This is a genomic window from Maribacter aquimaris (assembly GCF_014596745.1).
Taxonomy (GTDB): domain Bacteria; phylum Bacteroidota; class Bacteroidia; order Flavobacteriales; family Flavobacteriaceae; genus Maribacter_A; species Maribacter_A aquimaris.
Genome location: NZ_JABTCF010000006.1, coordinates 173,015 through 230,685 on the forward strand (window position 1 = coordinate 173,015; position 57,671 = coordinate 230,685).

Genomic DNA, 57,671 nt, shown 5'->3' on the forward strand with positions numbered 1-57,671 from the left:
GAAGCTGGTGGCTATTCGGTGGGTTGTAATATCATCCTACCCTTTGAGCAAAAACCAAATCCTTATTTACATAAATGGATCGATATCCGTTACTTTTTTGTCCGCAAGTTCCTTTTGATCAAATATTCCTATGCTTTTGTGGTGATGCCTGGAGGAATGGGTACTTTGGATGAACTGTTCGAATCCATAACACTGATCCAGACGAAGATGATCCAAGATTTCCCCGTGGTCATCTTCGGAACGGAGTACCATAAAGAACTCTGGCAGCATATAAAAATAATGGCAGAAAATGAAAGCATAAGCCCAGAGGATATGAAATTACTTTTTGTTACAGATTCCGTTGAAGATATGGCAGAACATATCAAGACCTACTCCATCAAAAAATTCAAATTGGTCAAAAAGGAACAAAAACCTAAGTGGTGGTTCGGGGAAAGTAACCAAAAAGTTGCCGCAATACATAGAACAAAATGAAAAAGGACAAAATTTCGGGATTCCTTACCCAATTGGTCTTCTTGGCCTTTATCTTTCTGACTGTAATATCATTTGATTATCCTATTCAAAAAAAGAGGAACACTTTAATTATAAAGGTTGAAGAACTTCGTAACTCTAGGGGGGTAGTACAGTTTACCTTGTACAATAAGGAAGGTTCAATTCCCGATACTAAATTCAAGGCCTATTATAAAATGGGAAAGTCCAAAATAAACAATAGCTCATCTACCAAAATTTTCACCGATCTTCCCAAAGGAAGATATGCGATCAACGTGTTGCACGATGAAAACGAAAATGGTAAAATAGACAAAGGATTGATCCTGCCGACAGAGGGTATTGGATTTTCCAACTATACCAGCATCGGGTTGTCAAACCGTCCTAATTTCTCCCAAGCGAGTTTCGAACTGCATTCCGATGCTACGGTGTCCGTAAAAATAATTTACAAATGAGAAGGTATGGCTACATACTGATCCTATTCTACTTTTTGGCACAGGTAATCCATGCACAAATAAACGACTCCCTGCCCAATCTTGACCTCGCAAAAATAGCGCAGGTCAACCAGAGTGATAGCTATATCACATTTCCTACGGATATCGGCAATATGGAACCCCTGATGTTCGAGGCCAACGTTAACCCCAGTTTTGTCATCCGTGAACAGAAAGATTCACATTTGATGGCGGTGCTAACGTCTCAGATTACCATTAGAATGTATAATGAAGAATCGTATCCCGTAAAAACGCCCAGCTATATTCCGCAGATAACCTTTTACTATTTGATGGGGGATAAAAATCTAGAAGACCATTATACATTTTTCGGCAAATTTGCACACCATTCCAACGGCCAGGACGGCAATTTCTATAATACCGATGGCAACATCAATGTACAGAACGGCAACTTTTCCACGAACTTCTTTGAACTGGGTCTGATAAAAACATCGTTTAGCAAAACGTTGAACGCCTCCAAGTTTTTTAAAAGTTCCCTTGAAGTGCATCCCCGAAGTTGGATGCTTGACGAATTGCACGGCAAGTATAGTGGCTTTCGTTGGCACAATGCCTTTTTCGCTTACAAACTCCCTGTAAAAATGGGACATCGTGGATCGGTAAGAGCAGATTTCTCATTAAAGGCCGAAACCACATGGATGATTGACAATATCAATGATTGGGACACCTTTAATTTTAAAAGATTCAATATCGGATTGACATTCTACTACCATCCTAAATTTTTGGAGGATATCGGCTTTTTCATACAACTATACCATGGTATGGATTATTATAACATATACTTTCAACATCGATTGGATATCGTTCGATTTGGGATAATGACCGAATTGTTACGCTTTTGATTCAAAAAAAATATGGACAAAAACAGATTATCCATCACAAAGAATTCAGGTGAGAAGGAACCCTTCTCAATGGAAAAGTTTAAAGAATCGCTACAGGTCTGTGGCGTAAAAAACGACGAGGTAGAATCTATTGTTCAAACTATGGAGCCACAGTTATATGATGGTATAACCTCTAATGAAATCCATAAAAGAATCTTCCCCCTTTTAAAGAAATACAACCGTTTGTACGCTTCAAAATATAATCTAAAACGGGCTATTTTTGATTTGGGACCTACTGGATATCCTTTTGAGAAAATGGTAAGTGCATTGTTGCATCATAAAGGATACAACACCAAAGTAGGTGTAATTTTACAAGGAGAATGCGTTACCCATGAAATAGACGTTTTGGCAGAAAAAGACGGGGACGTATATGCTATTGAATGCAAGTTTCATTCCAAGTCCGATTATTCAAGTAACGTTAAAACGCCCCTATACATCAATTCGAGATTCCTGGACATTCAAAAAAAATGGAACTCGGACACCAAAAACAAAACGCATTTAAAACAGGGTTGGCTGGTTACCAATACCCGTTTCACCACTGATGCCATCAATTACGCGAAATGTGTGGGTCTAACATTATTGAGTTGGGACTACCCAAAAAACAACGGGATAAACAAAAATATAGATGAATTCAGTTTATATCCTGTTACGGCATTGACCACATTGACACAACATGAAAAAGAACAACTGATCGCAATGGATGTAATCTTAATCAAGGAGCTTAGTGAAAAAACCAATATTTTGGGACAACTCAAATTTTCCCCAAACAAAATAAAGCAAGTACTGTCAGAGGTCCATCAGCTATGCCGCATTTAAATAAATGATCAAAAACACTCTGGAAAACCAAAAAAACAAGATATATGCATTATTTTATGAAATAAACGCTCGCCTTCATTCTTTTATATGCGAACATGGCATGTAATAAAAGAAGCAGGGAAAGCCCTAAGGACTTTTTTAAAATCGATATTTTTACCACGATTGTCAGTGAATAATTGGGAAGGATTATTGTCCTTCCTTAACTATAATATAAGGAACGCCATGCAAACGAAAAAAGACATAAAAAATAGGGAAGATGTTTCCTTGTTGATAAACACCTTTTATAAGAAAATACGGAAGGACGAAATACTAGGACCTATCTTCAACAACATTATTTCGGACTGGGATGCCCATTTGGAGTTGCTGACCGATTTCTGGGAAACACAATTGTTCCTTAAGCGGAAATACTATGGCAACCCTGTAACCGCACATCAGGAAGTAGACGACAAAACAAACCATACCATTTCATCCGAGCATTTCGGTTTTTGGCTAAACCTTTGGTTTGAAACCTTGGACGAATTATTTGAGGGGGAAACTGCCTGGGTTGCCAAGAACAGGGCCCAAAAAATGAGTACTATGTTATTCATGCAAATGTATCAACATCGGAAAAAGTAATCTGCCAATTTCAAAATACCCCTCCTCGCATAAAACTTTTGGACAGCCATTCATGCTACACAAATTTTAATTCGGATATTTTTGTCCTATTTAAAAATAATACTATCTTTGTACAGGTCTGGATTAAGGAAGTGCAATGCCGACAAACCGTGGAAACGTGTTGACCTACGATGCTGGGTAATAAATCAACACACGAACCCCGAGGGAGGGCTTAAGCTATAAAAAACCAAATCATCTTAATCTTAAATAGGACAATTTTATCCTATTCAATCATAAAACAGTCAAAAACAAAATCAAAGCTATCATGGAAAATACACTTAAAACAAACATTGGCGAAATAGTGGCCGAAGATTATCGAACCGCGCAAGTCTTTAAAGCGCACAATATAGACTTCTGTTGCAGGGGTAACAGGAGTATACAGGAAGTGGCCGAAAAAAACAAACTGGATGCGGATAAACTATTCAAGGAGATTGAGGAGGTATTGAATCAAACCCATGCCGATACTATTGATTTTAAATCATGGCCCTTGGACCTACTTGCCGACTATATTGAGAAAAAGCACCATCGCTATGTAGAAAAACAAATTCCCGTATTAAAACAATTCTTGACAAAGCTATGTCAGGTTCATGGGGAACGCCACCCAGAACTATTTGAAATTAGCGATCATTTCACGAAGTCCGCTGATGAATTGACCAAGCACATGAAAAAAGAAGAGTTAGTGGTTTTCCCTGCCATACGCAAAATGGTAAAAGCCACACAAAACGCCAGTGTTTTGGACAACTTTCATTTTGGAACCATTCAAAATCCAATCCAGGTGATGATGCAGGAACACGATAATGAAGGTGAACGATTTAGGCAAATAGACGCCTTAAGCAACAACTACACCCCTCCGGCAGATGGTTGCACCACATACAAAGTAGCATTTTCGTTGCTCAAAGATTTTGAAAATGACCTACACAACCATATTCATTTGGAAAACAACATCTTATTTCCAAAAGCTGAGGAATTGGAAAAACAATTGGGCGATCCACGATAAAGGCCATACGAAAGGATGAAAACATCACCCATAAAAAGGAGTAAGGCATTAATGCCGGTAAGTCGTGACCATCATTACGGCTTACTCCTTTGTTATAAATTACGGACTGGCTTCAGTAAGAACATAGCCCCTGAAAGAATGAAACGGTACACCGATTGGTTCTTTAAAACGCACCTCATACCCCATTTTGAGGTGGAGGAAAAATACATTTTCCCCATTTTAGGCAACCAACATGAACTGGTAAAAAGAGCAATTTCGGAACACTGCGCAATGGTTGGTCTTTTTGAAAATACCCATGACATTGAACTATCGTTGCATCAAATAGAGGAAACCTTAAAACAACATATACGTTTTGAAGAACGTGAATTGTTCAATGCCATAGAAAAGGTCGCCACCCAAGCCCAACTAGCTTTAGTTGCTGAATTTCATAAAGATGAAGATTTCATAGACAACCAAGACGATCCTTTTTGGGAATAAAAAGACGAACAAACTTAATTTTTACTTAAAGCGCAGGTCGATTCCTATTGACAACGCATTCGTTGATGGCATAACCCCCCAATACCACGGTTATCTTTTGGCATTCAAAAGTATTTTGGAAAGTACCTTCCCTTTTAATGCCCTGTAATTCCTAAGGTGCTCAAGATATAGGTTACGATGCTTCTCATGATTATTCAGATAGAAGGCATCACAGGCCATATCATCGCATTCCTTTGCATTCCGCATCGCGGTCTCATAACGGTACATTGCCCCGGATTTCAACGTATTCTCACGACGCATGGCCAATAGTTGGGCATAGAGATTGGCATCGTTCAACATGAGGTTTTCAATATCTATAAGAAAATCCAATTCCTGGTTGATATACTCCAAACTTTCCGTCCACCCCTCCAGTTCTTTTTTATCCTTCTTGAACATGATCCTGCTGTCGGACTCATGTTCATAAAATAGTCGTGTGCTCATAATACCATGCTCGCATTTAATTTTTGATTCCCCTGCTCCACCTTCTCAATCGTTAAGTTCTGTTCCCCCGCAGGAAACTCCCAAACAATGGTATCGCCCTCGGCATAACCAATAACCGCAGAACCCATAGGTGTCAACAACGATATCTTACCGTGCTTTACATCACTTTCCGCGGGTGTGACCAAAGTGAATTCCTTATTCCATCCTTTTTCAGAAACTATAGTTATAGTACTATTAAAGCGAATCACATCCTTGGGCATATCCTTTTCGTCGCATATTTTTGCGGATTCCATCTCACTATTCAACTTTTTAATGGATTTCCCCAAGGTAACATCCTTGTAATACCTCGAAAGATTCATTAGCTTTTTCAGCAGAACATATTCCTTCTTTTCTATGACTAAATTTCCGTATTTCATTTTTTTATTATTTAAGTTTTAGGCTACCTCCATTGATAAAAAGGGAGAAACCCAATTATTTACCAATAGACATAGGATTAGTAGGCCCAAGGATTGAACCATCATCCTTATTCGGGATATGGTCAACGCCCTGAGCCTACCCCCCACATGGGGAAACAATAAGATATTGACTATCTATTTACACTCTTTTTCCCGTTGATGTATCATGGGAAAATTCCACGTTGCTCATACGCTTGTTCCAATCGTTCTATGGCAATGATAAAAGCAGCAGACCTCATATCGACACCCCTTTCCTTGGATGTTTTGAGCACCCTGCTAAACGACCCCCGAAGTTTCTTTTCCAACTTTTCCATTACTTCTTCCAGATGCCAGATCTCCCCGTTCCTGTTTTGGAGCCATTCATAATAACTACCGATAACACCCCCGGAATTACATAATATATCGGGAATGATATCAATACCTTTTTTCAACAAGATCTTCTCTGCCTCAACATCAGTTGGCCCGTTGGCCCCCTCAGCAATCAAGTACGCCTTGATGCTTGATGCATTTTCCGCAGTTATTTGGTTCCCTAAGGCGGCTGGCACGCAGATATCACAATCCAAGCCAAAGAAATCCTTGTTCTCTATCGCTTGGGCATCCGCGAAGCCCAATATGCTACCTTTATTGGCTTGGGAATACTCCAATAACTTTTCGACCGAAATACCATCCTCGTTGTAGACACTACCAAAAGCATCTTGGACAGCGGTCAATATCGCTCCTTCCTTTTCAAGAAAATAAGCAGTCCAATACCCTACGTTACCAAAACCCTGTACGATGAATTTCTTGCCTTTAAGATCGACTTTCTTGTTTTCGGCCCAAAACTTGATATTTAGGAAAACCCCAAATCCTGTGGCTCTATCCCTTCCCTCTGAACCTCCAACACCTAAAGGTTTTCCGGTAACGACATGCATGTTCTTTGACCGCTCATTAGGCGATTTGGTAGACATATACGTATCCAAAATCCATGCCATTACCTGTGGATTCGTATTTACATCAGGTGCAGGAATATCCAATTCCGGCCCTATGTTATCCCCCAAGGCATAAGTAAACCTACGGGTAATCCGTTCCAATTCCGATTGGCTGTATTTAGAAGGAAGCAATTGTATTCCCCCTTTGGCCCCACCGTAAGGCAAGCCTGCCAAAGAAGTTTTCCAGGTCATCCACATGGCCAAAGCCCTTGCGGCATCAATATCAACCGTAGGGTGATATCTCAATCCTCCTTTATAGGGACCCAACGCGTTATTATGCTGTACCCTATACCCAGTGAAAACCTCTACTTCCCCATTATCCATTCGGACGGGAAAATGCACGACCAATTCGTTATTGGTCACTTCCAATATTTTACGAATATTGGCGTTTAGGCCGATTATATCGGCGGCATGGTTGAACTGTCGCATAACGTTGTCCAACATACCCTGTTTTTGTTGCCTTTTTTTCTTTGGCGTTTTTGTTATCATCTACTTATTATTTAAAACTAATTGTCTTTGGTTCTTACTCCTTTTAAAATTACCATTATTATGCTTACCGTAAGCTATTCCTTCATCCAAATAATGCTCATAATCACTGCACAAGGTAATATTACTTTTGTCCGTTGTCAATTCACAAAAGGATACAAACCGGCATGTAGAGCAAATACTTCTATTATATTTTTGTCGCATCCAAATTCTATTTAAACCCGTATTAATATCAGAAATACCTAACCGACTCTCCCTATTAAAACCAAACAAATTCACTTTCGGGAAAGCCGGATAGATAACACCACCAAACTAACTATTTTGAACATCGCCAACATGACTGTGCATTAATTTCAAAGTCATCGGATATAAACCTGTGGTTACCTAAGAATTGGCGACCTCCATTATGTTTGACCCTAAACTGCATTGTACCGTATTTAATTATTTACTTCAGTAACTACTATTTTGTTATCCGCAACACGTTTTTCGTAATTTGGACTACCCTCCCAATCTATATGAATTGATTTTTTGGATATTTAGGCAGAACGTTCGTGAATACTTCTTCGGAAATATTCACTTTAAAATGTTTGGGGCTTTGTTTAACCCTCTTTATTTTAAGTTTAATAATATTGGAAGGCAAACCATAATTGATACAATCACCCTCTGACAAACCTATTACAGAGGCACCCAACGTACTTTGCACGGATAATTTATCCTTTTCTATATCCTTTTCCGAGGGCAATACCAACTGGAAGGTTTTACACCACCCCAATTCGCTGCGCACGGTAACAATCGAATACAGCCTAACAATATCTTCCGGAATATCTTCCAAATCATATATCTGGGCATCTGACATATTCTCCTCTAAAGCCTCCAATGCATCTTTATGGGCATAATCCTCGATATAGTGATTCAGCTGTACATAGCGCTTTATCATCACAAAATCCTTCTTCTCAAAAACCAGACTTCCATATTTCATTTTTTCTTCCATATCCCCCCTTTATTGTTCCATCGATCCATACTGACCGACGTACCATTTACGGCTTTCCATTTCCCCTTTTGTATTAGATGGGCCCTAGTCCTTCGAATAGCCTGCACAAAGAATTGGGTCATCATAGGATGCTGTTTTCCCCTATTGGGCAAAAGGCATGCCCAAGGCATGAACAAACGATCAACTAAAGCACAACCACCTGATTATAAGTATGTTATAAAACTAAATGAAATAGGGATCCAAAAAGTAATCGGGGAGTTTTACCCCTGATGGGGAATTTTTACCCAGTAGGTTATTTCAATTTCTCACGCAAGGTCTTACGATCGATCTGAAGAATTTCGGCCGCCTTAGTCTTGTTTCCTTGGGTATGGTTGAGCACTTTTTGAACATACTCTTTTTCCATCTCTTGAAGGGAACGGAAATTGGAATCGGGAAAGTCAATTTGAAATTTCAACTTATCTGGCAAGTCACCGACACCTATAGTGCCATCGCTCATAATGACGGCCCGTTGAATGACATTCTCAAGTTCACGTACATTGCCTGGCCAAGGGTATCTTTTCAATATCTGAAGGGCATCTGGTGAAATCCGCAACAATCGGTCTTTGTATTCGATACCGTATTTTCTTATAAATTTCTCGACCAAAAGCGGTATGTCCGATTTTCTTTTCCGCAATGGTGGTACATCAATCTCAACCACGGTCAAACGATAGTACAGATCTTCCCGGAACCTTTTGTTTTCAATTTCTTCGAGCAGATTGGAGTTAGTAGCGGCTATCACACGTATGTCTACCTTTTCTGTCTTCCTAGCACCTACTTTAGAAACTTCCTTTTCCTGTAATGCCCGTAATAATTTACTTTGAACTGCTAGTGATGCTGTTCCGATTTCGTCCAAGAACAAGGTACCCCCTTGGGCTGCCTGAAAGAATCCGTCGCGGTTTTCATTGGCCCCTGTGAAGGCTCCCTTCACATAGCCGAAGAATTCCGACTCCTGCAAATTTTCAGGAATCGCCCCACAATTGACCGCTATAAAAGGAGCTCGGGAAAACTTACCCGAATAGTGGATAGCCCTTGCCACCAATTCCTTTCCTGTTCCACTCTCCCCTTTGATCAGAACCGTAGCCTTATTGTCTTTTACCCGCTCGATAATATCGGTGACTTTGCCATATGTATCGGATTTACCTACCATATCGGGGTACAAGCCATCTTGGTTGGCTCTAATGGTCTTCTTGGAATCCTTTCGTTTAGAACCTTGTTCAAAAGCCTTTAACACCCCTTTTCGTAGCTCCTCCTTGGTAAAGGGTTTGGTCAAATAATCGGTAGCGCCTGCCTTTATGACCTCCAAAGCCCCAGAAACGGAAGGATACCCCGTAATGACCAATTTCGGCATTTCGGGATAATGTTCATCGGCAAATTTCAACAACTCCAAGCCATCAACCCCAGGCATCTGAATATCGGTGATCAACAAATCAATATAGGTGTCTTTCAAAATATACAAAGCCTCCTTTACAGAAACAGCCTTATAGGTATGATAATCCATGGATTGTAGATGGCGCTGTAATAGCTCCAAAATATCGATATCATCATCGACCAATAAAATATTCTCCTTGTGTAGCATAGTTACAATTTAGGAAAGTTGACGGTGAATACAGTACCCTTAGGATGATTTTGCCTATGGCTTATACTTCCCTTGTGGCTACTGATAATACCATGTACCACACTTAGTCCCAAACCAGAACCATCGCCAATCGGTTTCGTGGTGAAAAAAGGTTCAAAGATCTTATCCCCTATCCCAGGATCAATACCTGGACCTTCGTCCTTTATATGGATTTTGTTGTTGTTCTTGTTTCCTTCCACCTCAACGGTAATTTTCCCTCCCTCCGGTGAGTAATAAACCGCATTCATAATGAGGTTAAAAAGTACTTGGGTCAATTGAACCGTATCGGCCCTTAGTTGAATATCCGCAGCGCCAAAAGACTTTACCAATTGTATTTTCTTTGCCTTTAAGGAAGGCTGTAATAGCTTTAAAACGTTATCTATAATCGGGTTCAGCTGAATGACATCCATTTCTTGTGGCATCTCGCAGGCGAAGAACATCAATTTCTTTACGATCTCGCGACTAAAGATGGTATTGTCAACAATCTTTTGCAAGTCCCTAGAGGCTTCCTTGTCCGATATCCTCTCCTTTAACAATTCGGTGAACCCTAAGATATTGGCCAAGGGGGTGTTGAGCTCATGGGCAATGCCGGCAGTAATCTCACCCAAAATGTGCAACCTATCAGTCCGTTCCATTTGCCGCTTTACCTTCTCCTCACTATCCTTTATCTGTTTTCGCTCCAATAGGTTAGACACTGCCAGACTAATATTATCCAACAGAACCTCTTCCTCCTCCAAAAAATCGGATTTCGAATATTTGTATTCCGGGTATCCCACCAAAATATGACCATCAACCTTATTAAAGACCTTGATTTCAGATTTTATGGTAGTCATTAAAGTGCTGAAACCCTTTGTCTTCACCCTGTAAACACCACTCTTTATCTCGACCTCCGCATCCTTATCAAATTGCCAGGCTTTTTTTAGGCAGTAAGCAATGGCCTCGAGTGAAATATGAAGTTGATCGTAATCTGAATTAACAATGATCGAGGTTACTTCATGAAGACAAGTAAGCTCCTTGATCCGTTCTTTTAATATAGCCTCGGTTGAATTCATCCGTACTAAAATAATAGTTAGTAATGGTGGGATTTGAAAATTTCAATAGATCATTCCAATTCCCCTTGCCCTTTTCGTACAAGCAAGGTAACCAAACTTACAAAAATCAGTAAACTCGCGAGGGCCAAACTTCCAAAATAGCCCTTAAAAATACCAAAACCCAACCAAGCGGCGATACCCTTGTAGAAAATCAGACCCTCGGTAAGGACAAATCCAACAAAAAACAGAAAGAACGACCCTACCGACAATCGCAATAATTTAAAATAATCAAGGAACAGGAATAAACCCATGGATACCACACCTAAAAATGTCAAATGCAAATACCCTATGGTAAAATCGGTAATCGTAGCTGCCAAATTTGCAAAATAGGGAAATGCCGATACCAATTGCAGGAACATTTTAAGTGCCAAAAGCACTCCAATGGTAAACACTATTTTCATCTGTAACCGATTGAATACCAAATACATTACTTCTTTATCACCCCTACCGAACCTAAATAGGACAGTCAATGCCACAATCTGAAGCATTGCGCCAGCGCCACCAATGATATATAGAAAAATAGTGGGTTTGATCCAAAGGGTAGAAAGAAAGAACGAGGCCATTATCCCTACGTTGATTGTCCAGAAAAAAAGCTTGAAGGTCTTTGGTGGTATCTTCATCCCTTTCCTTTCGAGAACATAAACAAACAACCCCAAAAGGGCAAGAACCATCCACCCATTATATTGAAAATGGAGGTAAAAATATATCGACAATCGGTACCAAATAGACCCAGCACCCAAGGTATTCATTATTATACCCAAACACCAAGGCCCTATACTTGATAATACCATGTACCATAGGGCCAATTTTATACATTGATAGGAATTTGTAGGTATGTTTTTCGCTGGGATATGCTTTAAAAAAAACCATACAAACCAATACGAGGCCAATAGGAACAAAGTTGAAAAAACAATGGAGAAAAGGGCATAGCCCTGAAAAGGGAATGTCACCAACATACCTACCAAGGTCAATTGGGTAAACCAAAAGATACGTCGATATTTCACTTCAAGGGCCTTATTGGCCAAGAACAACTTATATAACAGGGTGGTCAAACCCATATAGACCCAGCCCATCAGGGCAATATGGGAATGTCCATGCACGACGAACTTATAATTGATGGGAATTTCAAAAGAGTGGAAAGACCGTAATACCACCCCAAAAAAAGCTGCTATTACAAAATAACCCAGCGCTACGTTTATATGCCTCTTAAGATTCATATTGCAAACAACTTCTTTGAAGCGAATGTAGTCTAAAAATCCTTTCTCTTCGATTTATAGGCCAATCTCCACACGGGAAGAATTGTCCATAACACCAGCATGCCCAAGGAAACGAACAACCCTAAATTGGTTCCGAAATAGGATTTGAATACGGCTCCAGTATAACCCAGCAAAGCGGAGATATCCAATTTCAACAAAATCAGGGTCCTTGACAAATCAATCGGGTTAAAGGTCGTAGCCGCCAATGAAAAGGAATCCAACGGATATTCCTCAAAAATTATCAATGACAATAAAAAGAGTCCATCATAGATAACAGCCAAGAACAACCACATGAGAACGGCATAACCAAAACCCTTGATTTTATTTTCATTGGACAGGGCTATATTAAATGCCAATGCCGTGAAGATCATGGTCAAGAATGCCCCAGTGACCAAGAGCAACGAAAAATCCCAAATGGCATCGCTACGGAACAATCCGTAGAGCACGAAGGGAATTCCCAATCCCAAAACCAGACTCAATGTAAGGGAACCTGCAACACCCAAGTATTGCCCCAAGAATATGGAGGTACGCTTTAAGGGTTGTGCCAACAGCAGTTCTGTAAATTCCTTGGAGTTATAAAAATACATAACCCCGAAAATCGTACTGATCAAGGGTACAAGAACAATGATCACATTCATTAGGGTGATGACCGCCTTCGAAAGATCCTGGTTCAAAAAAAGAAGGACAAAACCCAATGCCAAGTAAAAAAGGAAGTACACATAACTCCATCGACTTCGCATTAAATCGTAAAAACTATATTTAAGTATCTTAAGCATTTGTAGTATGGGTTGATATAGCCGCTATGGCATGTTCAAAATCACTTTGTTCGGTTTTGGCCATCAATTCATCAATCGTGCCTTTAAAGTAAATGTTACCCTCTAGAAGGTACACTATCTTATCGGCCATTTCTTCGACAAATTGCATAATATGGGTCGTAATCAAAATAGTTTTTCCCTTGCCCTTTTCCTGCAGGATCAATTCCTTTAATTTGATCAGTGATGCTGGGTCCAACCCCGTAGTCGGCTCATCGAGAATAATCAATGGACTATCGAACATAAAGGTCAGTACGATATTGACTTTTTGCTTGGTCCCTCCTGAGAGTGTCGCCAATTTCTTGTCTAAAAAGGGTTCTAGGCCAAAAAGCGTTATCAGCTCTTGTTCCCTACTGGGTTTTTGACGTAGATCCTTGATCATACGAATCAGCTCCCTCACCTTAAGATTACCAGGGAAATTGGCAATTTGGGGCAAATAGTCGATTTCTTGTCGGTACTTCCAATTTTTTCTAACGGACGCCCCCAAGACCGTAAGGTTCCCTTTGTTGGGGACCACCATCCCCAAAATACTTTTGATCAAAGTCGTTTTTCCTGAGCCATTAGGACCTAAAACGGCAAAAATCCCCCCTTCATTAATATGTAGGTCCAAATGGGAAAGCACTTGGTTCTTTCCAAATTTCTTATGTAGATTCTCTATCTCTATCATTCTGCTTTTTTCATTAAGGGTAAGGTATCCAAAAGATTATCGGGTGTAAATACGGGAGATACTTTTTCGGAAAAATCAATGATATCCATAAACAAACTGCGCAATAGCACGATCGTTTCCGGTGTCCGATTCACAATGTATGAAAACAATTTCACGGGGCGATAGGGCACATCACCTATCCCGTCTTTATCCAAGTCATAACCTGTATAATTACTCCAATAATTATTCTCGAACTTATTATCGTTCAGCTTGCTATTATAGGAAATATCAAAGGAATTGTACAGGAAATTATTATGCTCGAATGAATTGGTATAACAAGCCCCAAGAACCTTTACGGCCCAACCGTTATTGATAAAATCGTTATTCCTATAGGTAATACGGTTGGAACCTTCAATGTTGATCCCTATGGTATTCTCTTCAAAAGTGTTTCCGATAATCTCTGCATCGTTGATTTCCTTGAGTAGCATACCAAAGGCTGCAGTACCCCAATTTTGTCGAAAGGTATTACCGACCATTCTAATGCGCTTGGAAAACATGACCGCTACACCTGCGCCATTCTTCTCGAAAGTATTATTCGTATAAACATCATCATCTGAAAACATAAAATGCAGGCCATACCTAAGGTTATTGGTACTCTCATTGTCATTGATGGTTATGTGGTCTGAAAACTCCAGGTAAATACCGTCCCTTACCCCTTGAACAATATTTCGGTCAACCTCAACATGGTGCGAATACCACAATTGAATACCGTTGCCGGAATTATACTCATCTACGGCATCCCCAACAATCTTATTGTGATACACTTTACCGTGATTAGATTTTTCAAGATAGATGCCAAAAAAAAGCTTTTCCAACACCACATTCTGTATAAGGAAGTTTTCGCTTTTGACCACCCTAATGGCGGCATAATCGGTCGTATAACTCGTACCAACATTGATAATGAATAGTCCGTCTATGGTAACGTTATCCGAAACGACCCGTATGATCTCGCCCCGGTCTTCCCCATCGATTACAGGAAAGTTTTCACCCAACAAGGTCATAGGTTTGTCTACAAGAAGATTAAATTCCTTGTACGTCCCTTTTTTGATCAAAAGTGTATCATAATCCGAGGCTATTCCAATCCCCTCTTTTATTGATTTCACCTTACAGTCAGGACAGACCGTTATGGTTTTGGCCCACAGTGAATTCCCAATCAGGAAAAGTAGGACCAATAAATGTCGATTGTAATATCCCATTATCGAATGACCAAAAATTTAGAATTCACCACCGCTTCCACCCAATGTTTTTCCTCTTTTGGGAAGTTGAAGTACTGTTGCTCCTTTAATCTATGGTTCTCTCCCTTGATATGGAAAATTATCTCCCCTTCCAATACCACTAAATGTGCGTGGGTGGGTGAGGTATGTTCCGGAAAAACCTCCCCTTTTTCCAAACTGATATTGAGTATTTCATAATTTGGTGACTTTACCAACTTTTGTAATTGGAATTTATCAAAACCCTGTTCAACTATTTGGTTACTTATTTCATACATGGTATATCGTCTTTTTTTAAATAATGGGAAATAGGAATCAAGGAACATTTTATGTCCTTTCCTTCTGCCTTTCTATACAGGTATGATCAATGCACCTTAAACCTTGATTTCAACGCTTCCCATGTAAATAATTCCCCTTGGTTCTCCGCTTCAATCAGTTCTGCCTGTTCTTGGGTGTAAAAAGCGGATAGGTATTCGCCCATAGGGCTAGGTATACTCTTACTGATCAAAAAAGTTGCATCCTTAGCGTCGATTAACGTACCGGGAGCATGAAAATCATTAACCAAAAATAGTTCAATTGTCGTAACATCGACTTCTTTCAAATGATTCATCATGCACTCTACAGCATCAAACTTAAAGGCCTTCCCTTTTTTCGTCACTATTTCAGCCGCATGCTGCTTATCAACAATTGTCATTGAACAGAAATGACATCCATCAGACCCGTAGTTGATGGGTTTTGGACTAACCTCACAGGATACCATGGCCAATAGTACCACCGTTAAAAAAATGTATCTACTTATCATAGGTATTAACTTTTATAGGATTTATGGTTTCTTAGGTGTTCTTAATCTTACCCGCTTCCTTCTTGCCGACAAAGAATGCCACAACCGTCAACATCATACCCACGAACATCATATAAGCCCCTACATGCGGTAGCGAGGTAACATCAAAATTCAACATTTTTTGATATCCCAATAATGGCGGCTTATAAGTCATGGGTGTACCATCTGGATTGACCACCTTTATGATGGCATGTGGATCTAGATTGGACCCATAATCAAGCAGCCAAGCATTGAAATCATACATTCCCAATACCCCCAAAATACTCATAAGTACAAACCAGCCTAAAAACCATTTATAACTTACTTTGTTCATATAGCCTAATAGGCCAATAATAACGCCTAGTAATACCATCCCCCCAATGACATAGGGGAAAACAGTGAACTCCCACATCTCTTCCGGCTTTGGAATGACTTTCATACCAATATAGTGGTTGAGTCCGTCAATATTCTGAAGATCGAACTCAGACACTCCCTTAATTCCGGTGATGTGTATATTCATTCCCAAAGGATCTGGGTATTGCGGTGCACCTAACATGATATTCCATAGTGGAAAAAAATACAATCCCAAAAGTAATAATGGGCCAATAATCATTAAAACACTTGCTTTTTTCATCAGTTATACTTTTTGATGGTTTACGAATTGCGTTTGGCTGTGATAGGTTGCTGTAAAATTGTAAAAAGCGGGCAGGTCATAGACGCAGCCCGCTTTTATTATTGAAATAAATAAATGTTCTTCTATAAATTATTCACCTAAGGACCATGTCAGGTCAACATTTGAATTGGTCGGCGATACCCTAACATAACCTTGCATTTCTTGGTGTAAGGCCGAACAGAAATCGGTACAATAAAATGGCCATACCCCAACTTGCTTAGGCTCCCAAACCAATGTTTTGGTTTGACCCGGCATGATCAACAACTCTGAATTGTTGGCTCCGATCATTGCAAAACCGTGTGGTACATCAAAATCCTGTTCATGGTTGGTAATATGGAAGTATACCTTATCGCCCACCTTTATCCCTTCAATATTATCAGGGGTAAAGTGACTACGGATCATGGCCATATAAACATGCACTTCGTTCCCATCACGTTCCACTCGAGCATCATTTACCCCAAGTGTTGCCCTAGGATGTTTATTCTCGGCAAGCTTATATATTTTTTGGGACTTCGGTGCTATGAGTTCCGCAGGTATTCCCGCTGCATAATGCGGCTCACCATGTGTTGGGAAGTCATAGATCAACTCCATTTTATCCCCGGAAATATCATATAACTGGGCAGAATGTTCCAATTCAGGACCCGTAGGCAAGTACCTATCCTTGGTAATCTTGTTCATGGCTACCACATACTTACCGAAAGGTTTTCTGGAGTTACCACCAGGAATCATTAAGTGACCCACAGAATAATAGGTAGGTTTTCTATCGACCACTTCCCAAGTACCCAATTTCCACATTACCACTTCCGAAGATATAAAGAATGTAGTATAGGCATTGCCCTCACCGTCAAATTCGGTATGTAGGGGACCGAGGCCTCCACTTTTCACGGTTCCTGCCAATACATCCTCGAATTTAAGAATTGGAATGCCATAGGCCTCTCCATCGAATTTTTTGCCTTCAATAGCAGCCAACATCTTATCAAAAGAGTGTACAGTAAGGTCAGCGGAAAGCTTTCCGTTACCGATAATATAACTACCCGTAGGATCCACATCACAACCATGGGGTGATTTTGGGGTAGGCAAGAAATAAACAGCTCCGGGAACCTTGGTGGGATCCACGGTCAACACTTCTTTCTTCATGGTTGAAACAGCCGTATGATCCTCATCGCTATATATGTTATGCGCGTAATTAGCGGGTATTTTGGTACCACCCCCATTGTTTACGTACTCTTCGATTTTCTTCCAATTAATGGCAGCGATAAAATCCTTGTCATTCTGGGAGGCATTAACCTCTAACAAGGAATTCGCTTCCTCGGTATTATAGGTGGTAAAGAAGAACCAGCCATGTGATTTTCCACGTCCAGGATGTGAAAGGTCATAATTGAAGCCAGGCATCAATATTTGAAACTTAATATCCATTTCCCCATCTTCCGGATCTACACTGATAAAGGAAAGTGCCCCTTTAAAATTGCCTTTGTATTCATTGATCGGCATATCCCTTTGGGGAACCGGCACGGAAAAACGTGTACCTGCGACAACATACTCGGTGTTTTCCGTAATGAAAGAGGAACTATGGTTACCCGCACTATTGGGTACCTCTATAATCTCGGCCGTCTCAAACGTTTTTAAGTCGATCCGTGCTATACGGGGTGTATTGTTTCCGTTGATGAAAATCCAACGACCATCCAATTCACCATTGGTTTGTGATATATCAGGGTGGTGGGAATCATCCCATGGCACAAAACCAAAGGAAGTATTCAACATGGGTTTTGTTTCCTCGGAATAACCATAACCATTGGTAGCAAATTGCGAAAATACCGGGATTTCCTTGAACATTCGTCCTGAAGGCAAGCCATAAACCGTTAGGTTACCACTATACCCACCTGACATAAATGCGTAAAATTCATCTTGTTCCCCTGGTGCCACATAAACCTTCTCGGCATTGTTGGAGGCCAGTGCCCCACGGGATTTCTTACCCGAATCATTGCAACTGGTAAAGACCATCACCAGCCCTAAAAGGGAAAGTATCGAATATTTGATTTTTCTCATTGTATTTGTATTAGTGTTTATTAAAGTTGATTATTCTTTGGTTGGCGGCAAAATAACCTTATCAATGACATGTACGATACCATTACCCGCTTTTATACTTGCAATGATTTTGGCACCACCAACATATACGTCATCACCCTTAACTTCAACAATCGCATCTTGACCATTGGCCTGACCTACTTTTTTGAACTTCTTCAAAAAGTCCTTACTATAGTTCCCAGGGGTTACATGATATTTGAGGATATTTGCCAAGGCTTCCTTGTTTTCCGGTTTCAATAAATTTTCAACCGTCCCTTCTGGCAAAGCCTCAAAAGCTGCATTGGTAGGAGCGAAAACCATTAATGGTCCCGCATTGACCAATGAGTTTTCCAGTCCGGCCGCTTGTACCGCAGCTACCAATGTGGTATGATCTGGCGATCCGATAGCAATCTGCAATACATTGGGTGTTGACCCATCGTCCTCTATAAAGGCCTGCCCTTGTTTCACTACTTCTTCAGAAGTCTCTGTAGAAGAGGCCGGGGCAGCTTCCGTTTTGGCTTCATTCTTACATCCGACAAATAATATCAGCATAAGAAATGAACCAATCAATAATCCAAGTTTGGTTGTTGTTTGCATAATGGATAGGTTTATAATGTTCTGAAATACTCAAGAACAGCGCGAGCCTGCTCTTCCGTAAGCCCCTGATTGGCCATAGGAGACCCATTGAATTCCGTCAAAAGGTCTTTGGCCAAGGGATCTTCCTTAACCATTTCTTGAGGATTAAGTATCATATTCATTACCCATTCCGGAGTTCTTCGTTCCAAAACACCGTTAGGTGGTGGGCCAATGAATTTTTTGCCGATCCTATGGCATGCCAAGCACATTTGGTCATACACTTCCTTACCTTTTGCCGCCATCGCATCATCAATGGTTTCATCCAAGGTAATCGATTTGATGGGACCCACACCCTTGTTGGTCAAATCAACACGTTCAGATGCCTTGTCACTTGAGGCAGCAGGGGTTTCAACGGCCTTTTCGGTAGTTGTTGTCTTTTGTGGTCTTACACTAAAACCATCTTTTTTCTTTTCTTCCTTGCCACCACAACTAAGCATTAGTAATGACATTAAAAAGATTGCACTTTTAAAAGGTATTTTCATAGTTTTTGTATTAGTTACAATTATTGCGGTAAAATTATTCTTATTAAATCTCCCAAAAAATGACATTAGTCATATTTCGGATAAAAAAGTCTTTTTATTTTTGTTGCCATTAATACCATACGTTCCATGTTATCCAATTCTTCCAAGTACGCCATAAAAGCGGTCCTCTATCTGGCCGTAAACGCCAGTGAATCAAATAAAATAATGGCCAAGAACATTAGTGAACCCATTAATGTACCCCAAGCTTATATTTCCAAATTGCTCCAAGACCTATCCCGGCACAATATCGTTTCCTCTACCCGCGGCCCCAATGGCGGATTCTATTTAAGTGAGCAGAATTTAAAAACCCCATTGATCAACATCATAACGATCATCGATGGTGACAATAGGTTGAATTCGTGCTTATTGAGCATCGAAAATTGCCACAGCGAACGACCTTGTCCCCTACATGATTTTGCCGCTTCTTACCGAAAAAACCTTATTGACAACCTAGAGCATAAGACTATAATCGATCTAGCGAATGACATAAAGGCCGAAAAATCATTTTTGCCTTTATGAAGATACATTATTATCATTCATTTTCCAACAAAAAAAAGCCTTAACTTTCTGCTATTCAATCCGTTCGGCCAACCCTACGAAAAAGAAAAATCGCAAGCCCTTTCTTGAGGGCTCTTTAAGTATAGGTACCGTGATCTATGGGTACTTTTAGGTGCAACCACACTACAATAAAATACATCCTAGAGCCATATGGTTGTTTTTGGGGATAAAAAAAGAGGGAAGTCCAATCGACTTCCCTCTTAAAACAACCCTTATTTGGATTGGTATATATTAAAATTCAATTTCAAAAAACAAACTACTGGCTTCATTTTCATCAGTAACATCCTCACCTTTAAGCAACGTATCGTCATCATCCATCACTTTTAAATTGATCTTCCAATAGCCCGTCATGGTCAACGATAATTTACCGTTGTACATTTGGGATGTGGCATCATACGATAAATCGACGTTATTGGGAGAACTATGGTTACCCATACTTGGCATTCTAGGGTCGATCATTATAGCATAATCCGCAACATTGGGAAAACTCATCATACTTTCCATCTTGAACAACATGGCCGAAAAATCATTGACGGCCACTTGGGGATCCAAGGGCATCATGGCCAAGACATAACGAACATCGTCACTTCCTGTAAAGACCGTTACGCGTCTTTTATCATTGACAGGCGCAAGTACATCGATTTTCTCCGTAAGGCTGTACGATGTGCCATCAATGCTGTAATCAAAGGTCATTTCCCAATACTCCGTATCATTGCCTGGCATTTGGAATACAACATAACCCGAATACACCGATGTATCATCGGTAACACCGACACTGGATTTCGGACAGGAGTGCTGCATTTCGGTCATGTGCATAACAGGCATCCACGACACCTCTGCATTCGAAATATACGTGTCCGCCGCATCATCCTTAATCCTAAAAAACAACTCATTGTACCCTATGGTGAATTGATCCTGCTCCGAATAGATTTCAATAGAATGGGTGTTGGCCGTCAACTTGGTCAACATATTGTACCCTTCCAATGGGTTTACCTCAATAATGATGTCATCATCGTTATTGTTATCACTACAGGAAACAAAACCTGCAGCAACTATAATTGCGGCCAAAAATAATTTAATTCTCTTCATTTTTTTCTTTTTGATTTGTGTGTTATAAATGTTGTTGATTATAATAGAACTAGTTGATCGCATAGGAAACGTTCATAAAAAAATTACGTCCCATACGGGGGATATTCTTCCAGTCGGTATACGTTGAATAATATTCATCAAAAATATTCTCCACCCCCAACTTCACATACAGTGTATTGGAATCAATCGTAAATATTTTTCCCATGGAAAGGGAAAAAACCATATATGCATCGGTCTTATCCTCCCCAAAATCGGGATTAAAATTCTCCTGACTGGCGGCCCCTTTCATCGATATAGACCCCGTATACCCTTGTTGTGCATACTGGAGTCCGGATTTGTAGGTCAATGGACTTATGAAAGGCAAATTACGATTGTCATCATCAACCCCTCTGTGATAGGACAGTATACCTGTCCATTTTAATACCGGCGTGATATCATATTCATTTTCCCATGAAATATTGAACAAATGGGCATATTCAAGATTCTTATAAATCTTTACCCCCTCGGCACCAATGGTCATTACACTCAGGCTGGGATCGACTTCCCCCAATATATAATCCTGCATGAAAAAATAGTTGCCTTCGATACTTGTACTCAACCTATCCCCTTTAAAGGAAACCTTGGCGTTGGCTTCAAGGGCCTTCTCATTGGACAGCTCGGGATCACCAATATAATCGTGGTTATCAAAACTGTTGAATAGGTAAAACCCGTAACCTTCGGAAACCGATGGTGCCCTATCCCCATAGGAAAGCCCTGTATTGACATGAAACTTATCCAGGTCCTTATAGTATTGCAAAGAGACGCTTTTCAAGAAACGGTTTTTGCGTTGTGGCATATCGGGATAGAAGATTCTTAAGCTATTCAACCCGAATTCATCGGCCACATTACTCATATTGATTGCCAAGCGCGTGGAAAGTTTCAAATAACCCGTCTCGAATGGGATCATATCCTCCGAATAAAAACCGGAATTGAAGGTTCGCACATCGGGCCAAGTAAGCATGAACATGGAATTCTCATCAGGATCCTCGGGATACATGGTCATTTCGGCCAAAGAACGGTTGTAATACCCATCCAACTTCAACAAGAATCGATGTGATTCGAGCCTTAGATTCGCTTGGGTATAAAACCCATAGGTATCACTCCATCCCGGCATATCCATCCGGATAGGCACATCCGGCCTTTTGGAATCATCCATGACATGGGTAACCTTATTGGCGTACAATTTGGTCTCCCAGTCTGTAAAATGTTTTAAGAATGATTTCTGCGACCAACTGACCGAAGCAATATACGCCCGTGCCAATGAAACATCCATAGGCAAGGCCGGATATCCCACATCGCGGGCTTCGTCAAAAATAAAAGAGGCCGAAAGCTTCTTTCCTTCACTGACCCGATATCCAGCATTGGTTGAGAGGTTGTATTTTTCATATTGTGAAAATGCAACTTCATCACCCCCACCCGCTGAATAATTATCCGCTTTACGGTAAATGGCATCAGTGTCCACATAGAATTTGGAATCCGAATAATTGAGTTCGCCCCCCAAAATCCGTGCGGCATTGGATGTTTCCCCTCCTGTCTCCACAGAACCAAACCATCCTTTTTCAACAAAATCGCTCTTTTCCAACTTTAGATCAATCGAACCACCGATGACAGAACCTTGTTCCGCACCTTGTTGACCACCCGAAACATGGACTTCCTTAAGATTGGAAACATCAACATAGGAAGTCACCGGATCCATCTTATCCGTACATGCCCCAAAAATCCGCATACCATCGATGGTCACCGAAAGTCGCTCAGAGGACATGTCGTTCAAGACGGGCTCCCAAGCATATGCCCCACGCTTGATCATACTCACCTTTCTCGAAGACTCCAAATACTCGTCAAGGGTTGAGAGTGGTTTATGCTGCGACCTATGTTCCAAGGTATGGTCATAAGAAGCCACAATAATGACTTCTTCCAAATTTACGGGCAGAATACTATCAATGACCGATTCAACTTTCTTTTCTTGGGCATGCGTTTGAATCGCAAACAACAAACAGCACAGAATTCCCAAAAAGCATATAAAACGTTCGGGCCTAACCCCAATAGAATATTGCGGCACGACACCAATTTCAATTTGCATTGGTTATATTTTTTCTTAACGTATAGGTTGAAGGGTGCCTATCCTAGGAAAACAACCTCCTAAAACACTGGCACAGTCTATGGCGTTATGCCTGCTCTGGAGGCTCGGAAATATCTGAAGTATACAATTGGGCCAAAAATGTATGGCCTATTTTAAAATTATCCTGCTTTGCTGTCGTAAAAACCATCCCTAAATCAACCTTTAAAAACGATTGAAAAAACAGGATCGAAAGCACCTCGTTATTCGATTTCTTTTCACCGAACGGATTATCCTCGTTCTGATCCATCTCTTTCGCCAACTGTTTGGCCAAATAGCATTTGCCATCGCAATGCAGTTGGGGCCTCGCTTTGTTTTCACAAAGTACATTCGCTATATAGTTGTAATTCATGACATACTCGGCAACGGGCCAAAGCGGCTTGACCAGCATTAAGAGTGCGACAAAAAGAATCACATAGGCTTTCATTGGGGCAAATATAAAAAAGTGTTCCATTTTTCTACATGATAAAAGTCATAATAAAGGATATTAACGTCTTTTTATTCTATTTCACGTTTCTTGCATTTTTACGAATGAATCGAGCCCGTAGTGGTAGAGCTTCTTCAATGATGTGTGGGGATAGGGTACAAAAAAAGGGAAAACCCATTATTAGGTTTTCCCTTTGAATATATATTCGCTATAAAACTATCTACTATATCTTAAAAGTCACTACGGGAACATTGGAATGGTTGGCCAGGTCCTCACCGATACTTCCCATAAAGAAATGCGAAAGTCCTTTTCTACCATGTGTAGGAATACCTATGATATCGGCACCGATTTTATCACCATAATTCAATATGCCATTTTCCACACTGTAGTCATTATAAATATCGACCTTAGTGTCTACACCTGCCTTGCTCAAGAACTCTGAAATCCTAGTATGGGCATCATTCGTACTAAGGAAATCATCGCCTGGGGTGTTGATATAAACTAATTTCAATTCCGCGGAAAGCATACCTGCAAACTGTTTCGCTTTTTGAAAGGCCTCGACGCTTTCTTCCTTAAAACCACTGGCGAACAAGAATTTTTCCGCTTTAAAGTTTAAATGTTCCTTTTTAATAACAAGAACGGGGATATCGGAATTACGAACAACGCGTTCTGCGTTAGATCCCACAAAAATCTCTTTTAAACCATCAGTACCATGGGAACCCATTACGATCAAATCGGCATTATTCTTTGAAGCCACGTCATTGACTTCGCTGAATACTTTAAAATGTTTTACAATAGGTGTTATTTCAATGCCACTTAAATAGGGCTTGTCCAAAAACTCCTTAAACCGTTTTTCGGCCAATTTGATAAGGAATACGATTTGTTCAGGATGAAAACCCTCTGAAGAAGTAACCATCGCCTGGTTCAATTCCAACATATGGAGCGCCAAAATCTCAGCTTTGTGCTTTTTTGCCAATGAGGCTGCAACTCTTAAAGCATATCCTGACTGTTCCGAAAAATCTACGGGTACTACTATTTTTTTCATAATGTAGGTATTAAAACTAAGTTCAAATATTTAAATTGTCATAGAAAATAATCTGGTCTCAGGTTCTTTTCTATGTAATAGAACGTCAAAGGCCATACAAATATTACGAATAAAAGGCTGGCCTTCCGTTGTTACCCTCAATTCATCTATTCCAAACGCCACCAAACCGTCCTGTTCCATCTCAAAAAGTCTATCCTTAACCATTGAAATCTCAGGAAAATAGGTTTCATCTGTCCCCCATGAAGTTTTAAATCGGCACATTAGATTCAAGATGTGCTTTCTAATGATCATGTCTTCCCCAGTTAGTATATGTCCCCTGTAAATTGGGATGACATCATTATCGACCAAATGCCTGTACTCTTCCAGGCTTTTCACATTTTGGGCAAAACTATACCAACTATCGCTAATACTAGAGGCTCCCAACCCAATCATAACCTGTGTTTTGGATGCGGTGTACCCCATAAAATTCCGATGCAGTTTGCCCGACACCATAGACTGGTGCAAACTATCACTTTTCAAAGCAAAGTGATCCATTCCTATTTCTTCGTACCCTACTTTGGTCAATAACTTCTTTCCTTCCTCATATTGTTTCCTCTTGGCTTTTGCACTGGGCAGGTCTTCATCTTTAAACCCTCTTTGTCCATTACCCTTTAACCATGGCACATGGGCATAACTATAGAAGGCCAACCTATCGGGTCGTAGCGACTTGGTCTTTAAAATAGATTCCTCAACATGCTCAAGGGTTTGATGCGGCAATCCGAAGATAAGATCATGACTTACCGAAGTATACCCTATTTCCCGAGCGGCTTCGGTAACATATTTAACGTTTTCAAAAGGCTGTAGTCTATGTATGGCCTTCTGTACTTTTTCATTGTAATCCTGCACCCCATAACTCACCCTACGAAAACCCACATCGTACAAGGCCTGTAAGTGTTCCTTGGTGGTATTATTCGGATGCCCTTCAAAGCTGAATTCATGATCCGGTGCCTTAAGCGCAAGTTTAAAAATACCATTGATCAACCGTTGTAAATTTTCTGGAGAGAAGAATGTCGGGGTACCACCTCCCAAATGCATCTCTTTGACTATAGGTTTTGAACCTAGAAGATCACAATACAGTTTCCATTCCTTTAAAACAGTATCGATATAGGGTTCCTCTACATCATGCCTTTTGGTAATGCGCTTATGGCAACCACAAAATGTACACAGGCTTTCACAATAGGGCAAATGAATATAAAGGCTAATCCCCTCCTTTTCATTGCTTTCGTCAAAACTCTTCTTTAAGGTGCTTTTCCATGCATCACCAGAAAATGTATCCTGGTCCCAGTAGGGTACGGTTGGGTAACTTGTATAGCGCGGACCTGGAATATTATATTTCTGTATCAGTTGGCTCATCGATATTTTTTGCGTTATACAAATATACAATGGAAAGGTGTAAAAGAATATGACAATTATCAGATAGGGGCCGTAAGGAGTCCGCGCCCAAGTCAATCCCTTTTATAACACCGGCAACAATATCCATGTATTTCCCCAACCCTCCCCATAAAACCAAAATAGGCGTATCGGAGGTACTTAACCTTGTCTATTTAAAACCAATTAATCGGGTGTATATCGAAAATTGGATAGACTTTGTAATCAAAAGGTTTATTTTTACCCCAATAAAATCAATCACATGACATTATTATTAATGGCCGCCGGCCGAGGAAGCAGATACGGAAAATTAAAACAATTCGATGCATTGGGACCCAACGGGGAGTTCCTGATGGAATTCAGTATTTATGATGCCATCGAATATGGCTTTGACCATATTGTGGTGATTACACAACAAACCAATGTTGAATTCCTGACCGATCATCTTTCATCAAGATTGCCCAAACACATAAAATTGGACGTAGTTGCCCAAGAACTAAGCGATTTGCCCGAAGGTAGTTCTTTTAGTGGTGAACGTGAAAAACCTTGGGGCACGGCCCATGCCGTATGGTCGGCCCGTAAGGTCATCGACAACCCTTTCGTTGTGATCAACGCAGATGATTATTACGGCAATTCAGCGTACAAAAAATCTGCCGATTTCATAAAGAACAATACTACCGATTATGCCCTGGTAGGCTACACCCTAAAGGACACCCTATCAGAACATGGTTCGGTTTCCCGAGGAGTCTGTACCACGGATAACGCAAACAACCTGTTGTCTGTTAATGAACGCACCAAGATCGAACAACTATCGGAAACCATTAAAGACCTTGATTCCGGATTGGAATTTACAGGGAACGAACTTGCCAGTATGAACTTTTGGGTATGCAACCCTTCCTTATTCAAGAGTATCGAAGATGATTTCAGAACCTTCCTTAAAAACGATTCGAATATCAAAAATGGGGAAATTTACCTACCTTTTGTTATCCAGGAAATGCTGGAAAACAAGAAAATAGGTGTCAAGGTAATTCCCTCCGGAGGTGAATGGTTTGGCGTGACCTATGCCAGTGACAAAGAAAAAGCGATGGTCCTTCTTCAAGAAATGAGTGAGCGAGGGGACTACAAAGCTCCACTATGGAACTAAACTATTTATCAGAGAATACACGAGTGATTATTTAAACCATATTCTGGAATGTTCTATCCCCGATAGAACATTCCGGATTTCCCAAATCCGTATTGGTTTCACTAATGATTCCTATTTGGTTTCCGGCTTCGCATCAAATGGATTTTATACAGCGAACCCTGAATGGAAAATTAATTTAACCCAAAGGGATTTTTCGTGTGGATTCCCGCACGATCAAACTTGTTTTAACCACCTTGGTCTCGAAATTCCCCGGAGAACCCAGGCCTTCTATCCGATCAATCAATCGGTGGGCACAGGTTTCACCGATATATGTACCATGCTGACTTACCATCGTCAATGCAGGGGTAACATATTTTGATAGTTGACCGTTTGTAAATCCTATAATGGCAATATCATTGGGCACATGGTATCCCCGCGCTTTTATAATAGCCATGGTCTTTACCGTGGTAATCTCATCCAAAACAAGAATACCATCAATATTTTTATCGTTCAATATGAATGACAAAATAAAGTCAAGATCATCCTTGGCCCCAATTGGGGTAATCAATTTATCATCAAAGGGAATATCCCTTTCTTTTAAGGCCCTTTTATAGCCTCCTATTCGCAACCTACCTATTTTGGTCTTGTTGATTGGGGTAATTATCGCAATGGTCTTGCACCCCGTTTCCAATAAGTATTTGGTCGCCTTATACCCGGCCTCAAAATCATCAACAATCACCTTATCACATTCGATGGCGTCTATAACCCGATCGAACATCACCAAGGGTATTTGATAATCGACAATGCTCTTGACATTCTCTATATGCTTGCTTGTTTGTCTTTCCGAAGCAACCGATGAAATTATGAGTCCGTCGACCGAACCACTACTCAACATTTCCAAGGTCATGGTTTCTTTTTTAAGGGAATGGTCGGTAACACAGCTAATAATGCTATATCCCCTTTCGTTGGCCACCTTTTCAACACCATACAACACCTGGATGAAAAAATAATTAAGGATATCGGGGATTACCACCCCAATGGATTTCGTACTTCGATTCACCAAATTCAAGGCCACCTTATTTGGCCTATAATGGTTCTCCTTGGCAAATTCCTGAATCCTGTGTTTTAACTTATCACTAATTTCATGACTGTCGTGCAGTGCTTTTGAGACCGTGGAAATCGAAACCGAAAAATGGTTGGCAATGTCTTTTAGGGTTAATTTTATCATACACCATGATCTTTGAACCAGTCAATATAAAACAATTTAATCTTTATGCCACATTTTCTCCATTTCTTCCAATGTCTTTCCTTTGGTTTCCGGCACAAACTTCCATACCAGGAACATGGCCAATAATCCCATGGCACCATATACCCAATAAGAGAAACCATGATTGAATTTTTCCAACAAATAGCTGTTCTTGTCCATCATTGGAAAAGTCCATGAAACCAGATAATTTGACACCCACTGGGCCGCAACGGCAAAAGCCATTGCCTTTCCCCTGATTTTATTTGGAAATATCTCGGATAACAATACCCAAGTAACAGGACCCCAACTCATTGCGAAACTGGCGACATAGCACAACATGAAGACAAGTGCGCCAATACCCACCGATTCCAAAAAGAAAGTGGTTCCCAAGGCAAACATTGACAAAGCCATACCCAAAGCCCCGATGATCATCAAAGGTTTTCTTCCAAACTTATCAACCGTCAAAATGGCCAAGACCGTGAAAATTAGGTTTACCGCTCCTACTATAATGGTTTGCAATAGGGCCACATCGGTTCCCGATCCCATACTCTTAAATATTTCGGGGGCATAATACAATACCACATTAATGCCCACAAATTGTTGGAATACCGAAAGTAATACCCCGATAACCACAACGGTCATGCCAAAGGAGAAAAGCTTTCCCGAATGACTCGTTACCGTATTCTGTATCTCATGCAGGATCTTTTTGGCATTTTCCTCATTGTTCACTTTGGTCAATACGGCAAGTGCCTTCTCAGGCTTCGACTTCAAAACCAAGGACCTGGGCGTATCGGGCACAAAGAACAACATGATCAAAAACAAGGAGGCCGGGATCACTTCCGAAGCGAACATCCAACGCCAACCTACGGTATTCAACCAAGTGTCATCGCCTTGGAGGGAGATATAATAATTCACGAAATAAACAACCAACATACCAAAAATAATGGCAAACTGGTTCATCGAAACCAACTTGCCCCTACTTTTGGCGGGTGCTATTTCCGCAATATATAAAGGAGAGAGCATTGAGGCCAATCCTACCCCAATGCCTCCTAATATCCTATAAAGAATAAAGATATAAATGAAGGTATGGTCCGCTTCCCCGATGGGTTTTAAAAATAGTTCGGGCATTGCCGACCCCAAGGCTGACAACAAAAACAAAAATGCGGCCAAAACCAGTCCGTTCCTTCGTCCCAGTCGTTTACTAACCACGCCCCCAAAAACACCTCCGATCACACAACCTATAAGGGCACTGGAGACCACAAGTCCCAATCGGGCATTTGCGTTCATTTCATCCAACCCAAAAGGCATCACAAAAAAGCTATCCAATGAACTCACCGTTCCTGAAATTACAGCGGTATCATAACCAAATAACAAACCTCCCAGTGTTGCTACCACTGTTAACCTTAATAGATACAGGGTATTTATTGATTCCTTCATTGGATTTCCTTTTATAAATTATATATACTGATTGATGATGTTCTCGAACAATTCCTGCTTACCACTTTTAAGCTGAAGCTCACCATTGTTCTTCGCCAATTCATAAAGATCTGTCATGCTTAACTTTCCATTTTCAAAATCCTTACCCTTTCCGGCATCAAAAGAACCATATCTTTCTTTACGTAGTTTTCTGTAATCCGAAGAGGAAAGGATCTTATCGGCGGTCAAAAGTGCCCTTGCAAAGGTATCGGCACCCCCGATATGTGCATGGAATACATCATCCAAATCGGTAGAATTCCGTCTTATCTTGGCATCGAAATTAACACCTCCACCTTGTAGACCACCAGCTTCCAAGAACACCAACATGGCTTCTGTTGTTTCAAGGATATTATTGGGGAATTGGTCTGTATCCCATCCGTTTTGATAATCGCCACGGTTGGCATCCAAACTACCTAACATTCCTGCTTTTGCAGCAACTGCAATCTCATGTTGGAAAGTGTGCTGAGCCAATGTAGCATGGTTCACTTCGATATTGATTTTGAAATCCTTATCCAACCCATATTGCTTAAGGAAGCCTATAGCGGTAGCCGAATCGAAATCATATTGATGTTTCATAGGCTCCATAGGTTTAGGCTCTATAAAGAAATTCCCTTTAAAACCTTGGCTACGGGCATAGTCCCTTGCCATGGCCAAGAATTGTCCCATATGATCCAATTCGCGACCCATATCGGTATTCAACAATGACATATAACCTTCCCTACCTCCCCAAAAAACATAATTTTCACCGTCTAGGGCCATGGTAGCATCCAAGGCTAGTTTAATTTGTCCCCCTGCTCTTGAGACTACATCGAAATCCGGATTGGTAGCGGCACCGTTCATGTACCTTGGATTGGAAAAACAATTGGCTGTTCCCCAAAGCAATTTTACCCCTGAAGCGGCTTTCTTTTCCTTAAGATATTCCGTTATTGTGGCCAATCGCTTTTCTGACTCAGCAAAAGTTGCCCCTTCTTGTACCAAATCATAATCATGGAAACAGAAGTAATCAAAACCCATTTTAGTGATGAATTCAAAGGCTGCATCGGCCTTATCCCTTGCTGCCTGTATTGGGTCTGAGGCTTTGTCCCATTCAAAATTCTGGGTTCCAGGTCCAAATGGATCCGAACCTTGCCCACAGAAGGTATGCCAATAAGCAATTGCAAATTTGAAATGTTCGCTCATAGTCTTACCCGCAACTACCTGTTCAGGGTTATAGTATTTAAATGCCAAGGGATTATCAGATTCCTTTCCTTCGAATTTGATTTCCCCGATTCCTTTAAAGTATTCCTTGTTTCCTATCAATGCCATGATATCCTTTATTTATTTATTATTAATTTCAGTTCTTCTTTCCAATTTTGATATGCCTCGACATAGGACGATTTGTCCTTATCGGGCTTAAAGGTCTTTACATAATCATTTTCCATGATATACGACCCGAATTTTTCGAAATCACTATCGTGCAAACCTGCCGCCCTAGCGGCTCCTATCGCACCAGTGGTATTGTAAATCTCGATATCCTGTTCAAGCAAAGTGGCTATGGTATTCGAAAATATTTCCGAACGGAATAAATTATCATTGCCAACCCGTAGTACATTGATCTTAATTCCATCCGATTTTAGAATCTCCATACCGTATACGAACGAAAAAGCGATTCCCTCAAGCGCCGCCCTACAAATATGGCCCTTACCATGATTGTTAAAATTAATATTCACGAGCCTTGACCCCACTTCCTTGTTATTCAACATGCGCTCAGCCCCATTTCCAAAAGGAATCATGCAAACACCATCGGACCCCACAGGGATTTCCGAGGCCAAATCGTTCATTTCGGCATAGCTTTCAACATCCAGATTATTCAAAATCCAACGATACTGTATTCCGGCACCGTTTATACACAATAACTTTCCTATACGTGGTGATGCACCTTTTTTATAATTTACATGGGCAAAATTATTCACGCGGGAACTTTCCTTCACAGAGAGACTATCGGTCACTGCATAGAAAACCCCCGATGTACCACCTGTACCGGCAACTTCCCCAGGATTGAATACATTTAGTGAAAGGGCATTGTTGGGTTGGTCCCCCGCCCTGTAATATATGGGTGTACCTGCCGCTATTCCACTTTCTTTCTCCCCTTCAGCGCTGACACTACATTGCAAACCAAAAGTTTCGACAATATCGGGTACCATTGATTTTTCAATACCGTAATGGTCCAGAAGAAAATCGGCAATCTCGTCATTCTTAAAATCCCAGAAAATACCTTCTGACAGGCCAGGGATGGTCGTCGTCATTTCATTGGATAACCTGTAGGCAATATAATCACCAGGAAGCATGAACTTATATACCAGTTTATAGATTTCGGGCTCATTATCCTTGACCCATTTTAATTTTGAAGCTGTAAAATTGGACGGAGAGTTCAATAGATGCCCATTGCATTTTTCCTCCCCAATTTCCTCGAATGCACTATTCCCTATTTCAACGGCCCTGCTATCACACCAAATGATCGATGGTCTTAAGGCATTACCATTCTTATCGACCAAAACAAGTCCGTGCATCTGGTATGAAATACCAATACCCTTTATTTCCGATTTCGGAATATTATAATTGGTTTCGAGTTTTGAAATGGCAGCACAAACATGTTTCCACCAATCATCAGGGTGTTGCTCGGCCCATCCATTTTTAACGGCCAACATCCCCATTTCCGTTTCAGGTTCCTGCACTACCCCGACACTCTTTCCTGTGGCCATGTCAACCAACGCTGCCTTTATTGAAGAACTACCAATATCCAATCCTAAATAATACATAGTTTTCTTGAGTTTTTATGTTTAGAAGGGTGCCAAAAGGGTTACACCTTACCCAAATGTATTATAAAGTTCCCTTGAAACGAAACCTACGGGCGTAGGTCGGCAAAAGCACCGTTTACCTAAATTCATACCCAGTGACCCAATAACACGAAAAAGCACGGTTTTATAGTGGTTTCAGGAACAACCCACATTTACTAAAATTTTCGAAAGCGATTTCGTAAATAATTCAATTTTTACACTGATTATAAGGTTTTTTAAAAAAGAAAGGCCAATAATTACGATTATACCCCTTATTGATTGCAAAATATTTGAATTATGTAAAACCTTATACGAAAATTTTAGTACCTGGATTAATACAACTATACTAAAATACCCTTAGTATCCTTTTTCCCAAGTCTACCCATTGTACTGGGCAAATTGCCTCCATTACTCAAGAATATAAGGTAATATGGGTATATAGAATAGGGGTAATCGAAGCTTACTTTTTAGGCTTTGGAATGTTTTCGTTTTCCTAGCCCTTACCTCCCCCTCCTAAACATAGGATATAATTTTCAATTTCCCTATTGGCATGCTCCGAAGAAAAGCCTAGGCCAATGGCATATTTATAAATCATTTTACGCTCTTGTACATCAATAATGTAATCTGCGTTAATGATTTCAAAGAGATCATTCAACCGTTCAATGCGATTTTATAGTATGGGTATTTCTGGGTAAACTAGGTGTAAATAGTTATTCCAACAATGACTTAAATCAGTGGTGAAGTATTCTGAAATAAAAATCCATAGCCCTGAGGGGCCTTTCCCCCATTAACCCCAATGGTTAAATTTTAATGATATCGGATGGGGTTTCCACCAAAATCGTAATATCACCCCGTAATGCAATCGGCTGTTTCATGATTCCAGGGTTGTTCTGAATCATTTTTATCCAATCTTCGGATGATAAATCGTGATGTTCGAATTTCATAGTATACGAAGGATGGTCTTGGTTGACCAAATCCCTGATTTCAACACCCAACCTGTCGGACAACTCCACGATTTGTGTTCCTGTTATCTTGGTTTTAAGCATATCGACTACCAAGACGGGTACCCCCTCTGCTTTGGCAAAGGCCAAGGTCTGCTTTGCCCTACTGGAATTGGAATTGCAGTATAGGGTAATCTGTCTTTCCGATGTAGCGATTTCTCCCATTTTTCTATAGTATTCCGTGAACCTTCCTATGTGTCTTCAAATGATTGCCCAGTAATTGCTGCAAACTTTGCAAATAGTCCTCAAGTTCATTTTTATCTACTTCAGGATGAGGCTCCGATGGCAAAGTCATTGGATTCTCTTCCAAAAGACGATACAACTCCGGATAATCAGTTTCAATCTCTGTAGTCAGTTTTACAATTTTTGTAAGTATGTCATTTGTATTGTTCATGTTTCTGTCTTTAATCCGTCTTATAGGTACATCCCTCAAACAAACAAAAATAACCAGCACCGGTCATAATCAAAATGACCTATATCATCCCTTACCTATTTCTTGACTGACGCACATCATTTCATGGGCCTTCGGCCAACATTATCTTTAGAGCATTAAAAAAACAAAAGATGAAGACTTTCTTATACGCTACTGATTTTTCTCAAAACTCAGTGGCCGCTTTACTTTTTGCCCATGCACTTAGCCAGGAACTGCATGCCAAACTTATTGTTCTTCACGTCTTTGAATTACCGATGACGTTAGCTAGCACGGTTTCAAACACCTATTCGCGCATGGAAGTAAGGTCCTTTGCCGAACATCGTGAAAAGTTATTGGCTTTCTGTGCTGAACATTTGAAGCAAACATCCGGGGACCTGGACATTACATACCAAATAGACGAAGGAAAACCCATAGGTGAAATCATCATTAAAAATGCTGTGGAAGTCAAAGCAGACCTTATTGTTGTTGGCGCCAAGGGGGGAAGTCGTTTAAAGGAGGCATTTCTTGGCAGCACTACCGCGGCCTTGATCGACACGGCCCCTTGCCCTGTATTGGCAGTGCCTTATGATGTGGATTTCCAAGGCATTAAAAAAATGGTGTATGCGACCGACTTTGAAGGTGCGGATATTTTCACCGTTGAAAAAATGATCCAATTGGCCGAACCCTTGGATATTGAATTACACTTAGTACATATTTCATCCAAGGACGCAACCACCAGTGAAGATCAAATGAAATGGTTCAAAGACATGTTACACCATAAGGTCATTTATGAAAACATCCACTTTGATCTTAGATATGGTAAGGATGTCTTTGAAACCTTACAGTCGTACATTGACGAAGTAGCCCCGGATATGGTGGCCATGCTCGAACGTGAAGGCCATAGCCTTATCAAGGATCTTAAACATAGGGATCTGGTTCAACGGATGAAGTCTGAAAGCCATATACCACTTCTTAGTTACCATAAAAAAAACATCAAAAACTAACCTTAATAAAACTTTGCGCCAAAAGATTTTCTGACCGGTACCTTATTTAACATCGATTCACATAAAATCCGATATGGACAAGGCAATAAATTTTTAAATAATGTCAGAATCATTAAGAATCAACAAATCATTCCCCATTAGATTGGAAGACGTTGAATTGGAGGGGAAACTGGTCGTTCCCGAAAAAGCAATTGGCCTCGTTATTTTCTCACACGGTAGCGGAAGCAGCCACCATAGTCCCCGAAACAATTTCGTTGCCGTATTACTACAACAAAAAGGTCTTGCAACCTTACTCTTTGATCAATTGACCGAGGAAGAAGCCCACAATGCTGAAAACCGTTTAAACATTGACCTTCTTACCATGCGCCTTATCAATGTTACCAAATGGATACAACAACAGGCGGAAACCAAACACTTACCCATTGTATATTTTGGAGCCAGTACTGGGGCGGCATCTGCCTTACGTACTGCCGCATTCCTTGGTGACGAAATAAAAGCCGTGGTATCACAGGGCGGAAGACCCGATATGGCTTTACAGGATTTAACGATGGTAAGCGCACCCACCTTATTGATTGTTGGGGGATTGGACGTTGAGGTGATCAAACAAAACGAAAAGGCCTATCAAAAATTGAACTGTACGCGAAACCTTGAAATTATTCCGAATGCCTCCCATTTATTTGAGGAAGCTGGAAAATTGCAGGAAGTCGCCCATATAACCTCTAATTGGTTCAAAGAAAATCTAGTGCAGGAAAAAATTGGAGGCCATGTTTAAAAAACAGAATGGAAGCAGGGAGCCTATACTTTAAAAAGAATCATGCCCTTAACCTCATAATCCGCTATAAAAAAAGGGACTCCAACCACCTATCATACGGATATGCATCCATTTCCACAAACCGTAAGGCATTACACCCAACACAAAAAGGCACATTTAAAATTTGAAACATGCCTTTGAAAATACAGCGATTTCTAGGAGCGACCTCAATCTTGCATAATACCAAAACTGACTTTGGTGTTTATCCTGTATTCAGCAATCTGATTGTCCTTAACAGTAACCTGCATATCCTGAATATAGACCGATCTGATGTCCTTAACTGTAGTTGAAGCCTCTTCGACAACATTGCGTACAGCATCTTCAAAACTGACTGTAGAATTTCCCAGAATTTCGATAACTTTTAATACTGCCATGATACATTATGTTTTATGATTAATACAGGGAGCAATGTACCTCGGAAAAACATCCCATGAAATGATCTGTATCACTATGGGCCCATTTTGACGAGAAACGGATTTTTAAAAACCCAACGATTCGTTTTACCGAATCAATAATCCAATTTAGATTGCAAAAGGATAAATTCATTGATGTTTACCATATCAATGGCGCCAACGAGTAATCCCTCATTATCCAGTACGGGAAAAAAATAGGCTTTCTTTAGTTCAACCGAGCGCAATACATCCTTAAGTTGTGCATCCCATTTGATGGTCTTAAAAGAAGTATTCATGATTGTCCTAACCTGCTCTTTTCTATTTTTGGAATTTTTGATAATGTCGGCATTTGTCAATATTCCCACGGGTATATTATGCTCCTCTACAATAAAATCCCTTTCTGTCCCGGAAAGAATAAGATCTACGACCTTCTCCATGGTATCATCAGGCCTTAACAGCGTTATCTGGGTCAACATCGCCTCTTTTACGGTATGTCCTTTCAATAGTGTCAATTGCTGCACCATCTTATTCTCACCATATGCCCCTAAAAAAATGAATAGGGCAATAATTATCAAAAACGGATTGAACAACATACCCAGCAATAGAAAAACAACGGCTATAGCCTGACCTATATTCGCTGCAATCTGGGTTGCCCTAACCCTATCGGTCCTCATGGCCAACAATGCCCGGAGAACACGGCCCCCATCCATGGGAAAGGCTGGGATAAGGTTAAAAACCAAAAGGCTCAAATTCGCTAAAAAGGTATAAAAGAGAAAATTACTCAACGTTAGCTTGCTCAATGCTTCGAGCAATTCCGCTATATGCAATTCCAAAAAACCTTGTACGGGAATGGCAAAATACAAAACCACCGCTATTAGTAAATTCACGAAGGGACCGGCAAGGGAAACCATAAGTTCCTGTTTCGGGTTTTCGGGCACCTCTTCCAAACTGGCAATACCCCCAATGGGCAGCAGGGTTATCTTCTTGGTCTTTATACCAAAACGTTTTGCCATCAAACCGTGACCCAATTCGTGAAGTACCACACAGAAAAAAACCACTAAAATAAAGGCCAGATTGAACAAGACCGTTTCCAGAGTACCCCCTCTTTCCATTTCCAAAAACACCACCCAAACCAAGATGAACAAAAATGTCCAGTGTACCATTATCCTTATACCGGATACCTTCCCTATTTGTAATGATCCTTTCATCCTTCTACTTATTTATCGCATCCCATTTATCAATACCTCAAAATCATACGTAATGCACTTCTCCCAACCGATATAAACATCTTCCTTCCATTATGAAACCCGTATGGTTACCGAGTGCATATACAAAAGCCACCTACCTATATTATTGATTTATTTCGGGTTAAGGTATTATGATCAATAAAAATTTGAAATGATATGAATCAGGAGGTTCCCTAACCAAAATACAAATCATTCAGAATCTTTGTAAGACCATTGTATGGGCAGCGTCGCCTAACTGATCTGTATCATTGTAAAACCAGTGAAAGACCAAGAACTTTGTCCATTATAAAACAGAAATCATCGCGTACTAGGATACCCATGCCATTCATGGCTGTCCAGCAACCACATTGTAAAGGAGTTCCTAAAATATATCAAATGAAAAAGATAATCACACTTACCATGAATCCTGTTGTAGACAAGGACACTTCTGTGGCAGGAATAGTCCCCAATAAAAAATTGAGATGTGCGACACCCTCCTATTTTGCGGGGGGCGGTGGCATCAATGTTTCGCGTGCCCTGAAAAAATTAGGGGGGGACTCACTATGTATGTATCTGGCAGGAGGACCTACCGGAGCCCATTTACAACACTTGGTTGCCGAGGAAGGAATAGAACAGGAGGTCATTCCTATAGAAGGTTGGACCCGTGAAAACCTATCGGTTACCGATACGAATACCCAACTTCAATATCGATTTGGGGTACCCGGACCCAAGGTTAAGAATGAAGAACTATTAGCCATATTGACCTTCTTGGAAGAAAATTTACAATCCGATGACTTTATGGTCGTTAGCGGAAAACTACCCCAGGATGTCCCCGTGGATTTTTATGTGGAAATATCCAAAATCGTAGATAAAAAAAATGCGAAATTCATATTGGACACATCAGGTGTAGCCTTACTACCCAGCATGAAAGCGAACATATACCTTATGAAACCCAATTTAGGCGAGTTAAGCACCATAATGGGGGTTCCTTCCATCTCGGTACTCCAACTCGACACCTTAGCAAAAAAATTCTTGGAAATATACAAATGCAAGGTATTGGTCATCTCATTGGGTGCGAAAGGAGCCCTTTGGGCCCACGGCAATAAATTGGAGCATATACCTGCCCCAACGGTGCACCAAGAAAGTACGATTGGCGCTGGGGACAGTATGGTCGCAGGTATTGTCCACAGCCTGTCAAATGAAAAATCGTTAGGCGAGGCCATAAAATATGGAGTCGCCTGTGGTACAGCGGCAACCCTACACACTGGCACACAACTTTGTAACAAGGAGGATGCTGACAAATTATACGAATGGGTTTTGGGTAATAATACCAGAAAAGAAAGGGAAAAAACCCCCAAACTGATCTAGGTCATTTTAAAGCCGGAATAGTCAGACTACTTTAGCCCCAAGATTAAAATAGTAAGTTCTTTGAAAAGGAAATGGGTCTTTTAGGGGAAAAATGCAAGACCCCATGAAAAAGAAGAGGTGTACAAATCTGTTAGACCATTTGAATCTTAGTAGGGGTTTAGTGATAAATTTGAATTAAGGTCAGTGTCAGCGTACATCAGATTGGAAATCCACTTCTTAGAAACCGGGACATTCCGATGTTCCGGTTTCTTTTCCTTTTAAATTAACGAAACTGATGTAGGTCATTGCAACCCCTTGGAATGTACTTTATCTTTGAAATTATAATCAAGTTCCTTGAAAAAATGAATTCTTGGGTTTTGGGTCGTGGGGATACCGAAATCCGTAGAAAAAGAAGAAGTTTGAGAATATCAATCTGACTTTTTAACCTTGAAAAAATCGATAATGGATTTGGACAAGGCACGGCAAGGTCAAAAATTGGTAGCGAGAACATCTTCAAAGAATCCGGGATATTTGGGTATTCCGGATTCTTTAATAAAATTGATTGTCATGATGGCAACAATGCAGTGATGATCATAATAAGGACCAGGATGGAATTAAGATGTTGATCGGTTGCTTGAATCGTATTAGCGATACTATGATTCAACAGATTGAGAAACGAGATTGATGAAATCCCTGTGTTTATGGAAAACAGGAAACCCAGGTTTCCTGTTTTTTTTCTTTGAAAATAATGCATGGACTTCTAAGCAGTAATGCCTTAGTGGTCCTACATGGTATCACATCAAATCCCAAGGTTATGACTCCTTGGAAATTGTTCTAGGTTTAAGTTTGGCGATAGGCCAAAATTAGCGTGATACCCGAAAAAGGACTGGTGTATTTCACATATAGCAGTCCTTTTTTATGCCTAACGGTTATGAACCCCTCCCGAACAGATTTAGCCAAACCCGCCAAAAACAAAAACTACTGTCAGTTTTCAACCAAAATGGCCGACCCCGTCAAAACAATCCCTTCTTAAACTGACATTCATCATACTTATTTGATGGTTTGCGGAGTACATTTGAGGTACTAAAAGGCACATGAAAATGTTTACAATCCTATTACCCACCGATTTCTCGGACAATGCCCAAAGAGCCATTGACTACGCCATAAGACTATTTGAAAAGGAAGAATGTACGTTCTGTATACTCCATGCCTACCATGATGCTCCGTCAGGATCTAAAAGCAAGGCTGATTTGGAAATCGAACTAAAAAATTTGACCGAATCCATACTACAAAAAGAGCAAAACCCCAAACATCATTTTAAGCCTGTTTTTGTAATGGATTCCATAGTAAACGCCCTGAACATTGCCATGACAGACAACGCAATCGATTATATTTTCATGGGCACCAAAGGAGCATCATCACTGTTCAATGTTTTTATGGGCAGCAATACCGTAAGGGTGATACGACATCTGCATACCTGCCCTATTGTCGCAATCCCTTCAGATTATGTTTTTACTGCACCAGAAGAAATTGTCTTGGCCAATAATTACAAACACCGGTTCAGTAACGAGGAACTATTACCACTGATCCAATTGGCCAAATTATGGGATTCTAAAGTATTGGTCACCCACATCTTTTCAAAAAAAACCTTGAGTAAAGACCAAAAGCAGAATAAAGAAGAACTGAGCCTGCATTTAAAGGAAATAAGAACAAATTTTATAGAGGCCCAAATGGGCGTATCGGTCACCTCTTCCTTGTTCACATTGAAAAAAGAGAATCCACAAATCGGCATGGCGGCACTCTTAAAGTCCAAACACGATTTCTTTGATGCCCTACTACGGGAACCGGTGCTGCGGAAAATGGCTTTCAATACCGAATTGCCACTATTGGTCCTTCCGCAACTAACCTAAGCCTCTTGTAGGGTTAAGGAGGAAATCCCTTCCGAACCAAACATGTTGGGAGGATACGTTTCTATACTACGCTTATGTATGGGATACCCTAATCGGGACAACTCCTGTTTTACTTTTATTAAGGCAACGGGATTGATGTATAAGAAATGTAAGATACCCGTTGCAACATCAATATCGATGACCCGAACATCCATTATCCTACTAAGGTTTCTTAAGATTACCCTTTTCCCTTCATCACAGTGAAGGTTTTTAATATTTAACACAGCTTTCATATATTGACTTTTTTAGGTTATCCCTTAAAATAGGGTAAGAAGGTTTGCCTGAAAATGATGTAGGTCAGTTTAAGGCATATTCCATTTCGCATTCGAATAAAAGGAGGACAACTAACAACCCGTTTGAACCCTTACAGCTTCAACATGAAATCGGGACAAAAAATCGGAAGTACAAAAAACACGAATAAAAAGAAGAGGAACGCCCAAAGTATTCCCATTAAAATCGGATACAGAATAATACCCCCCTTTACATTTGGGTTAAGTGAATGCGCTATCAAACCATGAATACCCATACTCAACAGGGTAAACAACACCCCAGAGGTGACAATCAAAATAACATTGGAAAGTGATTCCCTTACACTATACAGGTAGTATCCTAAACCCAATGAAACCAGTAACAATATGCTATAAATTTTCTTCGCCATATCAATAGGATTTAAAGTGCTTTTTTAAAATAAAAGAGCTGATGGTGGCTTCCCCTCATACTTAAGAGGGGAACTTTACCATATGATTCCATTTTTTTGACCAAATCCTGATGGAACCATTTATTGATAAAACCTGCCTTTTCCCTTTCCAACATCACGATTAGATCTGCATTCGACTTGCCAATATATAATCGAAGCGTTTCAAAGACATCCTTTGAAAAAAGCAATTCAAAGCCGATATGTTCATACGTTACCTTCTGCAAGAGCATCTCTTTAAACCATTCCATTTGCTTTTCACCCTTATATTCCTCCTTGGATGAAATATGTACCACCTTGATATTAGCCTCGAATTGTTCGGCCATCTCGGCTAACTTACGAATGGCGAATACATCTTCCTCCTCAAAACCAGTGGCGTATACAATGGTTTTGGGCAACCTATAACTTGTACCTGCCGGAATGGACAGAATGGGACAAGGTCCTTTCTCTATAAGAAGTTTTGTGGTACTCCCCATAAGTATTTCACGAAATGCACTGCCCCCTTTCATCCCTGTAACAATCAAATAGGCATGCCATTCGGTAGCAACAGCGATAATCCCCTTAACGACCGATTTGTTTTCTGCCGGCTCTATCTGAAGATTTGGATTTTCATATCCACTTCCTAAATGTTCCCCACAGAATTTTTCCAATTTGGTCCGGTGTATCCTAAAGGCATTGTCCTCTAAATGGGGAAAAGGCTCATCCAAACCCGCTGTACCCAAAACGGTAGGATAATCAAACACATGGGTGACCACCAATCGGGTTCCCATATGGGTCGCCATCTTGTGGGCATATTTCAATGCGGCCACAGAATTCAAGGAATAATCGGTAACATATAGGATTGTTTTCAAGGTATGCGATGTTTTGGTTCAACCTAAAGTTATGGCACAACTCCATTTTCGCCAATGACCTAGATCATTCCAATTTATCCAAAAGGAATCTACATTTATTTTTAAAATTTTATAGTCATGAAAAATAATAACAAGAACGACCTTCTTCAGATATATCGGACTATGAAGACTTCCCGATATTTTGAGGAACGTATGGAAAAGGCCTATTTGGAAGGCAAGCAACCCATCTTCAATATTGGTGCAGGCCCTGTGCCCGGGGAAATGCACCTTTCCAACGGACAAGAACCTGCTGCTGCGGCAATGATTGTGCATTTAACAAAGGATGATACGGTTACGGCTACCCACCGACCACACCATCAGGCGATTGCCAAAGGTGTGGACCTTAAAAAAATGACTGCTGAAATTTTCGGCAAGAAAACAGGATTGGGAAAAGGAAAGGGCGGACATATGCATTTATTCGACCCTACCGTGAAATTTTCCTGTGGGGGTATCGTGGGAGCTGGAATTCCACATGCCGTGGGTGCTGCTTTGGCCAACAAGAAAAAAGGGGAAGACTGGGTAGCCGTCGCATTCATTGGTGAGGGAGCTGCCAATTCCGGGGCTTTCCACGAATCACTGAACCTCGCCGCCCTTTGGAACCTGCCTTTTATCTTGGTCGTCGAAGATAATTCATGGGGTATCTCGGTCGCGAAGAAAAATTCGACCAGTGTACCTTCCAATGATATAAGGGCGAAAGCCTATGGCATTAAAGGATACTTGGTAAAGGACAATGACCCTTTGGAAATGTACAAGATCAGCAAAGAAGCTGTTGATAGGGCCCGAAACGGAGGAGGACCTTCAATCATAGAAATTGAGACCTATCGCTTTTTAGGCCATTTCCAAGGGGATCCCGAATTGTACCGGAATAAGGAAGAAGTCCCAACCCTACGGGGCAAAGACCCTATAGAGCGGTTAAAAAACCATTTATTGAAAGAAGACTTGGCTACCCCTGCAGAAATCAGCGCCTTGGAAAACAAAGCCTATGAGGTCGTGGATGATGCATACGAATTCGCCATACACAGCGAATACCCTGAACCTAAGGAAGCATTGGAAGATGTTTTCTGTTAATATGCAATGCTAAAGCCAGAACCACAAAAGATTGAAAAATGGAAACTATACAAGCAAAAAAGAATAAAATAAGAAAATTGACCGGTAGCAAAGCCATGGTACAGGCTTTGGAACAAGAATTGACGCGGGACAAAAATATCTTTGTCATGGGTGAGGATGTCGGTAAATATGGTGGAATATTCGGTTCAACCACCGGTTTGTACGACAAGTTTGGCCCAGAACGTATCATGGACACCCCTATTTCCGAAACAGGGTTCATCGGTGCCGCCATTGGTGCCGCCGCCGCAGGATTACGACCTGTGGTAGAATTGATGTTCGTCGATTTTCATGGTGTGGTCATGGATCAAATCTATAACCACATGGCCAAAATTCACTATATGAGTGGTGGAAATGTAAAATTGCCCATTGTACTATTAACCGGTGTCGGTGGTGGCTATAGTGATGCCGCCCAACACTCCCAGACCTTATATGCCAGTTTTGGGCATTTGCCAGGCATGAAAGTTGTGGCCCCTACCTTCCCTGAAGATATCAAAGGAATGCTGATTGCCGCCATACGCGATGACAATCCCGTTGTGTTCATGTTTCATAAAACACTTCAAGGTTTGGGTTGGATGGATCAATTGGAAGCCTCGTTAGGACCCGTTCCTGAAGATGCCTATACCATTCCATTAAATAAGGCTAAAGTGGTGCGCGAAGGTAAGGATGTCACCATTGTTGGAGTGCAAATGATGACCATTGAGGCTCTTAATGCCGCAGGAAAGCTAGCGGAAAGAGGTATTGATGCTGAAGTTATCGACTTACGATCCATAAAACCCATCGATAAGGAAACCCTATTGAAATCCGTTGCCAAAACGAATCGTTTGGTCGTGGTCGACGAGGATTACCTATCATACGGAATTACCGCCGAAATAAGTGCGATCATGGCCTCTGAAGGCTTCCATCATCTGAAGTCCCCCATAGTCCGTTTGGCCATCCCGGATGTCCCTATTCCCTATAGCAGGGTGTTGGAAAAATACGTAATACCTGATGCACAGGATATCATTAACGCGGTGGAAAAAATGATTACAGTTTGAATTATGGAAAAAATGAATGAAATCGTACTCCCAAAAGAATTGGGGGAAGACGCGGAAAGCTCCGTAGTACTTTGGTATAAGGAAATTGGTGACGCTTTCGAAAAGGACGAGACCCTCTTAGAGGTGCAGACCGAAAAGGTAACCTTTGAGGTACCTGCCCCTTTCTCGGGAATTCTCAAGGAAATAAAAGTACATCGTGGGGAAACGGCTAAAACAGGTGACGTTATCGCCTTGGCCGAGGTGGCCTAAAATATCGTTTTTTATTTCTTTAAAACAAGGCGGAGCCCATACCATTGGTTATGGGTTTCGCTTTTAGGTGTATTGTATGATCGTGATCGATTATGATGCCTCTAATTAAACCAGTCGATAGGATTAAAGGACCTGGGTGTTATCCAACCATCGTTGTATAAGGAATTCATTATGCGAAATATCGACCAAATGAAATTTGGTGAATTTTTTAAAAACCCGGGCGTCTTTAAGACTTTCAATACAAACCGATATCGGGATGAGGTAGTTGGAATGGATGAGGAACAATTCACCATTCCTTTTTAGAAGGTACCCTACATGCCCTGTATCAAAACCAATAAAATAAAGTCCCTCTTGGGTAAGGCCGTCAATTTCCTCAAAAGCCGTATCATGGTCCTCTTGTTCCACACTGTAAATTTCCGACCCACAACTTAAGGCCATGGCCTCGTCCAGAGGTGATTTTTGGGCCAATTTATAGCGATTCAACTTGAGCCCCATATCGCGCAAGGTGGTAGAAATAAAATAACCGCAAGCAATTTTCCCTTGATTGGGTATGGCCGTATGCCCGCCAAAACTCCATGGGGTACCGTACCAATGCGGAATTAAACCATCAACCAAGTGCGTAGTGAATTCGTTCTTTATCCCTTCCATCGAAATTTGTCCCTGCCGAAATCGTTCTCCCAAATTTTTCCGTAGCTCCCCAATGCTCGTTTTGGCATCGTCATAGGAAAGGGTATCAGGATTAACAGCCCAATCGAATATGGTTCCCTCGTTCTCCCCTTGGGTTCCTATCGGATCAAGCCAAATCCCATTTGTAAAAACATCCTCGCGCAACGGTTCAACTTTTAAAAACAGGTCATTATGAAGCGTAAAAAGCATCAATAGTGGGAAAAATATCATTATAGTCTTTTAAATCAGTGTATTAAGAATGTAACGAATAGATTTGAATTGCATTTTATGTAGAATGTTAAACTTTTGTGGATCTTTTGCCATACACAAAGTCATATAGTGAGATTAACAGCCCACCAAACCTCATAATCACGTGGTAAAAGGGGTCTATAGCTTTGAAAACCTTGGTCCGCTATGCGAATCCCAACAATCCCATTCTTTTCATTACGTACATAACCGAGGAAAATAAAGGAATGCCCGTAGGGATCAAAATCCTTTTTATCCACTCCTTTTACAACATCCTTATAGTCCTCCCTGAACCTCCAAACCTGCACGAGTGCACCAGGTCTGAGTTCACCACCCCAAATGCCATCCGAATCTATCAAGGTTCCCATCCCCGCATATGCGATTGCCCCGGCATTACCCTTGCCCCTATATTTCCTAGGCAAGCTTCTCCAGCCCCTATGTATGCCAGAGGCCGAAACATAAAGGTTATCGAAGACCTCAGGTGCTGAATAATATTTTGTCGCCATATAATCAGGTAGATCGTTATATACCGAATGGCCATAAACAGCCTTATAAGCATTCATAAAACGCCTTTTGCTTACCGCCAAGCAATTCCCCCCGGGTTCTTTGTTCTTAGCGGTCCTATAATTCTCAACAATTTTATCGGCAACCCTACTTTTGATTCCCCAACCATAGGGCAATTCGGATTCATCGGTCAACACCTCAGTCGACCAAACTTTTTGCCCATCAGCGATGGGTATAATATTTAACAACGAATCCGCCTCTTTGTCAATAGTGGTGATTTCCGTAGGCCCCTTGCTTAAAATCGATAAATGGTCATCGAACCCCAAGCTGTCCGTTCCCATTTCATCCAACGTCGGCCCATATGTTTGGTCGGCACCGGTTACATACCCCCCATTCTTAAGCGGTTTTGAGGAACTACACCCTGTTTCAATCCCCGAAATAAAAGGGACCAAAAAGATATATAAAAACAACCTTCCAAATAGGGTCAACCTAGACCCTCTAAAAATTTGAGCCTTTAAAGCGTTCATTTTGTATTCTTCTTTCCAATAGTATTCAAATATGCATTACCGTGGTGAATTTTATGGAACAATAACCCATTGGCAATCCTAAGTAATACATCAGGTTTACCTGAATAACCCATCATCACCACAAAGTTACGTGCATAAATCCCGAAATTTATATTCTACCCTAATAAACCAAAACAAACCGCGTACCAACATGATGTAAATCATTCGATTTCCCATCCTAGTCCACTAGCTTTGACATAGTAAAAGCCAAAGGGGTTTAATAAAAAACACAATCTTAAAAGCTGTATAAAATGTTACATGACTATTCTAAAAAATTCAATGATTTAAGTCGAAAAATGAACGAATTGGGCGTTGAAATACCCGAAACCATGAAAGGATTCTCCGAACTGCACAAAGCCAGTATTTCAGAAGGTGCCCTTTCTACAAAGACCAAGGAATTGATTGCGTTGGGTATTGCGATAACCATTCGATGTGAAGGCTGTATTGCCTGCCATGTACACGATTCTTTAGAAGCCGGTGCAAATGCTGAGGAAATAAAGGAAACTATAGGTGTGGCCATTCTCATGGGTGGCGGACCATCCGTGGTCTATGGTTGCGAAGCCATGGAAGCCTTGAACCAATTCGGAATTTTTGAACAAAATGAAGCAGTCCACTGACAAAAAAACAGAAAAGAGTAGCGCGGATCAAAAGCCTCCCCTTCCGGGTGCAGGTTTCAATTGGTTCTATCTACTCTTGTTTGCCTTTTTATTGATATTCTCCTTTTTTTCGAAACCAGTGAACAGCACCAAGGAAATAAGCTGGTCCTTTGTTCAGGATTCCCTTATTGCCCAAAATAAGATTCAAAAAATCGTCGTTGTCAACAAGGAATTTGCAGAGTTCTATGTCAAAAAAGAGCCCATAGACAACACGAAAAACAAGGATGCAAAGGAAAAGTGGCTCCAAACGGCAGACATCCCACTATACTGCATGACCATTGGGTCGGTCGATAGCTTTGAGGCTAAATTGCAAAAGGCACAGGACGCGGTCCCACCAACCAATAAAATCGATATACAATACCAAAACCGTACGAGTTGGGCCAGTATTCTTTCATGGCTATTACCTTTTGGACTCATTATTATATTCTGGTTATTCATCCTAGGTAAATTGGGTGGCGGCGGAAAAGGGCATAATCCCCTTTTCAATTTCGGAAAATCCACGGCCATCCTCGCTGAAAAGGATTCCATAAGCCCTGTCAGCTTCAAGGATATTGCCGGACTCAAAGAAGCAAAGGCCGAGGTGATGGAGGTTGTCGATTTTTTAAAGAACCCGGATAGATATACAAAACTGGGAGCCAGTATCCCTAAGGGGGTCATGCTTATCGGCCCTCCAGGAACGGGAAAAACACTAATGGCCAAGGCGGTCGCCGGTGAGGCCCAAGTTCCCTTTTTCTCCATGTCGGGTTCCGAATTCGTAGAAATGTTCGTAGGTGTAGGGGCATCAAGGGTTCGCGACCTGTTTAAACGCGCCAAGGAAAAATCGCCCAGTATCATATTTATTGATGAAATAGATGCTGTAGGCCGTTCACGTGGCAAGGTCAATGCATTTCAGGCCAATGATGAAAGGGAAAGCACGTTAAACCAATTATTGACCGAATTGGATGGCTTTGGTCCCAACACGGGTGTTATCGTATTGGCGGCCACCAACCGCCCCGATGTTTTAGACAAGGCCCTCTTACGTCCCGGTAGGTTTGATCGCCATATTTACTTGGAACTACCGTCCAAAGAGGAACGGAAAGAAATATTCGGGGTCCATTTGCGCCCCTTAAAACTTTCCAAGAATATCAATGTGGATGAATTGGCAAAATTAAGTCCCGGATTTTCCGGTGCCGATATTGCCAATATCTGTAATGAAGCCGCCCTTATCGCTGCACGTCATAAAAAAACCGTGGTTGCGCAGGAAGATTTTATGGAAGCACGTGATCGTATCATTGGGGGAATGGAACGAAAGAGCAAGATTATTTCCCCCAAGGAAAAAGAGATTGTGGCCCACCATGAGGCTGGCCATGCCGTGGTAAGTTGGTACCTGAAAAATGTAGCCTCCTTAGTAAAGGTTTCCATTATCCCAAGGGGGAAATCGTTGGGTGCTGCCTGGTACCTCCCCGAAGAACGACAGATTGTGACCAAGTCGCAATTCATAGATCAAATGTGTGCCTCATTGGGAGGACGCGCCGCAGAGGAGGTCATTTTCAATGAGATATCGTCCGGCGCTTTGGATGACCTTGAAAAGGTTACCAAACAGGCATACACCATGGTTTCATATTACGGGTTGGATAAGGAGATAGGTCCGCTCAGTTTTTACGATTCTTCAGGACAGAACGAACATATGCTGGGTAAACCCTATAGTGAGCATATGGCAGAATTGATCGACAAGGAAGTTCAGGAATTAGTGTATTCCGCCTATGAAAGAACCAAAAAAATTCTGATCGAACACAAAGACGAATTGCTAAAACTGGCAGAATTGCTCCTCAAACAGGAAGTTGCCGACTTCGAAGACCTTGAGAAAATATTAGGAAAAAGAAAGGTGCAAAAACCGGACCCACTTCCCGAAACGGCACCTATCATAATTAATTGAATCAATAAATCATAAAAAATAATCCTAATGGAAAAGATCAAAGAAATAGTGTACAACGAAAATCTGCACTTTGAACATGAAAATTGGAAATCGGAATTGGCTTTTTGGGAAGATGAATTAAAATCCTTCACCAACAGATTAAGTGAATTGGTCACCCGTTGGACAACCGATGAGGTACTTAAAGAATTAGATCATTTTCAAAATGAATTCGTATTACACGGTGCGGTCATCGATGACCTTGAGGAGGCTATTGAGGAACACGAAGCGAGCATTGCCGGCCATAGCCAAGCAGGAAAAGAATCCTTGGATATCGTCTTAGCCAAAAAACATAATGAATTCAGGTTGAAAATGGAAAAACAAAGACAGATATACGCCGATTTGAAAAAAGATTTCTTCCGGTTTTTATCCAAGTACATGTAAAAATGCCGGATACAATCCCCTCTAGAACCCGTAAACTTAAAAGGTACAAGAAGCTTTTTAACATCTTGGCCAAATATGGCTTTGACCAGGTTATGGCCCAAAGTAGAATCAAAAATATGATTCCAACCTGGGATGTAAGGAAACACTCCGATCATGACAAGGCCATAGCCTTTTCTACCTATGAGCGAATACGTATGGTTTTGGAGGAATTGGGGCCCACCTATATTAAACTTGGCCAAATTTTCAGCAATCGGGAAGATATGTTACCCCCTGCGTTAATCAAGGAACTTGAAAAATTACAGGACCATGTTCCCAAGTTAAAGAATTTTGATGTTGTCAATACCATAGAACAGGAACTCAACATCAAAGCGAACGACTGTTTTCTTTTCATCGAAACAGAACCCATTGCGGCCGCCTCTTTGGCGCAAGTACACAAGGCCCAATTATTAAACGGCGCATGGGTGGCCCTTAAGATCCAACGCCCGAATATCCTGGAAACCATCAATGCGGATATCGATGTAATGAAGCAGGTGGCAAAAGGTCTCGAAAAACATAGTGCCCAGGCAAAAGCCTTTCAACCCATGCAAATTGTAACATCCTTTGAAAAAAGCATTCATGAAGAGCTTCATTTTTTACGTGAAATGGATAATATGGAACGCTTTGCCAAGAATTTTACAGACAATGAAGTCATGTATGTTCCCAAAGTGTACCGTAAATATTCAACGGACAGCCTCATTTGTATGGAGTTTATCGATGGTATTAAAATTTCCGAAATAGAATCATTGACGGCATTGGGCATCGATTGCAAGGCTGTGGGCCAAGTGGGCGTCGACCTTTATTTGGAACAGGTATTGGATTACGGCTTCTTTCATGCCGACCCACATCCTGGAAACATATTCATACTACCGGAGCAAGATCGTATATGCTTTCTCGATTTCGGGATGATGGGCAACCTTTTACCTAACCAAAAAGAACAATTGGGGGACCTTTTGCTCTCCTTTACAAAAAAGGATATCAAAAAACTGATTCCTGTTTTGGAAAACATAGCCGTAAAAGCCGAGATTCCCGATTACAAAAAATTGGAACAAGACCTGCAAGCCTTGGTTCAAGGCATTAGTGATACTTCCATACGGAATATTAAATTGGGTACCACGCTCACCCAATTCAAAGGCATCCTATACCAAAACAACATTATCCTCCCACACGAGCTGTACCTATTGATTCGTGCTCTGATCATTATGGAAGGGGTTGGTCTTAAACTCGATCCCGAATTCAATATAACGGACAATTTGAAACCCTATATGGCCAAATTAACCCGCAAAAGGTATAGTTTAAAACGTTTGTTCCAAAAAAACATGTCCCGCTTAAAGGACTACAATACCCTTCTCGATAACTTTCCTGAAGATCTTAACAGTATCCTAAAAAAAATAAAGGAGGGCAAACTCGTGGTAATCCATGAGCACAAGGGGCTAAAGGAATTCCAGGCCGCATCGAACAAGGCCATCAACCGATTGGTGATTGCCGTGATCATCGCAGCCCTATCCATTGGTAGTTCCATTTTGGTATTGGCCCAAATGCCCCCTTTGATCAAAGGCATTCCCTTATTGGGGGCCATAGGCTTTACACTTTCGGCAATTCTTGGTTTTGTCGTAATCCTATCCATTTTTAAAAATAAACAGTTCTAATAATGAGGCCTTTTTTTTATAAAATCATAGATACTTATCGTACTTTGCTTACCCCATAACCACCCAGTCAAAAAGTCCATATGTCAATAGATCATTTCGATATTAAAGGATTGACTACCGAGGAAGTACTCCGGGCGAGGACCACTTATGGAAAAAACACATTGGAAGGAAAGAAAGAGGTTGGTGTTCTAAAAGCCTTACAGAGTTTGGCCAGGGAACCTATGGTCCTCTTGTTATTGGTGGCATCCGTAATCTATTTCGTATCGGGAGATTTCGGGGACGGTATTTTCCTTGCCTCCGCCATTGTCTTGGTATCGGCTATTTCCTTATACCAGGATGGGCGAAGTCGCAATGCCCTAGAGAAATTAAAATCATATGCCCAACCCAAGTGCAAGGTCATTCGCAATGGGAAGGTGATTGAAATCAAAAGTGAGGATGTTGTTGTCGGCGATAGCCTCATGGTCGAAGAAGGAACCACCATTATTGCCGATGCCACCATAGTACATTCCAATGATTTTTCGGTAAATGAATCACTGCTTACCGGGGAGTCCCTATCGATCTATAAGGATTCCGAAAAAAACAGCAATACGATTTACAAGGGCACTACGGTTGCAAGCGGACTTGCTATTGCCACGGTTACGGCAATTGGCAATAAAACCGAATTGGGAAAAATAGGTAAAAGCTTAGAAAGCATACAGGAAGAGAAGACCCCCCTTGAACGCCAAATCAACAACTTTGTCAAAAAAATGGTCATTGCCGGGGCCCTTGTTTTTGTCATCGTATGGGGAATCAATTTTTACAATTCCCGGGATATATTGGACAGCTTGTTAAAGGCACTCACTTTGGCCATGTCGATCTTACCTGAAGAGATCCCTGTAGCCTTTACCACATTTATGGCATTGGGTTCATATCGGTTAATGAAAATGGGCGTTATCGTAAAACAAATGAAAACTGTCGAGACTTTAGGGAGTGCTACCGTTATCTGTTCCGACAAAACGGGAACCATTACCGAGAATAAAATGGCCTTGACCAAACTATGGTCATTATCCTCAAAGGCGATAACCGATATCAAAGGGCCTTTGGATTCGGCCGAAAGGGACCTAATAACAACAGCCATGTGGGCCAGTGAGCCCATACCCTTCGACGCCATGGAGATTGCCCTTCATGAAGAGTACAAAAAAATCGCCGCAAAAGATGACCGCCCAACATATAGTATGGTTCACGAATACCCCTTGGGTGGCAAACCACCTATGATGACACATGTTTTCGAAAATAAGGATGGGGATCGGATCATTGCGGCCAAAGGTGCAGCCGAGGCTTTGATCGCGGTTTCCAAACTTTCCGAGAACGAGATACAAGAGGTCAATACCGCCATTAACGAACTTGCCAAGGAAGGGTTTCGAATCTTGGGTGTAGGCACATCGAAATTCGTTGGCGATTCCTTTCCTAGAAAACAACAAGATCTTCATTTTGAATTCAAGGGAATCGTTGCCTTCTACGATCCTCCCAAAAAAAATATTGAATCAGTGCTTCAAGGTTTTGATTCGGCCGGAATAAAAGTCAAGATCGTAACAGGGGACAATGCGCTTACTACGGCTGCCATAGCCAAGGAAATCGGGTTTAAGGAATCTGGGAAAAGTATTTCGGGTATGGACTTAATGCACTTGAGCGACACCCAACTTCAAGCGCAGGTAGAAACCAACCACATATTTACACGGATGTTCCCTGAAGCAAAATTGAAAATCATCAATGCCCTTAAAGCCAATGGGGAAATAGTGGCGATGACAGGGGATGGTGTTAACGATGCCCCAGCGCTAAAAGCGGCACATATCGGGGTGGCCATGGGTAAAAAAGGTACGGAAACCGCCAAAGAAGCAGCTTCATTGATCCTGCTCGAGGACGACCTATCCCGAATGTTGGATGCCATAGCCATGGGCAGACGGATTTATAAAAACCTAAAAAAAGCCATTCAGTACATTATCTCCATTCATATCCCGATAATATTGACCGTGTTCTTTCCCTTGGTTTTAGGTTGGACCTTCCCCAACATATTCACCCCTGTACATATCATTTTCCTAGAATTGATCATGGGCCCTACCTGTAGTATCATTTATGAAAACGAACCCATGGAGAAAAACACCATGATTGAAAAACCCCGGCCGTTTACCTACACTTTTTTTAATTCGGTAGAACTGGCCACAAGCGTTCTGCAAGGTTTAATGATCACCGTAGGCACATTGGCTACCTATCAGCTTGCCATACATTCCGGTTTTGACGAAGCCACAACCAGGACCATGGTATTTGTCTCTTTGATCTCGGCCAACATTGTATTGACCCTTGTCAATCGATCATTTTATTATTCCATCCTTACAACCCTAAAATACAGGAACCCACTGGTTCCTATAATCATCATGGTCACCATTGTCTTAACGGCCATGCTCCTTTTCATACCTCCCCTAACCCGATTTTTTGAATTTTCCTCCTTGAATGCTAACCAAATATTATTAAGTTCGGGGGTAGGGTTTTTATCGGTAATCTGGTACGAGTTTATTAAACTGTATAAGCGAAGTATTGGTAATCGCGATAGATAAATCTTATATTTGATACAACAAACCCAAGACAATGAACATCATCTCATGGAACGTGAACGGCGTACGCGCCGTAGTCAAAAAGGATTTCTTTGAATCCATTGAAAAAATCAATCCTGACATTCTCTGTCTTCAGGAAACAAAGGCCCAAGACGACGAAACAAAAAAAGCCTTGTTGTCTATGGAAGGGTATCATAGGACATACAATTCCGCTGAAAAAAAGGGATACTCGGGCACTGCAATATTAAGCAAGCGTGAACCCATTGCCGTTACCCTTGATATGGGAATTGCCGAACACGATAGCGAAGGCAGGATCCAATGTGCGGAATATGACGACTTTTATTTAGTGAACGTCTATGTGCCCAATTCAGGTCAAAAATTGGACCGCTTGGATTATCGCAAAAAATGGGATGCCGATTTTCTTGCCTATCTTAAAAATCTGGAAAAGAAAAAACCGGTCATTGCCTGTGGGGACTTCAATGTTGCCCACAAGGCCATGGATTTGAAAAACGACAAATCGAATTACAACAAAACCGCGGGTTATACACAGATTGAAATTGACGGTATGGATAATTTTATCAATGCCGGTTTTGTAGACGCCTTTAGGCAATTGCACCCTGATGAAATTGCCTATACATATTGGAGTTATCGGTTTAAGGCCAGGGAACGCAATACAGGTTGGCGAATCGACTATTTTTTGGTCAGTGCCTCCCTTGCAGACAGCATCAAATCCGTCACTATTTACTCCGAGGTATTGGGCTCGGACCACTGCCCTATCGGGTTGGAAATAGACCTATAGACCTTTTTACAAGTGGGTTGTTTTGGTCAAAGTTTCTTTACATAACCGAAGACCATCTTTTTGAATTCCCTAAAATCGTTTTCAAAAAGAACCATACTCTCGCCCAACCTTCTATGCTCATCCCTGTATGCCCCATCGGAAATACCCTTTTCCCCTTGATTAAGGCGCGACAGTAATTTTTCATGCCTCATTATATCTTCCGAAAGATAATTGAAGAGATTTTGATGCACCTTTTCAAGATAATCCAACATCTTGCCATATTCAGATTGCGTGACTTCCCGTTTATTCAAAATGTTGGAAAAGAACTTGATTTCGTCTTTCCAAAAAGCAATGGTATCGATCCATTCACAACTTTCCTGATGGAGGACATCAAGTCCAGCTCCTAAAAGTAATTCCGTTTTCGGATTTGATTTTGTAGTAATCATGCTATTGAATTTTATAACGGTTTCAATCCTAAGTTGTTCATCGCCCTACAAAAATGCAAACTTACCCGTGTTCCTAAAATGATCTGTATCATTTTGGCATTTAAAGTATTACATTAATTTTCGGTATGTTTTAAAATTCATTTGGGTAAAATTATCCAAAGGGTTAATGGTTTAAGTAGAAGTGAATAAAAATGTCTTGTTTTATATTCCCCATTGCAAGGATTGACCCATTAGTACAAACGATTCCAAACTTTTAAAATCATGTCATCGTCACAAATAAAGCACAATGAAAAGTTGCTTTTTCCTATTTCGGGAATCACCAAGGGAAACCTGATCGATTATTACAATTCCGTCGCGGGGCATATGCTACCCTATCTCAAGGACAGGCCATTGACCCTGCACCGCTTTCCAAACGGTATTGCTGAAGAAGGTTTTTTTCAGAAGAATGCATCGGATTATTTTCCCCAATGGATAAAAACAGTAAAGGTGAAGAAGAAAGACGGATGGGTAAACCACGTCATTTGCAACAATAAGGAGACTTTGGCCTATTTGGCCTATCAAGGCACTATAACCTTTCATATTTCCCTTAGCAAGATCGATAAGCTCGATTATCCCGATCGATTGATTTTCGACCTTGATCCTTCCGGACATAATTTCGGGCAAGTTCTAAAGGGTGTACAAATACTACGCGGTTTATTGGCTGAACAATTAGGGCTGCCTGCCTATGTTATGACCACCGGTTCTAAAGGGCTGCATTTGGTCATACCCCTAATGCGGGTCGAACATTTTGATGAAGTACGGGACTTTGCCAAAAAAGTCGCTACATATCTAGCAGAAAAGCACCCTGAGGATTTTACCATAGCAATCCATAAAGACGAACGTAAGGGACGCCTGTTCTTGGATTACCTTCGCAATTCATACGGCCAAACCACGGTTTGCCCTTTCTCCGTTCGGGCCTTGGAAAATGCACCCGTGGCTGCACCCATTTTCTGGAAGGAACTGTATGAAATAAATGACTCACAAGCCTTTAACATCCATACTGTTCCTAAACGTTTAAAGCATATGAACGACCCCTGGGAAAACTTTACCAAAAACGCAGTGATGTTGAGTGATGCGAAAAAGAGCATGGAAAAATTGATTTCCGGATGAACTTAGGACTTCCTTTTCATTCACCCTTCCTATACTTGCCATCCAATCCTTTGACCGTGAGGCGCCCTTAATCATCCCTTGAGACTTTACCCAAAAGAAGATATTGGCCTTCCCCCAATTTCTGGATAGCTTCCGACGTTTTTTGGTCACTAAGCCCCAACCCTCTTAAAACACCATAAATACCCTGGGAAAGGGCTCCCAATTTCTTACCATCGACTTCCTGTAGGAACAATGACGAATACGGGCCCGCAATAAAAATGGTGCCAATATCCTCATTAAAAAACAATCCAAATTTCATAGATGGCCCCAATAAATGCTTCCAATAATTTATAAATCCCTTATTACATGCAGCTGATTTACTTTTCTGTTGATCGTACTGTCCCAGTTTCAACAACACGGTCAATGGGGAATACAGCCTATTCCCCGCTATACGACCAACAAGCTTTTCTACATTTTCCAACTGCGGGATTGTTTCGAAGAACGTATGTTGCCTTCCGGTTATTTTCAATTTTGATATCATGGGACTGTCCTTAGGAAAACACTTATACATAGGTAATGGATTATTCTCTGTTCGCTAAATTACCACAAGGATGGGGCCTAGTAAATGATCTACATCAATTGGCCCATAAAATCGCCTTCCCCTACAGGAATCAAAACAGCTAAACCTCCCCTATGCCCCTATATACAATAACCTCTCCCCCTAATAGAGCAACCACAATCGTTTTTCTTCCAACATATATATGACCAAAGTCATTGGAAAATACCTACAACTATGTTAAATTTATCTTATGCCACTAAACAGTAATAAAGCACAATGAAAGACAACCCCAAAGACCTCTCCCTTTTCAAACATATTTTCGATGCTTCCCTAGAAGGTATCCTTGTGGTGGACCAAGATGGAAAAATACTAAAAACGAATACTGCTGTTGAAACCATGTTCGGGTATGGTAAAGGGG

General features: G+C 41.0%; 62 protein-coding genes (2 of these 62 running past the window's edge). 25 read left to right on the top strand and 37 right to left on the bottom strand.

The annotated features are described in order from the left end of the window. The 7 genes from HPE56_RS11370 to HPE56_RS11400 form a co-directional block, all read left to right on the top strand. On the top strand, positions 1 to 471 hold the 3' portion of the coding sequence (locus HPE56_RS11370) for an LOG family protein (RefSeq protein ID WP_188243879.1). Its footprint begins 294 nt before the window's first position; the window shows 471 of its 765 coding nt (coding positions 295-765); its start codon lies beyond the left edge, outside the window; it ends in the stop codon at positions 469 to 471. Beyond that, positions 468 to 938: a DUF2141 domain-containing protein gene (locus tag HPE56_RS11375; RefSeq protein WP_188243880.1), complete on the top strand. Its 471-nt coding sequence runs from the start codon at positions 468 to 470 to the stop codon at positions 936 to 938. Before HPE56_RS11370 ends, HPE56_RS11375 begins: the two co-directional genes overlap by 4 nt. Beyond that, positions 935 to 1,831 carry a hypothetical protein gene (locus HPE56_RS11380; protein ID WP_188243881.1) on the top strand — a complete coding sequence of 299 codons (897 nt, stop codon included), beginning with the start codon at positions 935 to 937 and terminating at the stop codon, positions 1,829 to 1,831. Before HPE56_RS11375 ends, HPE56_RS11380 begins: the two co-directional genes overlap by 4 nt. A 12-nt stretch (positions 1,832 to 1,843) precedes the next feature. Next, on the top strand, positions 1,844 to 2,686 hold the full coding sequence (locus HPE56_RS11385; protein WP_188243882.1) for an ATP cone domain-containing protein: 843 nt from the start codon (positions 1,844 to 1,846) through the stop codon (positions 2,684 to 2,686). A 222-nt stretch (positions 2,687 to 2,908) separates the two neighbouring features. Next, positions 2,909 to 3,301, top strand: coding sequence for a group III truncated hemoglobin (locus HPE56_RS11390; RefSeq protein ID WP_188243883.1), 393 nt, complete (start codon positions 2,909 to 2,911; stop codon positions 3,299 to 3,301). A gap of 304 nt (positions 3,302 to 3,605) precedes the next feature. Next, entirely contained in the window at positions 3,606 to 4,337 is a 732-nt protein-coding gene (gene ric / locus HPE56_RS11395; RefSeq protein ID WP_188243884.1) for an iron-sulfur cluster repair di-iron protein, read from the top strand. Positions 4,338 to 4,352: 15 nt separating this feature from the next. Then, positions 4,353 to 4,814, top strand: a complete 462-nt coding sequence (locus HPE56_RS11400) for a hemerythrin domain-containing protein (RefSeq protein ID WP_188243885.1) — start codon at positions 4,353 to 4,355, stop codon at positions 4,812 to 4,814. 90 nt (positions 4,815 to 4,904) lie between these two features. Here the strand turns inward: HPE56_RS11400 and HPE56_RS11405 are convergent, their stop codons facing one another. The 16 genes from HPE56_RS11405 to HPE56_RS11480 form a co-directional block, all read right to left on the bottom strand. Then, positions 4,905 to 5,294 carry a hypothetical protein gene (locus tag HPE56_RS11405; protein ID WP_188243886.1) on the bottom strand — a complete coding sequence of 130 codons (390 nt, stop codon included), beginning with the start codon at positions 5,292 to 5,294 and terminating at the stop codon, positions 4,905 to 4,907. After that, entirely contained in the window at positions 5,291 to 5,710 is a 420-nt protein-coding gene (locus tag HPE56_RS11410) for a GreA/GreB family elongation factor (protein ID WP_188243887.1), read from the bottom strand. The genes HPE56_RS11405 and HPE56_RS11410 overlap by 4 nt, the downstream gene beginning before the upstream one ends. A gap of 203 nt (positions 5,711 to 5,913) precedes the next feature. Beyond that, entirely contained in the window at positions 5,914 to 7,206 is a 1,293-nt protein-coding gene (locus HPE56_RS11415; protein ID WP_188243888.1) for a Glu/Leu/Phe/Val family dehydrogenase, read from the bottom strand. A gap of 508 nt (positions 7,207 to 7,714) precedes the next feature. Further along, on the bottom strand, positions 7,715 to 8,194 hold the full coding sequence (locus HPE56_RS11420; protein ID WP_188243889.1) for a GreA/GreB family elongation factor: 480 nt from the start codon (positions 8,192 to 8,194) through the stop codon (positions 7,715 to 7,717). 292 nt (positions 8,195 to 8,486) lie between these two features. Further along, positions 8,487 to 9,809: a sigma-54-dependent transcriptional regulator gene (locus HPE56_RS11425; protein ID WP_188243890.1), complete on the bottom strand. Its 1,323-nt coding sequence runs from the start codon at positions 9,807 to 9,809 to the stop codon at positions 8,487 to 8,489. Between the two features lie 2 nt (positions 9,810 to 9,811). Further along, complete coding sequence (locus tag HPE56_RS11430) at positions 9,812 to 10,900, bottom strand: sensor histidine kinase (protein ID WP_188243891.1); 1,089 nt, start codon at positions 10,898 to 10,900, stop codon at positions 9,812 to 9,814. Positions 10,901 to 10,950: 50 nt separating this feature from the next. After that, on the bottom strand, positions 10,951 to 12,156 hold the full coding sequence (locus HPE56_RS11435) for a hypothetical protein (protein ID WP_188243892.1): 1,206 nt from the start codon (positions 12,154 to 12,156) through the stop codon (positions 10,951 to 10,953). A gap of 32 nt (positions 12,157 to 12,188) precedes the next feature. Then, complete coding sequence (locus tag HPE56_RS11440) at positions 12,189 to 12,971, bottom strand: ABC transporter permease (protein WP_188243893.1); 783 nt, start codon at positions 12,969 to 12,971, stop codon at positions 12,189 to 12,191. Then, positions 12,964 to 13,674 (bottom strand): ABC transporter ATP-binding protein, encoded by a 711-nt coding sequence (locus HPE56_RS11445; protein WP_188243894.1) that lies wholly within the window; start codon positions 13,672 to 13,674, stop codon positions 12,964 to 12,966. Before HPE56_RS11445 ends, HPE56_RS11440 begins: the two co-directional genes overlap by 8 nt. After that, entirely contained in the window at positions 13,671 to 14,909 is a 1,239-nt protein-coding gene (locus tag HPE56_RS11450; RefSeq protein ID WP_188243895.1) for a nitrous oxide reductase family maturation protein NosD, read from the bottom strand. The genes HPE56_RS11445 and HPE56_RS11450 overlap by 4 nt, the downstream gene beginning before the upstream one ends. Beyond that, on the bottom strand, positions 14,909 to 15,202 hold the full coding sequence (locus HPE56_RS11455) for a cupin domain-containing protein (protein WP_188243896.1): 294 nt from the start codon (positions 15,200 to 15,202) through the stop codon (positions 14,909 to 14,911). The genes HPE56_RS11450 and HPE56_RS11455 overlap by 1 nt, the downstream gene beginning before the upstream one ends. A gap of 86 nt (positions 15,203 to 15,288) precedes the next feature. Beyond that, positions 15,289 to 15,726 carry a nitrous oxide reductase accessory protein NosL gene (locus HPE56_RS11460; protein WP_188243897.1) on the bottom strand — a complete coding sequence of 146 codons (438 nt, stop codon included), beginning with the start codon at positions 15,724 to 15,726 and terminating at the stop codon, positions 15,289 to 15,291. Between the two features lie 31 nt (positions 15,727 to 15,757). Further along, a complete protein-coding gene (locus tag HPE56_RS11465) occupies positions 15,758 to 16,378 on the bottom strand; it encodes a hypothetical protein (protein WP_188243898.1) in 621 nt (206 codons plus the stop codon). Positions 16,379 to 16,507: 129 nt separating this feature from the next. After that, positions 16,508 to 18,463, bottom strand: a complete 1,956-nt coding sequence (gene nosZ, locus HPE56_RS11470; RefSeq protein WP_188243899.1) for a Sec-dependent nitrous-oxide reductase — start codon at positions 18,461 to 18,463, stop codon at positions 16,508 to 16,510. 30 nt (positions 18,464 to 18,493) lie between these two features. After that, positions 18,494 to 19,078 (bottom strand): fasciclin domain-containing protein, encoded by a 585-nt coding sequence (locus HPE56_RS11475; RefSeq protein ID WP_188243900.1) that lies wholly within the window; start codon positions 19,076 to 19,078, stop codon positions 18,494 to 18,496. A gap of 11 nt (positions 19,079 to 19,089) precedes the next feature. Continuing rightward, positions 19,090 to 19,599: a c-type cytochrome gene (locus HPE56_RS11480; RefSeq protein WP_188243901.1), complete on the bottom strand. Its 510-nt coding sequence runs from the start codon at positions 19,597 to 19,599 to the stop codon at positions 19,090 to 19,092. 126 nt (positions 19,600 to 19,725) lie between these two features. Between HPE56_RS11480 and HPE56_RS11485 the strand changes: the two genes are divergently transcribed. Beyond that, a complete protein-coding gene (locus HPE56_RS11485; RefSeq protein WP_188243902.1) occupies positions 19,726 to 20,157 on the top strand; it encodes an RrF2 family transcriptional regulator in 432 nt (143 codons plus the stop codon). Between the two features lie 270 nt (positions 20,158 to 20,427). On the opposite strand, the gene HPE56_RS11490 is transcribed toward HPE56_RS11485, so the two are convergent. The 5 genes from HPE56_RS11490 to hemN all read right to left on the bottom strand — a co-directional run bounded on the left by HPE56_RS11490 (position 20,428) and on the right by hemN (position 26,304). Next, on the bottom strand, positions 20,428 to 21,285 hold the full coding sequence (locus tag HPE56_RS11490) for a hypothetical protein (protein WP_188243903.1): 858 nt from the start codon (positions 21,283 to 21,285) through the stop codon (positions 20,428 to 20,430). Positions 21,286 to 21,334: 49 nt separating this feature from the next. Continuing rightward, positions 21,335 to 23,404, bottom strand: coding sequence for a TonB-copper family protein (locus HPE56_RS11495; RefSeq protein WP_188243904.1), 2,070 nt, complete (start codon positions 23,402 to 23,404; stop codon positions 21,335 to 21,337). Positions 23,405 to 23,489: 85 nt separating this feature from the next. Then, positions 23,490 to 23,894: a hypothetical protein gene (locus tag HPE56_RS11500; protein ID WP_188243905.1), complete on the bottom strand. Its 405-nt coding sequence runs from the start codon at positions 23,892 to 23,894 to the stop codon at positions 23,490 to 23,492. Between the two features lie 196 nt (positions 23,895 to 24,090). Then, positions 24,091 to 24,912, bottom strand: a complete 822-nt coding sequence (locus HPE56_RS11505) for a universal stress protein (protein ID WP_188243906.1) — start codon at positions 24,910 to 24,912, stop codon at positions 24,091 to 24,093. Positions 24,913 to 24,942: 30 nt separating this feature from the next. Further along, complete coding sequence (hemN, locus tag HPE56_RS11510) at positions 24,943 to 26,304, bottom strand: oxygen-independent coproporphyrinogen III oxidase (RefSeq protein WP_188243907.1); 1,362 nt, start codon at positions 26,302 to 26,304, stop codon at positions 24,943 to 24,945. Positions 26,305 to 26,581: 277 nt separating this feature from the next. Here hemN and HPE56_RS11515 point away from each other — a divergent pair, with 277 nt between their 5' ends. Then, positions 26,582 to 27,463 carry a nucleotidyltransferase family protein gene (locus tag HPE56_RS11515; protein ID WP_223170280.1) on the top strand — a complete coding sequence of 294 codons (882 nt, stop codon included), beginning with the start codon at positions 26,582 to 26,584 and terminating at the stop codon, positions 27,461 to 27,463. Positions 27,464 to 27,638: 175 nt separating this feature from the next. On the opposite strand, the gene HPE56_RS11520 is transcribed toward HPE56_RS11515, so the two are convergent. The 7 genes from HPE56_RS11520 to HPE56_RS11550 form a co-directional block, all read right to left on the bottom strand. Then, the gene (locus tag HPE56_RS11520; protein ID WP_188243908.1) at positions 27,639 to 28,670 is read right to left on the bottom strand and encodes a LacI family DNA-binding transcriptional regulator; all 1,032 of its coding nucleotides are present in this window, start codon (positions 28,668 to 28,670) and stop codon (positions 27,639 to 27,641) included. Between the two features lie 36 nt (positions 28,671 to 28,706). Next, positions 28,707 to 30,125 (bottom strand): D-xylose transporter XylE, encoded by a 1,419-nt coding sequence (gene xylE, locus HPE56_RS11525; RefSeq protein ID WP_188243909.1) that lies wholly within the window; start codon positions 30,123 to 30,125, stop codon positions 28,707 to 28,709. Between the two features lie 18 nt (positions 30,126 to 30,143). After that, a complete protein-coding gene (xylA, locus tag HPE56_RS11530; protein ID WP_188243910.1) occupies positions 30,144 to 31,469 on the bottom strand; it encodes a xylose isomerase in 1,326 nt (441 codons plus the stop codon). Positions 31,470 to 31,477: 8 nt separating this feature from the next. Then, positions 31,478 to 32,962 carry a xylulokinase gene (locus HPE56_RS11535; RefSeq protein ID WP_188243911.1) on the bottom strand — a complete coding sequence of 495 codons (1,485 nt, stop codon included), beginning with the start codon at positions 32,960 to 32,962 and terminating at the stop codon, positions 31,478 to 31,480. Between the two features lie 511 nt (positions 32,963 to 33,473). After that, complete coding sequence (locus tag HPE56_RS11540) at positions 33,474 to 33,635, bottom strand: hypothetical protein (protein ID WP_188243912.1); 162 nt, start codon at positions 33,633 to 33,635, stop codon at positions 33,474 to 33,476. Positions 33,636 to 33,780: 145 nt separating this feature from the next. Next, on the bottom strand, positions 33,781 to 34,146 hold the full coding sequence (locus tag HPE56_RS11545; protein ID WP_188243913.1) for an arsenate reductase family protein: 366 nt from the start codon (positions 34,144 to 34,146) through the stop codon (positions 33,781 to 33,783). A 4-nt stretch (positions 34,147 to 34,150) separates the two neighbouring features. Further along, positions 34,151 to 34,375, bottom strand: coding sequence for a hypothetical protein (locus HPE56_RS11550; RefSeq protein WP_188243914.1), 225 nt, complete (start codon positions 34,373 to 34,375; stop codon positions 34,151 to 34,153). Between the two features lie 170 nt (positions 34,376 to 34,545). Between HPE56_RS11550 and HPE56_RS11555 the strand changes: the two genes are divergently transcribed. Further along, positions 34,546 to 35,397: a universal stress protein gene (locus HPE56_RS11555; protein ID WP_188243915.1), complete on the top strand. Its 852-nt coding sequence runs from the start codon at positions 34,546 to 34,548 to the stop codon at positions 35,395 to 35,397. A 100-nt stretch (positions 35,398 to 35,497) separates the two neighbouring features. Continuing rightward, entirely contained in the window at positions 35,498 to 36,169 is a 672-nt protein-coding gene (locus tag HPE56_RS11560; protein ID WP_188243916.1) for a dienelactone hydrolase family protein, read from the top strand. 206 nt (positions 36,170 to 36,375) lie between these two features. On the opposite strand, the gene HPE56_RS11565 is transcribed toward HPE56_RS11560, so the two are convergent. After that, a complete protein-coding gene (locus HPE56_RS11565) occupies positions 36,376 to 36,582 on the bottom strand; it encodes a dodecin family protein (RefSeq protein ID WP_188243917.1) in 207 nt (68 codons plus the stop codon). A 134-nt stretch (positions 36,583 to 36,716) separates the two neighbouring features. Further along, the gene (locus HPE56_RS11570; protein ID WP_188243918.1) at positions 36,717 to 37,808 is read right to left on the bottom strand and encodes a site-2 protease family protein; all 1,092 of its coding nucleotides are present in this window, start codon (positions 37,806 to 37,808) and stop codon (positions 36,717 to 36,719) included. A 414-nt stretch (positions 37,809 to 38,222) separates the two neighbouring features. On the opposite strand from HPE56_RS11570, the gene HPE56_RS11575 reads away from it, so the two are divergent. The 3 genes from HPE56_RS11575 to HPE56_RS11580 all read left to right on the top strand — a co-directional run bounded on the left by HPE56_RS11575 (position 38,223) and on the right by HPE56_RS11580 (position 41,083). Continuing rightward, positions 38,223 to 39,194, top strand: coding sequence for a 1-phosphofructokinase family hexose kinase (locus HPE56_RS11575; protein WP_188243919.1), 972 nt, complete (start codon positions 38,223 to 38,225; stop codon positions 39,192 to 39,194). Positions 39,195 to 39,635: 441 nt separating this feature from the next. Continuing rightward, positions 39,636 to 39,761, top strand: coding sequence for a hypothetical protein (locus HPE56_RS20470; protein WP_262890272.1), 126 nt, complete (start codon positions 39,636 to 39,638; stop codon positions 39,759 to 39,761). Positions 39,762 to 40,273: 512 nt separating this feature from the next. Next, positions 40,274 to 41,083: a universal stress protein gene (locus HPE56_RS11580; protein WP_188243920.1), complete on the top strand. Its 810-nt coding sequence runs from the start codon at positions 40,274 to 40,276 to the stop codon at positions 41,081 to 41,083. Here the strand turns inward: HPE56_RS11580 and HPE56_RS11585 are convergent. From HPE56_RS11585 to HPE56_RS11595, 3 genes are all read right to left on the bottom strand, one after another. Continuing rightward, positions 41,080 to 41,355, bottom strand: coding sequence for a hypothetical protein (locus tag HPE56_RS11585; RefSeq protein WP_188243921.1), 276 nt, complete (start codon positions 41,353 to 41,355; stop codon positions 41,080 to 41,082). The two genes, HPE56_RS11580 and HPE56_RS11585, sit on opposite strands and share 4 nt — an antisense overlap. Before the next feature lie 131 nt (positions 41,356 to 41,486). Further along, complete coding sequence (locus tag HPE56_RS11590; RefSeq protein WP_188243922.1) at positions 41,487 to 41,780, bottom strand: hypothetical protein; 294 nt, start codon at positions 41,778 to 41,780, stop codon at positions 41,487 to 41,489. Positions 41,781 to 41,791: 11 nt separating this feature from the next. Next, complete coding sequence (locus tag HPE56_RS11595; protein ID WP_188243923.1) at positions 41,792 to 42,667, bottom strand: universal stress protein; 876 nt, start codon at positions 42,665 to 42,667, stop codon at positions 41,792 to 41,794. Positions 42,668 to 42,784: 117 nt separating this feature from the next. On the opposite strand from HPE56_RS11595, the gene HPE56_RS11600 reads away from it, so the two are divergent. The 3 genes from HPE56_RS11600 to HPE56_RS11610 are packed head-to-tail and all read left to right on the top strand — an operon-like array spanning position 42,785 to position 45,096. Next, positions 42,785 to 43,774, top strand: a complete 990-nt coding sequence (locus HPE56_RS11600) for a thiamine pyrophosphate-dependent dehydrogenase E1 component subunit alpha (RefSeq protein WP_188243924.1) — start codon at positions 42,785 to 42,787, stop codon at positions 43,772 to 43,774. A gap of 38 nt (positions 43,775 to 43,812) precedes the next feature. Further along, positions 43,813 to 44,847 carry an alpha-ketoacid dehydrogenase subunit beta gene (locus HPE56_RS11605; RefSeq protein ID WP_188243925.1) on the top strand — a complete coding sequence of 345 codons (1,035 nt, stop codon included), beginning with the start codon at positions 43,813 to 43,815 and terminating at the stop codon, positions 44,845 to 44,847. A 3-nt stretch (positions 44,848 to 44,850) separates the two neighbouring features. After that, entirely contained in the window at positions 44,851 to 45,096 is a 246-nt protein-coding gene (locus HPE56_RS11610; RefSeq protein ID WP_223170281.1) for a biotin/lipoyl-containing protein, read from the top strand. Between the two features lie 123 nt (positions 45,097 to 45,219). Here the strand turns inward: HPE56_RS11610 and HPE56_RS11615 are convergent, their stop codons facing one another. Beyond that, complete coding sequence (locus HPE56_RS11615) at positions 45,220 to 45,993, bottom strand: hypothetical protein (RefSeq protein WP_188243926.1); 774 nt, start codon at positions 45,991 to 45,993, stop codon at positions 45,220 to 45,222. Positions 45,994 to 46,094: 101 nt separating this feature from the next. Then, positions 46,095 to 47,039, bottom strand: coding sequence for a hypothetical protein (locus HPE56_RS11620; protein ID WP_188243927.1), 945 nt, complete (start codon positions 47,037 to 47,039; stop codon positions 46,095 to 46,097). A 290-nt stretch (positions 47,040 to 47,329) separates the two neighbouring features. Here HPE56_RS11620 and HPE56_RS11625 point away from each other — a divergent pair, with 290 nt between their 5' ends. From HPE56_RS11625 to HPE56_RS11650, 6 genes are all read left to right on the top strand, one after another. Continuing rightward, a complete protein-coding gene (locus tag HPE56_RS11625) occupies positions 47,330 to 47,695 on the top strand; it encodes a carboxymuconolactone decarboxylase family protein (protein ID WP_223170282.1) in 366 nt (121 codons plus the stop codon). Continuing rightward, complete coding sequence (gene ftsH / locus HPE56_RS11630; protein WP_188243928.1) at positions 47,679 to 49,649, top strand: ATP-dependent zinc metalloprotease FtsH; 1,971 nt, start codon at positions 47,679 to 47,681, stop codon at positions 49,647 to 49,649. Before HPE56_RS11625 ends, ftsH begins: the two co-directional genes overlap by 17 nt. Before the next feature lie 27 nt (positions 49,650 to 49,676). Further along, the gene (locus HPE56_RS11635; RefSeq protein WP_188243929.1) at positions 49,677 to 50,069 is read left to right on the top strand and encodes a hypothetical protein; all 393 of its coding nucleotides are present in this window, start codon (positions 49,677 to 49,679) and stop codon (positions 50,067 to 50,069) included. Positions 50,070 to 50,071: 2 nt separating this feature from the next. After that, entirely contained in the window at positions 50,072 to 51,754 is a 1,683-nt protein-coding gene (locus tag HPE56_RS11640; RefSeq protein WP_188243930.1) for an ABC1 kinase family protein, read from the top strand. Between the two features lie 80 nt (positions 51,755 to 51,834). Further along, entirely contained in the window at positions 51,835 to 54,345 is a 2,511-nt protein-coding gene (locus tag HPE56_RS11645; protein ID WP_188243931.1) for a cation-translocating P-type ATPase, read from the top strand. 31 nt (positions 54,346 to 54,376) lie between these two features. Then, entirely contained in the window at positions 54,377 to 55,141 is a 765-nt protein-coding gene (locus tag HPE56_RS11650; RefSeq protein WP_188243932.1) for an exodeoxyribonuclease III, read from the top strand. Positions 55,142 to 55,167: 26 nt separating this feature from the next. On the opposite strand, the gene HPE56_RS11655 is transcribed toward HPE56_RS11650, so the two are convergent. Next, complete coding sequence (locus tag HPE56_RS11655) at positions 55,168 to 55,566, bottom strand: hypothetical protein (RefSeq protein WP_188243933.1); 399 nt, start codon at positions 55,564 to 55,566, stop codon at positions 55,168 to 55,170. A gap of 261 nt (positions 55,567 to 55,827) precedes the next feature. Between HPE56_RS11655 and ligD the strand changes: the two genes are divergently transcribed. Continuing rightward, positions 55,828 to 56,715 carry a non-homologous end-joining DNA ligase gene (ligD, locus tag HPE56_RS11660; RefSeq protein WP_188243934.1) on the top strand — a complete coding sequence of 296 codons (888 nt, stop codon included), beginning with the start codon at positions 55,828 to 55,830 and terminating at the stop codon, positions 56,713 to 56,715. A 67-nt stretch (positions 56,716 to 56,782) separates the two neighbouring features. Here the strand turns inward: ligD and HPE56_RS11665 are convergent, their stop codons facing one another. Further along, positions 56,783 to 57,265: a hypothetical protein gene (locus tag HPE56_RS11665; protein ID WP_188243935.1), complete on the bottom strand. Its 483-nt coding sequence runs from the start codon at positions 57,263 to 57,265 to the stop codon at positions 56,783 to 56,785. Between the two features lie 264 nt (positions 57,266 to 57,529). On the opposite strand from HPE56_RS11665, the gene HPE56_RS11670 reads away from it, so the two are divergent. Beyond that, on the top strand, positions 57,530 to 57,671 hold the beginning of the coding sequence (locus HPE56_RS11670) for a PAS domain S-box protein (RefSeq protein ID WP_188243936.1). It continues 3,101 nt past the right edge of the window; only the first 142 of its 3,243 coding nucleotides appear in the window; its start codon is at positions 57,530 to 57,532; the stop codon falls past the right edge of the window.

Excerpts from the sequence above, each read along its gene's own strand:
- HPE56_RS11375 (WP_188243880.1), top strand. The coding sequence starts at position 468 with ATGAAAAAGGACAAAATTTCGGGATTCCTTACCCAATTGGTCTTCTTG.
- HPE56_RS11380 (WP_188243881.1), top strand. The coding sequence starts at position 935 with ATGAGAAGGTATGGCTACATACTGATCCTATTCTACTTTTTGGCACAG.
- HPE56_RS11385 (WP_188243882.1), top strand. The coding sequence starts at position 1,844 with ATGGACAAAAACAGATTATCCATCACAAAGAATTCAGGTGAGAAGGAA.
- HPE56_RS11390 (WP_188243883.1), top strand. The coding sequence starts at position 2,909 with ATGCAAACGAAAAAAGACATAAAAAATAGGGAAGATGTTTCCTTGTTG.
- ric (WP_188243884.1), top strand. The coding sequence starts at position 3,606 with ATGGAAAATACACTTAAAACAAACATTGGCGAAATAGTGGCCGAAGAT.
- HPE56_RS11400 (WP_188243885.1), top strand. The coding sequence starts at position 4,353 with ATGAAAACATCACCCATAAAAAGGAGTAAGGCATTAATGCCGGTAAGT.
- HPE56_RS11405 (WP_188243886.1), bottom strand. The coding sequence starts at position 5,294 with ATGAGCACACGACTATTTTATGAACATGAGTCCGACAGCAGGATCATG.
- HPE56_RS11410 (WP_188243887.1), bottom strand. The coding sequence starts at position 5,710 with ATGAAATACGGAAATTTAGTCATAGAAAAGAAGGAATATGTTCTGCTG.
- HPE56_RS11415 (WP_188243888.1), bottom strand. The coding sequence starts at position 7,206 with ATGATAACAAAAACGCCAAAGAAAAAAAGGCAACAAAAACAGGGTATG.
- HPE56_RS11420 (WP_188243889.1), bottom strand. The coding sequence starts at position 8,194 with ATGGAAGAAAAAATGAAATATGGAAGTCTGGTTTTTGAGAAGAAGGAT.
- HPE56_RS11425 (WP_188243890.1), bottom strand. The coding sequence starts at position 9,809 with ATGCTACACAAGGAGAATATTTTATTGGTCGATGATGATATCGATATT.
- HPE56_RS11430 (WP_188243891.1), bottom strand. The coding sequence starts at position 10,900 with ATGAATTCAACCGAGGCTATATTAAAAGAACGGATCAAGGAGCTTACT.
- HPE56_RS11435 (WP_188243892.1), bottom strand. The coding sequence starts at position 12,156 with ATGAATCTTAAGAGGCATATAAACGTAGCGCTGGGTTATTTTGTAATA.
- HPE56_RS11440 (WP_188243893.1), bottom strand. The coding sequence starts at position 12,971 with ATGCTTAAGATACTTAAATATAGTTTTTACGATTTAATGCGAAGTCGA.
- HPE56_RS11445 (WP_188243894.1), bottom strand. The coding sequence starts at position 13,674 with ATGATAGAGATAGAGAATCTACATAAGAAATTTGGAAAGAACCAAGTG.
- HPE56_RS11450 (WP_188243895.1), bottom strand. The coding sequence starts at position 14,909 with ATGGGATATTACAATCGACATTTATTGGTCCTACTTTTCCTGATTGGG.
- HPE56_RS11455 (WP_188243896.1), bottom strand. The coding sequence starts at position 15,202 with ATGTATGAAATAAGTAACCAAATAGTTGAACAGGGTTTTGATAAATTC.
- HPE56_RS11460 (WP_188243897.1), bottom strand. The coding sequence starts at position 15,726 with ATGATAAGTAGATACATTTTTTTAACGGTGGTACTATTGGCCATGGTA.
- HPE56_RS11465 (WP_188243898.1), bottom strand. The coding sequence starts at position 16,378 with ATGAAAAAAGCAAGTGTTTTAATGATTATTGGCCCATTATTACTTTTG.
- nosZ (WP_188243899.1), bottom strand. The coding sequence starts at position 18,463 with ATGAGAAAAATCAAATATTCGATACTTTCCCTTTTAGGGCTGGTGATG.
- HPE56_RS11475 (WP_188243900.1), bottom strand. The coding sequence starts at position 19,078 with ATGCAAACAACAACCAAACTTGGATTATTGATTGGTTCATTTCTTATG.
- HPE56_RS11480 (WP_188243901.1), bottom strand. The coding sequence starts at position 19,599 with ATGAAAATACCTTTTAAAAGTGCAATCTTTTTAATGTCATTACTAATG.
- HPE56_RS11485 (WP_188243902.1), top strand. The coding sequence starts at position 19,726 with ATGTTATCCAATTCTTCCAAGTACGCCATAAAAGCGGTCCTCTATCTG.
- HPE56_RS11490 (WP_188243903.1), bottom strand. The coding sequence starts at position 21,285 with ATGAAGAGAATTAAATTATTTTTGGCCGCAATTATAGTTGCTGCAGGT.
- HPE56_RS11495 (WP_188243904.1), bottom strand. The coding sequence starts at position 23,404 with ATGCAAATTGAAATTGGTGTCGTGCCGCAATATTCTATTGGGGTTAGG.
- HPE56_RS11500 (WP_188243905.1), bottom strand. The coding sequence starts at position 23,894 with ATGGAACACTTTTTTATATTTGCCCCAATGAAAGCCTATGTGATTCTT.
- HPE56_RS11505 (WP_188243906.1), bottom strand. The coding sequence starts at position 24,912 with ATGAAAAAAATAGTAGTACCCGTAGATTTTTCGGAACAGTCAGGATAT.
- hemN (WP_188243907.1), bottom strand. The coding sequence starts at position 26,304 with ATGAGCCAACTGATACAGAAATATAATATTCCAGGTCCGCGCTATACA.
- HPE56_RS11515 (WP_223170280.1), top strand. The coding sequence starts at position 26,582 with ATGACATTATTATTAATGGCCGCCGGCCGAGGAAGCAGATACGGAAAA.
- HPE56_RS11520 (WP_188243908.1), bottom strand. The coding sequence starts at position 28,670 with ATGATAAAATTAACCCTAAAAGACATTGCCAACCATTTTTCGGTTTCG.
- xylE (WP_188243909.1), bottom strand. The coding sequence starts at position 30,125 with ATGAAGGAATCAATAAATACCCTGTATCTATTAAGGTTAACAGTGGTA.
- xylA (WP_188243910.1), bottom strand. The coding sequence starts at position 31,469 with ATGGCATTGATAGGAAACAAGGAATACTTTAAAGGAATCGGGGAAATC.
- HPE56_RS11535 (WP_188243911.1), bottom strand. The coding sequence starts at position 32,962 with ATGTATTATTTAGGATTGGATATTGGTAGTTCTTCAATAAAGGCAGCG.
- HPE56_RS11545 (WP_188243913.1), bottom strand. The coding sequence starts at position 34,146 with ATGGGAGAAATCGCTACATCGGAAAGACAGATTACCCTATACTGCAAT.
- HPE56_RS11550 (WP_188243914.1), bottom strand. The coding sequence starts at position 34,375 with ATGAACAATACAAATGACATACTTACAAAAATTGTAAAACTGACTACA.
- HPE56_RS11555 (WP_188243915.1), top strand. The coding sequence starts at position 34,546 with ATGAAGACTTTCTTATACGCTACTGATTTTTCTCAAAACTCAGTGGCC.
- HPE56_RS11560 (WP_188243916.1), top strand. The coding sequence starts at position 35,498 with ATGTCAGAATCATTAAGAATCAACAAATCATTCCCCATTAGATTGGAA.
- HPE56_RS11565 (WP_188243917.1), bottom strand. The coding sequence starts at position 36,582 with ATGGCAGTATTAAAAGTTATCGAAATTCTGGGAAATTCTACAGTCAGT.
- HPE56_RS11570 (WP_188243918.1), bottom strand. The coding sequence starts at position 37,808 with ATGAAAGGATCATTACAAATAGGGAAGGTATCCGGTATAAGGATAATG.
- HPE56_RS11575 (WP_188243919.1), top strand. The coding sequence starts at position 38,223 with ATGAAAAAGATAATCACACTTACCATGAATCCTGTTGTAGACAAGGAC.
- HPE56_RS20470 (WP_262890272.1), top strand. The coding sequence starts at position 39,636 with ATGGATTTGGACAAGGCACGGCAAGGTCAAAAATTGGTAGCGAGAACA.
- HPE56_RS11580 (WP_188243920.1), top strand. The coding sequence starts at position 40,274 with ATGTTTACAATCCTATTACCCACCGATTTCTCGGACAATGCCCAAAGA.
- HPE56_RS11585 (WP_188243921.1), bottom strand. The coding sequence starts at position 41,355 with ATGAAAGCTGTGTTAAATATTAAAAACCTTCACTGTGATGAAGGGAAA.
- HPE56_RS11590 (WP_188243922.1), bottom strand. The coding sequence starts at position 41,780 with ATGGCGAAGAAAATTTATAGCATATTGTTACTGGTTTCATTGGGTTTA.
- HPE56_RS11600 (WP_188243924.1), top strand. The coding sequence starts at position 42,785 with ATGAAAAATAATAACAAGAACGACCTTCTTCAGATATATCGGACTATG.
- HPE56_RS11605 (WP_188243925.1), top strand. The coding sequence starts at position 43,813 with ATGGAAACTATACAAGCAAAAAAGAATAAAATAAGAAAATTGACCGGT.
- HPE56_RS11610 (WP_223170281.1), top strand. The coding sequence starts at position 44,851 with ATGGAAAAAATGAATGAAATCGTACTCCCAAAAGAATTGGGGGAAGAC.
- HPE56_RS11615 (WP_188243926.1), bottom strand. The coding sequence starts at position 45,993 with ATGATATTTTTCCCACTATTGATGCTTTTTACGCTTCATAATGACCTG.
- HPE56_RS11620 (WP_188243927.1), bottom strand. The coding sequence starts at position 47,039 with ATGAACGCTTTAAAGGCTCAAATTTTTAGAGGGTCTAGGTTGACCCTA.
- HPE56_RS11625 (WP_223170282.1), top strand. The coding sequence starts at position 47,330 with ATGTTACATGACTATTCTAAAAAATTCAATGATTTAAGTCGAAAAATG.
- ftsH (WP_188243928.1), top strand. The coding sequence starts at position 47,679 with ATGAAGCAGTCCACTGACAAAAAAACAGAAAAGAGTAGCGCGGATCAA.
- HPE56_RS11635 (WP_188243929.1), top strand. The coding sequence starts at position 49,677 with ATGGAAAAGATCAAAGAAATAGTGTACAACGAAAATCTGCACTTTGAA.
- HPE56_RS11640 (WP_188243930.1), top strand. The coding sequence starts at position 50,072 with ATGCCGGATACAATCCCCTCTAGAACCCGTAAACTTAAAAGGTACAAG.
- HPE56_RS11645 (WP_188243931.1), top strand. The coding sequence starts at position 51,835 with ATGTCAATAGATCATTTCGATATTAAAGGATTGACTACCGAGGAAGTA.
- HPE56_RS11650 (WP_188243932.1), top strand. The coding sequence starts at position 54,377 with ATGAACATCATCTCATGGAACGTGAACGGCGTACGCGCCGTAGTCAAA.
- HPE56_RS11655 (WP_188243933.1), bottom strand. The coding sequence starts at position 55,566 with ATGATTACTACAAAATCAAATCCGAAAACGGAATTACTTTTAGGAGCT.
- ligD (WP_188243934.1), top strand. The coding sequence starts at position 55,828 with ATGTCATCGTCACAAATAAAGCACAATGAAAAGTTGCTTTTTCCTATT.
- HPE56_RS11665 (WP_188243935.1), bottom strand. The coding sequence starts at position 57,265 with ATGTATAAGTGTTTTCCTAAGGACAGTCCCATGATATCAAAATTGAAA.